We start from the raw sequence: 55151 nt of genomic DNA on the forward strand, positions 1-55151 counted from the left end.
TTTATCGGATGCCGATAAAAATATTGCAGGGCACGCCTCCATGCGCAGAGCAGGCGGGATTTGAACGCCGGTTCGACCGCTCGGCCTATTGCCAGACCTCAAGCTCCGAGCGGTACAGCATCCCGTCCAGAGCCAGTGCAGCAGAACTCTTGCGCGTGACCTCAGCATGCTCCTGCTGAAACTCTATACGGAGGGAGTAAAGCTCCGGGCAGGGCAGGTTTGCCAACAGTACCTCTCGCATTTTTGCGCCAACGGCTTCTTCCCACATGCTGTTGGCAGACATAACCAGAATGCGCGACGGGTCCCATGTCATCACGTGGTTTGCGAGCGCGATACCCAGCGCCTCAGCGGCCCGGTCAAGCAGCATTAGCGCTTCATGCCGCCCCTGTTGTGCCAGTGCCACAAGATGATTGAATGCCTGCTCGAATTCACTCAGCGGGTCAAAGGACTCCCCGAAAATGACATTGACTTTGTCGGCCAGGGCAACCAGCCCCGCCGATTGAACAAGGCAACCGCTTCCCCCGCAGCCGCAGGTCTCGTTAATGCCAATGGCCGTTTTGACATGACCAAATTCGGCGTTGAGACCATGCGCACCGCGATGGAGTGACCCGGATACATATTGCGCCAAACCAATGCCCGCGCCGACCAGAATGACACAAAGGTCGTCCTGAAATCCGGTTGTGCCGAACCAACGTTCGCCGCGTGCCATGGCATTGCAGACGTTATCGACGAATACGGGCAGTCCGGTCCGTTGAGCAAGCACATCGCCAATCGGGAAGGATGAAGCGGCAAGAGGCGGAAGCCAGTGCAGGACACCGTGATGAGCATCGACAATACCCGGCAAAGACACCGAAAGCGCCGCAGGCTGCAGCGTTCCGAGCGAGGGACTGCCTTTCAGACGGTTGATCCCATCAGAAATGGCATCCACCAGATCTGCAAGGTCAAAGCCTGCCGGCAACGCAATTGACTGCGCCATCAGATCTTCGCCCAGCAGGTTCGTGATGCGAAGCTCGAGAATATTATGGGCGACCTTAAGAAAAGCACCGGCCAGATACAGACGATCAGGATCGGTTTTAAGCAGAATACGGGGGCGCCCTCGCCCCGAGGCGCTGTCGCGCTCTTCACAAAGGAAACCGCTGTCCAGAAGATCACGCACAGCCTCTGAGACCGTAGCATTGGCCAGCCCCGTCGAACGGCACAATTCGGTCCGCGAGACAGGCTCCAGCCGTCGCAAATGCTCGAATATGCGCAATCGGCTCGATAGAGGATGAAAACTCATTATGCCTAAACCTCGCTTGCATCCCCGGCGATCTGCATTGACGCGCCTCGCCCAAAGCCCGAGGTGAAGCTGATAGGTCACCCCAAGAACAATTCAACTCGGTTCTTGGATCAAATCGGAAAATGGGGAGCGCGATCGCACTCCCCAATTCCATTCAACCGGCATCCGGCTGATTTTCAGGCAAAGCCTTGATGAATGCGTCCAAGGTCTGGCAGCGGGCAACCACGGCTTCGATCCGCGGCCAGCGCATTTCCACGCCAAAACGCTGCGCATTGGCCATTTGCGGCACCAGGCAAATGTCGGCCAGGGTCACCTTTTCGCCAAAACAGAAGGGCCCGGTCTGGTCCTTCAGCAAAGCTTCACAGGCATCGAACCCTTCTTCGATCGTCTGCTGCGCCCAACCATTCACGGCGTCCTGATCCAGCCCCAATCCGCGCAGACGGTTAAGAATCTTCAGGTTCTGAATCGGATGAATGTCGCAGGCGATCACATCGCAAAAGGCGCGCACGCGGGCACGCATCAAAGGATCGGCGGGCAAAAGCGCAGGCTCCGGATAAATTTCATCCAGATATTCGCAAATCGCCAGCGACTGGGTCAGGACCCCCTCTGTTCCGACGAGGGCAGGCACCAGACCTTGCGGATTGAGAGCCAGATAGGCTTCTCCCCGCTGTTCGCCCAGACGTAGTTGATAGGTAACCTGATCATAGCTCAACTCTTTGAGGTTAAGCGCGATCCGCAACCTGTAGCTAGCCGACGAACGAAAGAAGCCATGCAGAATATAGCGTTCAGTCATGAGATTGCGAGCCCACGGTCACCGTCAGATCGGTCAGGCCCGCGACCGAAATGCAGATAACATCACCCGGCACGACAGGCCCTACACCAGCAGGCGTTCCAGTATAGATCAGGTCGCCCGGCTGAAGCGTATAGGCCTGTGATACACAGGCAATCACTTCTTCAACCGACCAGATCAGTTCGGTCAAATCTGCCTTCTGCTTTTCAACACCATTGACGGTCAGACGAATTTCGCCCTGCGAAATATGGCCCACTTCGCCAACAGGGTGGATAAGACCAAGCGGCGAGGATTGCTCGACATTCTTGCCCGTATCCCACGGACGGCCCTTGTCCCGCGCTTCAAGCTGAAGATCGCGACGCGTCATATCAAGACCAGTGGCATAGCCAAAGACATGCTCCAAAGCCTTATCTTCGGCAATGTTGGCGCCGCCCTCGCCAATGGCCACGACCAGCTCGGCTTCATAATGGAAATTTTTGGTCTGCGGGGGATAGGCGATAGTCGTGCCATCACCCACCACGGTCTCGGCCCACTTGGTGAAATAGAAAGGCGGATCGCGATCAGGATCCTTGCCCATTTCGCGGGCATGTGCGGCATAATTGCGCCCGATGCAAAACAGGCGGCGCACCGGGAACAAGCGGCCATCACTGGTGGGCGCCAAAACGGGCGCCTGCGGTTCAAAAACGAGGGTCAAAGATTTTCCTCCCGGAAGAGATTGAGGGCCATTTGCGAGGCCTTGTCGGAAAAAGCAAAAAGAACGAGCTCTTGATCCGCCATCAGGCTGAATGCCTTCCACGAGGGAACGGCCACCACATCGCGCGGGGCCAAGGCAACCTCTTCCCCGTCGATCAAGGCAGTGCCGGCGCCTTCGACAACGACCAGGATCATACCTTCGCTGCTGCGGCGGGGCTGCGTGGTAAATCCTTGCGGAATAAGTCGAACATGAGCCGAAATCGTCGGCATGACCGGCCCGCCATTGGCGGGATTGATAAACTCCAGCGCATGGCCCAGATGCGGATCGATCTGCGCCGTATTGGCCAGTTCGCTCAAAGCCTTGCGCCAACTTTCATAGGGATAGTGAAACAAGGGCTGATTGGCGGGGCGCCGATCGGCAACTGATCCGCGCATCGGGCGCATATTCTGGCCATATCGGCTCGCGGTATCGCCAAAAGGCGCGGTTTCGGGATGCACCTTTTGCTTCAGACGTTCGGCAAAGGAGGCGTCGAACAAGCGCACGGTGGGAATATCCAAACCGTCCAGCCAGATCATCGGCGTATCGGTGGGATTGCCATGGTCATGCCACTGCATGCTGGGCGTCAGCACCAGATCGAAAGGGCGCATCACCGCCTTTTCGCCGTCGACCGTGGTATAGGCCCCCTCACCCTCCAGTACAAAGCGCAGCGCGCATTGGGCATGGCGGTGGCAGGGTGCGATCTCGCCGGGCAGGATCAATTGCAGACCGGCATAGAGGCTGGGCACAATGGCGGACTGGCCCGCAAGGCCAGGGTTTTCAAGGATCAACACGCGGCGTTCGGCCTGTTCAGCGGTGATCAGATCGCCCGCGCGCATCAGATAGTCGCGTGCCTCGCCATAGGACCAGCGGTGGACCTTGGCGGGGCTGACCGGTTCAGGCTGAACCAGCGAGTGAAGTACTTCCCACAAGGGCGTTAGCCCCGACGGCGCCATTTCATCATAAAGCGCCTGCAGCTGGGATTGCTGATCGTTGGGCAAATGGGTGGTCATCATGTTTGAGCCTCAGATCGGACAGATGATCGAATTGGGGATCAGGTCATTGTCGAAAATGCACAGACGCTCGGCAAAGCGCAGACCGTTCTCGCCGATCTCGATCTTGTCCAGATAGATGCCTACACTCAAAATTTCGGCGGGCATGTCGCGTTTCGTGCGCACAACCAGATAATTGGTTTCAGCCGTTATGATGCTGCCCTCACGCTCCACAATGCGGGTCGGGCCCAGAATGTGGCGTTGATAATAGGGCGCAAAAACAATGGTGCTTAGCACGCCATAGACACGGTCACGCATCATCCCCTGCCCATGTAAAGCTAGGGTGGATAGAGTCAGTCCAGCGTCATAATTTTCGCGAGGCATCAATTTGTACCACGCCTTTTCGGTGAAAAAGTCCGGCCATGCCCCGAAATCGCCCTTGTCCAGACAATGGGCGTAATCGAGTTGCAGACGCGTGACCTCGCGATCAAGATCCATCGTGATCGTCATAGCTCCATAACCTCGCGCCAATAGCGATACATGCCACGGATAAGCGTTTCGGTGACCATATGCTCGGTGTTGCCAATCTCGGTTCCGCCCAGTTCGCACAGGGTCGAGAAATCCTGATCCTGCTTGAAGCCATCCTGACTGAATTCGATCACTTCGCCATCGTCGGCCGAAACAAAACCGGCCGGCCCGAACAGATTCGCCTGACGCAGACGTCGTTCGGTCATTTCGGCATCGTCATCTTCAAAGCCGAAATGGGTCCAGACAAAGTCAAACTTGTCCGGCCCGGCCGGAATAATCTGACGCGTGGAGAGCGAATTGACCTGCTGTTGCAGGATGACATTGGGAAAAACCGTCATCAAACAGGCTGTGGCGTCACCCCACCAGTCTTCATAAGCAATGTCGAGCAGGCGCTTGTCATGCAGATCCATATTCTTGCGAAAACTGGTGACACCTTCTTCGACATTGGCCACCACTTTTTCCGCGCGGCGCGACAGCATCGCTGCATGGCGCCCCTTTTCATCCATGCGCAGGCGTGATTCATTATCAGCCCGCCACAGGCCAAACGTTACAAACCAAGTGTGCAACAGGCCAGGATGATAGGGATCCTTGATATTCTCCATCATCAGTTTCCAGTTGCCCGGAATCCGCTGACGTGAATACCCATAGAGCACCAGCTTGCGCCCATCAAATGTACGGTCAAAGCAGGCGAGAATGTCAGGGCCAAGATAGTCTTCGAGCGGTTCGACATCATGGTCGAAACAGGCAAAGACCACCCCGTTGCGCACGGCCACTTTCAGCTTGTTAAGCCCATGATCGTCGAGCGAAAAGTCCTCCGACATCCCGCCATTGCCCTTTACGCCATTGCGGAACGGCACGCCGAGCAGCTTGCCATCATGATTATAGTTCCACTGATGGTAAGGACAGACGAGCGTTTTGACCTTGCCGCTGCGCTCCTGACAGAAACGCATCGCGCGGTGCGCGCAGCGATTTTCCAGCACATTGATCTCGCCGCGCCTGTTGCGGATCATGATGACCGAACGCTCGCCCACCGAGGTACGCTTGAAACTGCCCGCCTCGGGCACCTCGATCTCCAGCCCGACATAGCTCCAATGCCGGCCATAAAAGATCCGCTCCAGCTCGCGCTGATAGATCTCAGGGCTGGTATAAACCGGTGAAGGGATGCGGCTGGAACCGCCGTCTTTCCACGGCGATTCCAGTTCCGGCGACGTTTGGGACGTTTCGATATCGCTCATACAATGTCCGATTGTTGGGGTCGCAAACCTTATGCGCCAATTCGCAGAACAGGCTTGATAGTTTTGCCGGTTTCGCTGTCCGAAATGGCCTGATTGATGTCGGCAAAGTCGTAATGCTTGATGAGACGATCAAACGGGAAACGACCCTGACGGTAATATTCGATCAGCGTGGGAATGAAGGTCTGCGAAATCACATCCCCCTGCACGATGCCCATGATGCGCTTGGCCGGAATCATCACACCCAGCACATCGAAAGGCACCTCGGTGCCCGCCGGAACCGCGCCGACAATGCCGCAGGTGCCAAAGAAACCAAGGCAGTCAATCGCCTGACGCAAAACAGCCGGACGCCCGCTGCATTCCAGCGAGAAATCCGCGCCCTTTCCGGTGATTTCCATAATCTTGGCAACCGGATCGCCTTCCTTGGCGTTCACCACATGCGTCGCCCCCAGTTCCAGTGCCAGCGCCAGCCGGTCCGGGTTCACGTCCACAGCAATCACCTGCGTTGCTCCGGCGATCTTGGCCGCCATGACCGCCGCCAGGCCAACCGCGCCGGTGCCAAAGGCCACAAAGGCCGAGCCGGGCTTGACCTTGAGTGCGTTGAGCACGGCGCCAGACCCCGTCTGCAGACCGCAACCGAGCGGGGCCAGCAGTTCAAGCGGCAGATCCTTGGGAACCTTCACGACATTATGAACGCTGGCAATAGAGTATTCTGCAAAGGAGGACTGGCCGAAGAAATGGTCATGCACAAGATGACCATTTGCATCCGTTGCCGAACTTGAACCATCCAACCGGCCGCCACCAAAATTGATAGGGCCGACATGCTGGCAATGCGCGGGATGGCCCGATTCGCACAGATAGCATTCGCCGCACTTCATAAAGCTGAGCACCACGTGATCGCCGGGCGCAACATTGGTAACGCCATCACCCACAGCCTCGACAATACCGGCGCCTTCATGTCCCAGAATGGCCGGCAAAGGCGATGGCATCTCCTGATCTCGCACTACCATGTCAGTATGACACACGCCGCAGGCAACGATGCGGACCAGAACTTCATCACGGCGAATCTCGCCCAGACGCACCTGTTCAATCACGAGCGGCTGCCCGGCTTCACGCACCACTGCTGCGCGCACGAAGTCACCTGCCTGATAAGTCATAATCTTCTCCCATCAACACCGCGCCAGCCTGCCGGCCTGGATTTCCTCCGCACACCGGCATCGCGCTCTTGGAACCGTTGAGCGCAGGTTGTGCCACTCCATTTTATTTTGCGCAATAGGTTCCGTAATGAGAAATTTGAGTTGCAACCTCGGTTCGGCGATGCGATCAGACGCGGCAGAAAAATTGCCATGGCGACCGGAATCGCCCCTGGGAGAAAGCAATGACTGTCCACCTCATCATCGATAATCAGACTCTCGAGGCCGAAAACGCGGCCATTTATGAACGCAAGAATCCCGTTTCCGGCTTCGTCGTCACGCGTGCTGCGGCGGCCAGCGTAAACGATGCGGCCAAGGCCGCCGAGTCGGCCGGCAAGGCTTTTGCAACCTGGTCGCGCACCGGCCCGACCGAGCGCCGCCGGATCCTGTTGGCAGCTGCGGACAGGCTGGAGGCCAAGTTCGGCGAGATTTCGGCAGCCATGGCTTCCGAAGTCGGAGCTCCGGCCCTTTGGGGCGGCTTCAATGTGATGGCCTCAGCCAATCTTATTCGGGAAGCGGCGAGCCTGACCACCCAGATTCAGGGCGAAACCATCCCTACCGATAAGCCAGGTACCCTGTCCATGACTTTGCGCCAGCCGGTTGGCGCCATCCTGAGCATCGTTCCCTGGAACGGACCGGTCATCCTGGCTGCCCGCGCCATTGCCTATCCGATTGCCTGCGGCAATACGGTGGTGTTCCGCGCATCGGAAATGAGCCCGATGACGCATTACCTCGTTGCTCAGGCATTCCTTGAAGCGGGCCTTCCCGAGGGCGTCCTCAATTTTATTGTCAATGCGCCTGAGGACGGTCCGGCCATCATTGATACGCTGATCAGTCATTCGGCCATCCGCCGTATCAATTTTACCGGTTCGACCCGGGTTGGCCGGATCATCGCCGAAAAAGCCGGTCGCAATCTCAAGCGCTGCCTGCTGGAACTGGGCGGCAAGGCGCCTTTTGTCGTGCTGGATGATGCCGATCTCGAAGGGGCGGTGAATGCCGCCATCTTCGGCACCTATCTGTATCAGGGCCAGATCTGCATGTCGACGGAACGCTTTGTTGTCGATGAAGCAGTGGCGGACGACTTTGTCGCCCGATTTGCCGCACGTGCCTCGCAGCTGCCGGTTGGCAACCCCATGGTCACCCCCGGTTGCATTATCGGCCCGATGGTGGATGCTTCTTCAGGTGTTCGGATTAACGAGCTGATCGATGACGCTGTTGCCAAAGGCGCCAAGATCGTCACGGGCGGTCGTGCCGATGGCGTCATCATGGCCGCAACGATCATCGACCATGTCACGCCCGACATGAAGATCTATGACGCGGAAACTTTTGGGCCCGTCACCATTGTCGTGCGCGTCAAGGGCGATGAGGAAGCCGTGCGCGTGGCCAATGATACTGAATATGGCCTCGCCGGCGCCGTGTTCAGCCGCGATTCCTCACGCGGGCTCAACGCCGCGCGCCAGATTGATGCTGGCCATGTTCACGTCAATGGCGCCACGGTGCAGAACGAACCGCAGGCTCCTTATGGCGGCATGAAGAACAGCGGTTTTGGCCGGTTTGATGGCCGGGCAGTAATTGATGAGTTCACCGAGCTCAAGTGGGTGACGATCGAGCCATCCAACCAGCCCTACCCGTTCTGATCGGACGCATCAGCGCGCTGACGCTGGCAAATACCATTCGTCAGCGCGCAATTTCCACCGTTACAATCATTTTCCAATAGAAGCGCAAACAGTTCTCAAGGCCGATACGGCGTCCTGATCTGCCCCGTGGCTGAACACTTCACTCGACAGCATGGTGGCGACAAGCGCCGGATACCCCTGAATATCCAGAATCGGAAACGCATAGGCCCGCAATCCCGGAAGCAGCGTTCCATCGACGAAGGCATAGCCATCCTCAAGTGACTTAGCACGCAATTCAGGAATGCTCACCGCAGTCAGTCCGGCGCTGGATGCAACCTCGCTTACAACCAGATCCGCCAATTGCTTTTCAGGCATATAGGCCAAGAATATGCGCCCGGTGGCAGAGCGTAGCAAAGGAAGCACTGATCCGACCGTTAGCGATGTGACGAGTGGAGGAAAGCCGGCGTGCCATCGAATGATGGTCGGGCCGGCAGGCCCCAGCGCGGCAAGCAGAACCGTCCTTCCGGTTTCGCTGACGAAACGCGCGATCGCCTCGTCCGCGTCGCGAAAAATATCCATACGGGCGAGAGCAGCCAGCCCCAATTGCAACGAGCCGGAATCAAGATCATAGGCGCCTGTGTTTTCCTGCTTTACCATGCCTGAAGCAATCATGCTGGCCAAATATCGATGGGTCTGTGATGGCGACAGGCCGCATTGAGCAACAATGGCTGACAGCGGGGCAGGGCCGCGCAGGGAAACCAACGCCTTGAGAACGCCAAAGCCAATCTCAACCGACTGGATCCCGGCGCGCCTTTTGCCCTCGACCAATTCTTCATTTTCAGCCATTTTTCATCAACCAATCCAACTTTTCAGCAGCAATTCACGAATGGCATTTTTCTGCAATGGCAGAGTAGCTCGAGTGCATTGCCACAAAGGGCACTCAGAACAAGTGCGCAAGTAGAAAAGTACTCTAAAATTTGCGGCAGCGCATCAGCAAGCCATTCAGGATAATATGTCCCGACTGTCTGTCCCTTCAGCGCTATTCCATAGGCCTTGGTCGTCATCGTAAACTGGCTGCGCATTCTTTCGCCTGCCTGGCGCAGGTGCTGCCTAACCTGAAAGGCTCATTGCTATGACGCTTGCCCAGACACTCGATCGACACAATTTGCGCAACGCGCCGGCCCGAAATGCCTTTCTGGATTCAATGCTGGATGGTTTGAGCGCTCCTGAAAAGGCAATTCCTTGCCGTTTCCTTTATGATGCCGCAGGTTCACGCCTGTTCGATGAGATCTGCCTGCTTCCCGAATATTACCCCACAAGGACGGAAAAACTGATCCTGGCGTCCCATGCAGACGACATTGCCCGCGCAGTCGGCCCAGATGCCCATTTCATCGAACTTGGCGCAGGATCAGGCGGAAAGGTGGAATGGCTGCTTGACGCGATGCCTGCGGCCAAGAGCTATACCTGCATCGACATCTCGCCCGAACCGCTGGCCGTCACGCAGCGCTCTATTAAGGAGGCCTATCCGTCCCTTCACGTAACTTCGATCTGCGCCGACTATCTGGGGGAAGTTGAGCTGCCCGAGCGAGGCGCGGGGCGTGATCTTTACTTCTTTCCCGGATCAACCATCGGCAATTTCGAACGCGCCGACGCGCTGACCTTTCTGTCCCAATGGCAAAGGCGAATGGGCGCAAACGGCTTGATGCTGATCGGCGTCGATCTGAAAAAGAATCCGGATATCCTTGAGGCCGCGTATGATGATGCGCAGGGCGTGACCGCTCGTTTCAGCCTCAACGTTCTGACCCGCGCCAATCGCGAACTGGGTGCAAATTTCAACCTTGCGCAATTTCGCCACCGCGCGAAGTATATAGCGGATCCCGGCCATATCCGCATCGACCTGGTCAGCTTGAACGATCAAACTGTAACAATTGATGGGCGAGCTTTCCACTTTGCCAAGGGCGAAGCGTTGCACATCGAAAATTCCCATAAATACTCAGCGGGCGAATTCATCGAACTGGCGGGCCGCGCCGGTTTCATGTCTGCGGCCATATGGACGGACCCAAAAGACTTTTTCAGCATCCATCTGCTGCGGGCTGGAAACTGAGCCATGAAAAATATGATGATGGTCGCAGTAGTACGCCGCCCCGGCGGACCTGACGTGCTTGAAATCGAAACGCGGCAAGTTCCCATGCCCTCATCCAATGAAGTTCTGATCCGAGTCAAAGCAGTTGGTCTTAACCGGTCGGAATTGTTTACCCGGCGCGGCCAGTCACCGGGAATCACCTTTCCGCGCGTGTTGGGGATCGAGGCGACCGGCATTGTTGAACTAGCCCCTGATACGAGCCATTTGAAGGCCGGAGATCGCGTCGCCACGGTCATGGGCGGCATGGGGCGGCTGTTTGATGGTGGCTATGCACAATATGTCATTGTGCCTGCCGACCATGTCCGGCGCATCGAGACGTCATTGTCCTGGGCTGTGCTGGGCGCCCTGCCCGAAATGCTGCAAACTGCATGGGGCGCCTTGTACACCGCGCTTCATGGGCGCCCCGGCGACAAATTGCTGATCCGTGGCGGTACAACATCGGTGGGGCTTGCCGCAGCACAGATCGCCATGCGGCGGGGCATGATAGTCTCGGCCACCACGCGCCAGCCCGAAAGGCTCGATTTCCTCGCTTCTTACGGGGTGATGTTCCCGATCCTCGATACCGGTTCGGTCGAAAGTGCGGTGCGTCAGTCTTGGCCCGAAGGCGCCGACAAGGTGCTCGATCTTGTCGGCGCGACCACACTGGAAGATTCTTTGCGCTGCGCCGGCAAGGGTGGCATCGTCTGCATGAGCGGCATGGTCAGCGATGCATGGACCATGCCGCAATTCGAACCCATGGCTGCGATTCCAAGCGGGGTGTGCCTCACCACCTATTCGGGGGGCGTGGAGGATTTCATGACCATGCCGCTGCAGGAACTGGTCAAGGACGTCGAGCGCGGCCGGCTCAATATTCCGCTCGGCCCCACCTTCCCGCTGCTCGAGATCGCCAAGGCCCATGCGCTGATGGAGAGCAATCAGGCGTTGGGCAAGATTGTGGTGCTACCATGAAGGTCTTGTCGCGGCGATACCGTGAGGTGCGCCAATTGACCCAGAGCCTTGTCGCACCATTGTCGGATGCCGACGCCACGATCCAGTCGATGCCCGATGCATCCCCCGCCAAATGGCATCTGGGCCATACCACGTGGTTTTTCGAGACATTCGTGCTGCGCGATCATGTGCCGGGCTACCGGCTCTATCGAGACGACTGGCCCTTCCTGTTCAACAGCTATTACGAGGCAGAGGGCAAAAGACTGTTGCGCGCTGCGCGGGGCATGCTTTCGCGCCCTTCGCTTGCGGACATTCTGGCCTATCGCCGGGCGGTGGATGACGCGATCCTGAGCGCAATGGAGACCCTGCCCGCCCCCGTCTTCGACCTGATCGAATTGGGCTGTCAGCATGAGCAGCAACATCAGGAACTGCTACTGACCGACATTCTCCATGGATTTTCCACCAACCCTCTGGAATATGCGATCTGGCCGCGCGTGGATGCCGGGCCGGTGCCTGCCACCAGACCCATGGACTGGATCGAGGGTGTATCGGGCCTTTGCGACATCGGTCACGCCGCTGATCCGCCCCACGGCTTTGCCTTCGATTGCGAAACACCCCGGCATCGGGCCTACCTTCACCCCCACGCGCTGGCCGACAGGCTGATCACCAATGATGAATGGATGGCATTCATCAGGGACGGCGGCTATCGCGACCCACGCCTCTGGCTCTCCGATGGCTGGGCATGGGTTCAATCGCAATCGATCCATGCCCCGCTCTATTGGCGCGGCGATGGCGATGAATTCACCGCATTTAGCCTGAGCGGACGTCATGAAGTCGTTCCCGGCGCGCCGGTCTGCCATATCAGCTTTTATGAGGCAGACGCATTTGCCACATGGGCCGGGGCAAGATTGCCCACCGAAGCCGAATGGGAAACCGCCGCGTTCGCCCATGATCCCCAATCCGGTAACCAACTGGATGCAGGCGGCGATATACGCCCCCGCGCGAATCCCGATGGGCCGGCATTTTTCGGGGATGTCTGGGAATGGACGGGCAGCGCCTATCGGCCCTATCCCGGTTTCCGGATCGCTGATGGCGCGATCGGCGAATATAACGGCAAATTCATGAGCGGTCAGTTTGTCCTGCGCGGCAGCAGTTGCGCAACTCCGCGCGGCCATTCTCGCGCCACCTATCGCAATTTCTTCTATCCGCATCAGCGCTGGCAATTCACGGGCCTGCGCATCGCCAGGGATCTGCCATGAAGGGTGGGCGCAAACTCGCGCTGCTGGCGGTTGGCGGATCGACGGTGGTGGAATGGTATGACTTTACCCTCTGCCTCTATTTCGCGCCAACCCTGTCGCGAGTGTTCTTTGGGGGCGACGATGGCGCGCTGGGCAAAACTTTGGCGGGCTTTGCCATCGCCTATCTGATGCGACCGCTGGGCGCGGTTCTGCTGGGCATATTGGGCGACCGCCATGGCCGTAAGCCTGCGCTCCTGCTGTCCATGGCGGCGATGACGTTGGCTATGCTGTGCATTGCGCTGTTACCCACCTATCAACAGGCGGGGGCTTGGGCCGGTTGGGGCCTGATCACCATGCGATGCCTGATGGGGTTTAGCGTCGGCGGCGAATATACCGCTGTCGTCACCTATCTCTACGAAAGTGCCCCGGCCCATCGGCGCGGGCTGATAACCTCGCTGGCGGCGGCGGCCAGCGAGATCGGCGGCCTGATGGCGGTGGGCCTCTGCGCCTTGCTGACCGCCCGCCTTGATCCGCAAAGCCTTGATGGTTGGGGATGGCGCGTGCCGTTTCTGGTGGGCGCGGCGCTGGCCGGAGCGATCTGGCTGGCGCGAGGGGTCATTTCCGAAACCCCGGTCTTTCACTCGCCACCCTCGGATCAGCCCTACCCACTGTCCTATGCCCTGCGCCATGAAAGGAGGGGCATTGCCACCGGCTTTGCCATTTCCGCGCTGGGCTCGATTTCCTATTATGTCGGGATCACCTATGTGCCGTCCTATATGGCAACAGTCGGCTGGCATGATGAAGGGATGACACTGGAGTTTTCCACCCTCGCCGCGCTGGTGGTGATCGCAGTAACGCCTGTGGTGGGATGGATCTCGGATGTCCTCGGTCGCAGGGCGGTGTTGCTGAGCTTATGCGCGGTCTGCGCCCTCCTGCCCATGGCGATGTTTCGCCTGATCGCGAGCGGATCGACGATGGCGGCCTTGTTAGCCATTGCCACGCTTGCCGCGATGGCGGGCGGGGTCAGCGCAGTGGGCGCCGTGGCCACCGCCGAGCAATTTTCGGTCATGGCCCGCCTGAGCGGACTTGCCCTGGGGGCTACCAGCGCAACGGCCCTGTTCGGCGGGCTGACGCCCTATCTGGCACACCGCCTGCAACAGGCAACGGGGATGACCTCGATCCCCGGCATCATGATCGCTGTGGTAGCACTTGGGTCCGGCCTTGCCCTGTTCTTCCTGTTGCCAGCCCGAAAGGTCAGGGACTGAAAACATCCACAACCTGCCTCTGCGCAGGCGGTAGAGCAGCATAGTCGCGCAGGCCAAGCGCCAGAGCGGCAAGGCCCTGCTCCAACCTCCCCCGTGCCGTGCCAAAACCCAGACGGATATGCTGAGGTGCCCCCCAGTACTTACCGGGAGCAACCACGATCCCCCGCGTGGCGAGAAGCCAGGCAGCAAAACCCTCGGTCTGGGGCATACCTGTCAGGCGGGGAAATGCCAGGCAGCCCAATGGCGACAGATTGCATGTCACCAGTCCGCTCGATACCAACTTTTCCAGCCATTCTGATAAAATCATGCGGTTCGTATCCAGAATATCCTGCGTGCGCTCCCGAAAGCTTGACCAGTCCTGCATCACGGTCAAAGCGATGGCATGCGACACGGCCGACATGCCGCTATCGATGTGAACACTGGCTTGGCGCAACTTTTCCGCCAGAGCAGGCTCGGCGACAATCCAGCCGCAGCGCAGCGCCCCCAATCCAAAAATCTTGGATAGTCCTGAAAGGCTGATCACAGCCGCAGACTGAGCAGCAGCCAAGGCGTGATCATCCATAAAGGCGCCATAGATCTCGTCCACCACCAGCAATATGCCGGCCCCTTCACACAGTGAAGTCAGAGCAGCAAAATCGGCGGCCAGCAGCGGAAGGCCTGTGGGATTGTGCAGATGGGACAGCACAATCATGCGCGTTTCGGGCCTTATGCGAGCTTGGATATCTGCCAGATCGGGACGCATAGCCGGACCTTTTCGGGCAAATCCTTCCACCCTCAATCCTGCAGCCCGCGCGATATCTTCAAAGGGCTGATAACCGGGCTGCTCCACCAACACATGATCTCCCGGCCTAGCCAAGGCGCGAAAGACAAGGTTGAGCCCTGATGAAACGCCGGATGTCGCTACAATCTGCGCTACGTCCACACTGTAAAAGGTGGACAGCAGAGCGTGCATCGCCTGGCTGCCACCGCCAAAGACGGCAGGAACCGTCGCTTCAGCGCCTTTCTGGAATGTCTTGCCGACAGCCTTTGCCAACAGCTCATTGGGCGGTGAGACGGAACTGTCATATAGCGACAGACCGCTCTGACCGCTCAAGCTGCGGACCCAGTCCAAATAGCGCAACGCCCCCTCCTACTCAGCCATAAGAAATGCGAGCGCCCGCGCTGCTTCCTCCATCCCTATACCATGGCCGCCGCCTGCGATAACGTGCAGGTTGGGCTGATAACCCGCCTGCATCAAAGCCTGCTGCGCGTCATGAGCCAGCCCCAACGGCATTACGAAGTCAGCATCACCATGGATCAGAGCGATGCGCGTAGGCGCTGGTGGCGCGAAGGGAGCTGGGGAAGCAAGCCGTCCTGCCAGCGCGACGACGGCTCCGACCGGCCAGCGCCCCGAAACCACAGCATCCAGCGCCATGATGCTGCCTTGGGAAAAGCCAACCAGCGCGACTTCATTCAGGCGTTCGGTCAGTCCGTGTCGGGCAATAATTTCGGACAGAACTGCATCAAAAGCATCGCGCGCCTCAGCAACGCGGGTGGGGCGGTTGCCTGGTGTGACCCCGCGCACGCTGAACCACTGCCGACCGCCGCCGCCATGTTCAAAGACCTGTGGGCCGTCGGGAGCGGCAAAGGCAGTGTCGGGCAAGGACGACTGCCATACCTGTCCCAACGGCGCCAGATGCGCGCCCCGACTGCCCACGCCATGAAGCAGGATCACGAGAGAAGGTGCCATAGTTAAAATCCGCATGCCGTCAGATCCGGCCCCACCGGCACGATGCCATTGGGGTTGAGAGATTTGATCGAGTAATAGCCCTGCTTGATATGGTCGATGCTGACCGTGTCGCGCACACCGGGGATGGCCAGAATGCGCAGCATATAGGCGCTCAAGCCCGCATATTCGGCCAGACGCCGCAGATTGCATTTGAACAACCCATGATAGGCCGCATCGAACCGCACCAGCGTGACGAAAAGGCGAATATCCGTCTCGGTCAGAGTCTCGCCAAACAGGAAAGGTCCGCCCGCCGCCAGCCTTGCTTCCAACTCATCCAGCATGGCGAACACGTCGCGATAGGCTTCCTCGTAGGCCAGTTGCGTGGTGGCGAAACCGGCGCGATAGACGCCATTGTTGAGCGCGGGATAGATCCGCCCGTTCAGCGCGTCGATCTCCTCGCGCAGGGCCGCCGGATAGAGATCGTAGGCGTCCGAGGCCAGATCGCCAAAGCCGCTGTTGAACATGCGCAGGATGTCGGCGGATTCGTTGCTGACCATCGTATCGCTGGCCTTGTCCCACAGCACCGGCACGGTGGCGCGCCCAGTGTAAACCGGATCGGCCCGCGTATAGACCTGATGCATATAGGTAGCGCCATGCAGCGGATCAGGGCCAGCACCGGGATAATCGCCAAATCGCCAGCCTTCATCGGTCAACGCCGGTTCGACCACCGAGACTGAGACGACATCGCGCAAACCCTTCAATTCCCGCGCGATCAGCGTGCGCGACGCCCAGGGGCAGATCAACGCGACATAGAGGTGATAGCGCCCCGCCTCGGCCTTGAAACCAGTTGCACCATCGGGCGTGACCCAGTGGCGAAAGCCGGAAATCTGGCGGACGAAGCCGCCCTTTTCATCGGTGGCCTGCACCGGCTGCCAATTGGCGCTCCATTTGCCTTCGACCAGCATGGACTATGTTCCTTTCAGCGTGCCGCTTCGATAGCAATATCAACCCGGACATTGGCGGCAACCGCTTCTGTGCCGGCAAATTGCCCTTGCCCCACGCCAAAGGCGCGCCGGTCGATGGTCAGGCTGCCGCGCATCACGGCCAGCCTGTCCTTGATCGCCAGTTGAAAGGGCAGCGCGACCGGGCGGCTGATGCCGCGAATGGTCAGATTGCCCTGCGCGATATAGCGGCCCGGGCCGACCGATTTGAACTGGCTGGCCTTAAACTCGGCCTGCGGAAAGGCCTTGATGTTGAACCAGTCGGCGGTAGGCAGCGATTGATCGCGCGAGGCCTCGCCGGTGAAGGCCGAGCCGGTGTCAATGGTCGCCACAACGCTGGATCCGGCCAGATTGGCAGGGTCAAACTGGATGCGCGCGTCAAAGCGGCGGAAGGCGCCATTGATCGCCTGCCCATTCATCGAGGCAACGAAAGCGAGGCGCGATTTGGCCTTGTTGACGTTCCAAGAGGGCGCAGGCGCGGCCAGAGCAGGGCTGGCGATCAGCGCCGCCAGCAGGAAAGCATAACGCATGGGGGGATACTCCGGAAAACTCAGCGCGGTGTGACCGAAAGGAACGGCACCATCCGCCCCAGCACGCCATCGCGGTTGATGAATTGATGCTTCAATGCGGCGGCCACATGCAGGGCGATCAGCGCCGCCCCGCCAAAGGCCATGGCCATATGCGCCCCGCCCGACAGCTTGCCCGCCGTGGCCCGCGCCGGGGCGGCCAGATCATGCAGCGCGGCAATATGGGGCAGCGGAATCGTGTGCCACAGCAGCGTAGGGATGTTGAACGGGCTGACCGAAACCAGCGCCCAGCCGGTGAGCGGCATCAGGATCATCATGCCATAGAAGAACAGATGGGTGGCATGGGCAGCAAAGCGTTCCAACGCATTCATCGTCTCGGGCAGGGCCAGCGCGCGATGGGTCACGCGCCAGAGCAGCCGCAGGATGGAAAGCGCCAGCACGCTCATCCCGATGGATTTGTGCAATTGAAACGCCGTAAACTGATCCAGCCCGATCAGGCCTTTCATCCACCAGCCCAGCGCCAGATTGGCCAGCAAGAAGCCCGCCACCAGCCAGTGCAGAATCATAGCTACAGCCGAGTAGCGGGCGCTCATATCAGTTGGCCTTTTCAAAGGCGGCGGTGATCGAGATCGCCAGATCGTCGCCCACATAGGGGACATATTTGGTCACGCCGAATTCCGAACGCTTGATCGTGCCGGTGGCGCTGAAACCGACCGTATAGGCCTTGGTCATCGGATTGACGCCCGAACCGCCCAGCGTGGCGTTCAGCACCATGGGCTTGGTCACGCCATGCAGCGTCACCGTGCCGGTGATGCGCGCGGTGCGGGGGCCGGTCTGCTCAACCTTTTGCGAGACAAAGCGGATGGTGGGGAATTTCGCCGCGTCCAGCCAGTCGGCGCTCTTCAGCTCGCCATCCAGCACGGCATTGGTGGTCGAAATCCGGTCGACGGGCAACGAGACATCGAGCGAAGTGCCCGCCAGGCCCTGCGCGGGGTTGAGCACCAGCGTGCCGGTGGCATCAGGGATCACGCCGAAGAAATCGTTGAAGCCAAAGTGGTTGACCGAAAACTGGGCCAGCGTGTGATGCGATTCCACCTTATAGGTGCCGCCCTGAACCGGGGCGGTCTGGGCATGGGCGGCGATGGGGAGTGCGAGAGCGGCGGCAAAGACAAACAGTTTCATGGGGGAAAGGCTCCGAGAAGAAGGGATGCCCTGCTTCTACGCCCCTAACTTAAATGTGATAATCCGCTATTTTCTTGAATGATCTTCAACCGAGGGTTGGGAATGCGCGTATATCAGTGAATGGTGCTGACCTTCCATATCGCATTGAGAATGCCTACTTGGCAGACGCCATCGCCCCTCCAGCCCGATCAGCGTGTCCGGCACCAAGGCCAGGAACAGATGAACGGGGCTGGTGATGAGGTCAATCAGATCGTCAACCACAAGCCCGGCGAACCGGGCCGGGCCAAGGGTATTCATGCCTCATGCCCAGTCGCACGGAGAGCAGGTACCCTCGCCTTGGCTATCTTAAAACAGGACCACCGGAGTTCACCAGTGCCGCGCCACACCAGGCAAGCGTTCAGCCAAAAAATCGATCCATGCCCGCGTCCGCGCCGCCGGACGCCGCGCCGCATGAGTGACGGCATAGATCGCCCCGAGATTGAGCAAGGGAACGTCAAGCGCAATTTCCACAAGCCGGCCATCGGCGATTCCTTGAGCGGTCATGAACCGGGGAGCATAGACAATGCCTGCTCCCGCGCAGGCTGCTCGCATAAGCGCTTCGCCGTTATTGGCATTAAATGGCCCGCTTATGGGCACGCGAATCGCACCATTGGCGCCAAAGGCCCATTCACGTACGCCCACCAGAGGTGCCAAAGTATAGCCGAGACATTGATGATTTGAAAGATCATCGACCTTTGCGGGTGTGCCTCGGGCGGCCAGATAGGCAGGTGCGGCACAAAGCGTGAAGACCTCCGGCACCAGTTTGCGGGCAACCAGCGTGCTGTCAGCCAGACGTCCAATGCGGATCGCCACATCCCAGCGCTCCTCCAGCAGATCGACGAAACGGTCATTCAGTCCAAGCTCGATGGTAACCTTGGGATGGCGCTCATGGAATTCAGCGATAAGGCCCGCCAGATGCAACACACCAAAACTGACGGGCGCGCTGACCCTCAGCAGGCCTTCGATCGAGACGGAATGGGCAGAAACTTCGCTTTCCGCCTCGCTGAGGTCAGCGATGATACGCTCGGCGCGTTCAAGAAATTGCGCCCCCGCCTCGGTCAGCGACAGACGACGCGTGGTGCGGTGCACCAGCGTTGCGCCCAGCCTTTCCTCAAGCTGGACCAGATGTTTGGCCGCCATCGCGCCCGACATGTTCATCTCGCGCGCGGCGGCCGACAGACTGCCACGCCGGATCGCGCGGACAAAGACCTCGATGCCCGTCAACCGATCTGCCATCCAGCCTCTTCCTCTCCCACTTGCAATTCGGCAGCGCAGCCAACGCGACATGAGCCTGATAGCGCTGTCGCTATCAGGCTCATGTCGCCCATTTTATCGGGGCTGTCCGCTACCAGGCCAGGATGGTGTTCGTATAATCGATGAAGTGCAACCCTCCGCTGTCGGCACGCGCCGTCACCGCATCGACGATTCCCTTGGTGCTGGTGGATACATCAAGCGGCGCTTCGGCACCACCCATGTCGGTCTGCACCCAGCCCGGCATGATCGCCAGCAAGGTCGGACCTCCTTCAATGCGAGCGGCATAACCGCGCAGCATACGATTGAGTGCCGCCTTGCTCGCTCCATAGAGTTCATAGCTAGGCGAAGGATCCATCGACACGCTGCCAAGTGCCGAGGACATCACGGCGACTACACCCTTAGACGATACACGATCCGCCAGAGCCTCGATTATACGCATCGGTGCCAAAGCGTTCGTCCGCATCACTCGGTCAAATTCCTGCGTGGACACCTTGCCCGCCGGCACCGAAGGATCGTCGCTGACCCCGGCGTTGATATAGAGCAGGTCGAGCGTGGTCGAACCCAGTTCCTTCACCAGCGCCGCAATGCCAGTTTCATCCGTCACATCCAACGGCAGGATCGATAGGCCTTCGCAATCCAGTGCCGCCAGTTCTTGTGACGCCCCCAGTTTGCGTTCAGTCCCGATCACTTCCCAGCCCCGCGACAGATATTCCTTGACCAGGCCCAGCCCGAGCCCGCGCGATGCACCGATGATCAATGCGAGAGGTTTCTTAGACATATCCGATACTTTCCGAGATCAAGCCGATAGATCAGCGGGCGAAGCCGGCAAAGGATTCGAAATAGCGCGCGCCAAATCCGTCGAGCTTGCTGCGGATTTCTTCAGTCGGCTGTCCATAGACATAAAGCGCGTCGATCGAGCAGAGCGAAAGGAATTCCTCGGCAAAAGGCGCAAAAGTCTGTTCGACATGCGGCAACAGACCGGGCATGCGATAACGCTCAACGATATGGGCGGCCGTGCGTTCCTTATTGACCACATATTCATAGGTCAAAGTATCGGGTTCGTCTTTGGCCAATTTGACGATCTTAAGGACCAGTTCGCGGAATTTTTCATAGTTTTTGGGATCAAGTGTGAGGTGATAGACCGAGTAGATTTCGTTTTCCATGATACACCTATGATCTGTGAGAAGCCTTATGAAGACCCCGCTCAAATAAGGTAGCCTGGTGAGCTTATAAATACCCAAGATAACTACTCTTGGTAGACGCATGAGCTACAATATGCTTGGTGTTCGTTCCCGTGCAAATTCAGGGTGCCTATGACAATTCACGACCCCTTCACCGGCATTGCCATCTTTGTCGCGGCCGCCAAAGAGGGCAGCTTCACACTTGCCGCCGAAAAGATTGGCGTGACAAAATCCGCAGTTGGCAAGGCCATCGCGCGCCTGGAATCCAGATTGGGCGTCACCTTGTTTCACCGCACGACGCGGGTGACCCGGTTGACCGCCGACGGCGAGGCGTTTCTGGCCTCCTGCACCGTGGCCATGGACGAGATCACTGCGGCGCAGGCCTCATTGACATCAACAGACCGGGTGTTGAGCGGGCGCTTGCGCATCGACATGCCAGTGGCCTTTGGCCGCCGCATCATCATGCCCATGTTGATAGAGATTGCGCGTGAAAATCCGCAACTCAGCCTCTCACTGACCTTTTCCGATGCAACTAAGGATCTGCTCCAAGATGACATCGATCTGGCCATACGCTTTGGCCGGGTGCGCGATTCCAGCCATCTGATGACGCGCCACTTGTCCAGCCAAGCAAGGGTAATCTGTGGCTCGCCTGCCTATCTGGCCGAACATGGTATCCCGGTGAGCCTTTCAGACATCGAACGGCATCGTTGCATCGTCGGCTCCCCCAAAGGCCCGCCTCAAGTCTGGTATGTTCAGGATGAGAAAACACCGTTGCGCATCACACCGCCCGCTGCACATTCCTTCAGCGATGGTGAGGCCATGGTGGATGCCGCAATTTGTGGTCTGGGCCTGCTGCAAATGCCGATTTCGATCCTGCGCGAACATCTAAACAGCGGTAAATTGCAACCGGTTCTCTCCAAATTCGCCACCGACGTCGACATTCAACTGCTCTGGCCAAGACAATCGTATCTGCGCCCACGTCTGCGCCACGTCATTGACCATATAGCTATCAAGGCCGCTCAAGGTCATTTCAATTAGGCTGGATGGCCCGCCCCTATTGCATCGTGCCAGCCCAGCTCTGCGCTGATCTGGCGGCAGATTTCGCCAAGCTCGGCAATCTCCTGCTCTCCGCCCTTTGCCGATTGCGGGCGCAGGGCGGTGGCGGCCAAGATAGCCCGTCCCTGAAGGTCAAGGATAGGAAAGGCCGTCGCCATCAGCCCGGGGATTACCGTGGCAGCTTCGCTCGCATGGCCTTCTTGGCGAACCTGTTGCCGGATCTGCTCCAGCGCAAGGTCCGGCGTACCGCCTTCCTGATTTACCAGTGCCTGGGTTTCCGAAGGCGGCACGAAAGCCAGAAACACCCGTCCGGTGGCCGAAACAACCAGGGGCAAAACCGCCCCGACATGAAGCGTTGTCAGCAGCGCCGGACGGCCATTGTAAATCCGCACAATCGTCGGCCCCATCGGGCCAAAGGCGGAAATCTGGACCGCCTGTCCGGTGCGTTCGACAAAATCGCTGATCTGGCGATCGACAACCTTGAACGCATCGGTCCGCGACAGGGCCGCAAGCCCCACCCGCAAAGCCGCAGGTCCAAGATCATAGCGCCCTGAGGATGGGTCCTGGCGCGCCATACCCGCCGACATCAAGCTGTGAAGATAGCGGTGAACCTGCGGCGCAGCCATGCCGGTGATCTGCGCCAGAGTGCTGAGCGGGGTAGCCTCGCCCTGCCCTGCCAGCGCTTCGAGAATACGCATGCCGATCTCGATCGACTGAATGCCTCGCCGCCGGTCGGACAACTTCTCATCACCAACAGATGCCATTGCTCAATTCCTCTTGAGCAGCCTCTCTGAACGCTGGTTGCGTAACGATCAAGCCTGTTTGATCGAACATAAGCGCCAAAGCGATACCGCCTCGTGTCCATCGACAATTGCGGACAAAATAGCCGCATAGAACGGAAATCAACCCACATTCCCTCAATCGTCGATTTGCGCCAGAAACCTTGCTCAATTTGGACAAGGATGCATGATGCGCCCAACGTTTCTTGCGCTGGCCGCGCTGACGGCCAGCGCCGTACCTGTGCAAGCGGAGCCTGCAACCAAGGTGCTCGGTAGCGATTATACGTTTCCGTTGGCCATGCCCGGCATGCCTGCAAAACTTTCTGATTTCGCCGATTTGCAGGTGAAGAACTTCGCCACGAGCGATGGCGTGAAGCTGGCCTATTGGGAAGCGGGCAAGGGCCCTGCGACCGTCATCATCCCTGGATGGTCGTCCAACGGCGCGGAATATATCAACGTCATGTGGCTGCTGGCCAAAAACCATCGCGTGCTGGTGCTGGATCCGCGCAATCAGGGCCTTTCGCAAAAGGTGGATTTCGGTACGCGCATCGCCCGTTATGCCGCCGACCTGCGCGAGTTTCAGCAGGCGGCCGGGATTGGCAAGGCTGATTATATCGGCCATTCGATGGGCGCGTCGGTGATATGGAGCTACATCGACCTTTACGGCACCAAGGACCTGCGCAAACTGGTGTTCATTGACGAGGCGCTGTCGCTGACAGCCGGCGCCGACTGGAGCGATGAGCAGCGGCACGATGCCGGCGCGATTGCCGACAATTTCGACCAGTTCAGGGCTGTGCTGGCGCCAAAGCCTGATGGCAGCGACCTGTTCACGCGGCTGATGCGGATGGATTCACCCTATTTTCGCAATTCACAGACGTTTGCGAACAGGTTTATCAAGAATGACATGGCCTATTTAGGGCTGGTGATGCGCGACCACGCGCATAATGACTGGCGCGACGTGATCACGCACAAGATCGACCGCCCCGCTGCCTTCTTCACCGGTGAATTGAGCCCGAATGTCCAAAGCCAGCGCTGGGCCCAAGCGCATATCAAGAATGCGCGCATCTATGTCTATTCCAAGGCCGACTATGGCGACCATCTGCTCGCCTATAAGAACCCGGTAAAATTCGTCGCTGATCTGACCGATTTTCTGGACCATTGAGGGCCATGGCCAGGGCAAAACGAAGGGATAACGACATGCGATGGATTTATGCGGGAATGCTGGCCGTGTCGGGGCTGACCATGATGGGGAACACAGCGATGGCCATGCCAAAGATATCCGAGTTCAAGACGAACGGCGTGGACCTGTCTTTCGACGGCGACAGCCTGCGGGTGGCCTTGCGCAAGGAACATTGGCAGGACCCGGCCAAGGAAGCACTCAAAGACCGTGACTTCATGGCGTGGCTGCCGGTTGATTTCCATGATGGCGTGATCGAAGCCGATGTGAAGGGCGAAATCGCCCCCGATGCGCCGGAATTCGCGCGCGGCTTTGTCGGCTTTGCCTTTCGTATCGCAAACGATCAGTTCGAAAAGATCTATCTGCGTCCCGCCAATGGCGTGACCGAGGATATGGTCCGGCGCAACCATTCAGTCCAATATGCGGCTTTTCCCGAATTCCGCTTCGACCGCCTGCGCCGGGAAAGCCCTGAACGCTATGAAACAGCGGCCGATATTGCACCGGGACGTTGGGTTCATATGCGGATCGTGGTCAAGGGAGCGAGTGCTCGCCTGTTCCTCGACCATCGGCCCATTCCCACGCTTGTCGTGCCCGATTTGAAACTGGGTGAGGATCGGCGCGGCGGCGTGGGCCTGTGGGTTGAAAGCGGCTCGATTGCTCATTATCGCAATCTGAAGATCACGCCAGATGGTCAGTGACGCCGATTTTGTCGATCTGAAGGACCGCTTCAAGGCATTGGAAGATCGCGCCGCCATCATGGACCTGCTCTCAGGCCTGGCGATCAGTTCCGATACGGCGGACAAGGCGGTGCAGCAGCAAACATATCATGAAGAATGCGTGATGGACCCCGCTCCCGGCATCGAACCTATTGTCGGGCAGGAAGCCATCGTCGGCCTGCTGGATTCCCCTGCGCATTTTGCTGCCCGACAGGCCGGGATGGTCCATTTTGCAGGCTTGCCCCAGATTACCATTCAAGGTGATCGCGCGGTGGCGATCGGCTATCTGCAAATCATCGTCCCGTTGCGCGATGGGCCATCGGTGGCGCCGGAGGCCTATCCGGCAGATGCCGGGCTGGCGATCTGGCGCCTGACGGCCAATCGCTGGGATCTGGCCTGCGAAAGCGGCCAGTGGCGCATCATCCGCCGCACGATCCGAAGCCTGCCCGGTGCCGAGGCGCGCAAGATCATGTCGGTCAGCCCCCAAACTCAATCAATAAGGCCCAGCAAATGACCAGAAACATAGGCGCCAGACTGGCCAGGGGCGACATATTGATCGGCGCCGTCATCAACATGACCAACCCGACCATGATCGAACTGGTCTGCGGGGCAGGCGTCGATTTTCTCTTTCTCGATTTTGAACATGGGCTGCGCGATTATTCGGATATTCAGGGCGCGCTGATCGCAGCCGAGCTTTGCGACACCCCCGCTCTGGTGCGACTGGGTGAGCGGTCGGCCAATCTGGCGGAAAGAATGCTCGACGCAGGCGCGGCTGGCTTCATCTTTCCTCATGTGCGCACGGCTGAGGAAGCTCGTGAACTGGTTTCATGGTGCCGTTACAAGCCGGCGGGCGTAAGAGGCTCGGGTCTGGCTCGCGGCTTTTTACGCCATCAGGGCAATGAATTTGACCGGCGCCAACAGGCCAACCGCGACATTACCTGCATCATGATTGTCGAAGATCTGGAAGGCGCGCGTAATCTGGACGCGATCCTTGCCGTGGAGGGCGTGACTGGTGTCGCGATAGGACCGGGCGACATCTCGATGGAACTGGGCGCCAAGAACTGGGACGACCCGCGCGTGACCAAAATTCTGGACGATATGGCCGCCACGGTGCAGGGACATAAGGGGGCCGGAATGCTCCGCCTTTGCCTTGATCCGTCGGAAATGCCCGGATTGATCACGTCAGGCGCAAATATGGTGATCGTCAACCACGACGCCCATTTGATTAAGGCCATGTATCACCGATTGATCGGCGGCATCCGCACCGCCATCGATGGCCATAAATAATCTAGATATCATAAGTTTGGGAGTTTTATCATGGCAGATATCGTACTTGTTCCCGGGGGATTTCATGGCGGTTGGTATTTTTCGCCCATCCTGCCCGACATTCGCAAGGCGGGCCACAATGTTCATGCGGCAACGCTGAGCGGTCTTGGCGACAGACGCCATCTGGTCAGCGCATCAATCAATCTGGACACGCATATTCAGGATGTGGTCTCGCTCATCGAACATGAAATGCTCGAGAATGTCATCCTGCTGGGCCACAGCTATGCCGGAATGGTGATCAGCGGTGTGGCCGACCGCATGGCAGGCAAGGTCAAAGCGGCCATCTATCTGGATGCCCTCGTTCCGGAGAGCGGGGACTCCATTTTCAAGCTGATGCCCGAAGTGTCCGCCCAAGTGTTCTGCGGCATGACCACCGATGGCATCTCCGCCCCCGCCCCGCCGGGGCTGGATCTACGCGCCTGCGCCCACCCGCTGGCCAGCTTCCTGCAGCCGATTACCCTGAGCGGGGCGGAAAAGCAGGTTCCACGCAAGATCTTTACATGGTGCGCACGCGATTCACGTGGCCCGTTCGGCTCCATCCATGATCGCTTGAAAGACAATCCATCCTGGGAAGTTGTATCGGTCCCCTACGGACATGATATCATGAATGAATCACCCGAAACTGTGCTGTCACTTGTCCTGTCCGCAGCCAACGGCAACCCTGTCGAAGCGTCCCATGGCTGATCTCATCTCGTTCTCCCCGGATTAGCCTAACGAATTTCCGGAAAATTTTTCTATTTATAGTCCAATGCTGAATTATCGCCTGAGCTGAATTATCTCCGACCTGAAAGATCGGCTCAGGCGGTTTTACTGTGATTGAAAATTTGCCGCCCGTTCAAAAAGCAGAGCCGACCACATGGCTAAGAAAGGCTGCGATAGCCTCAACACGTGGGAGATTTGCCCGATTGGCGGGACGGACCAGCCAAAGGTCGCCACGAATGCATCGGTGCTGCGTCAACAATGGCTCCAGCCTGTCTGACCGGATCGCATCTTGCGCAGCATAATTGGGGATCTGTGCCACCCCCAGGCCGCTGACCGCCGCCAGCACCACCGCCTCGCCATCGTTGAACACTGGGCCGGAGGGCAGTTCTCGGTCTAGTTCTTTGCCGTCGAAAGCCCATTTCTCAAGAACACCGGTGGACGGATAGCGAAAGCGAATGCAGGTGTGGTTGCTCAAATCCGCCAAACATTCCGGCCTGCCCCTGGCGGCAAGATATTGCGGCGACGCGCAAAGTATAAAACCGTGCGAAGCGAGCTTTCGCGCGATCATTCCGCTGTCTTCCAGATGGCCGGTACGGATGGCCAGATCATAGCCTCCTTCTACCAGGTCGACCTTTCGGTCATCAAGCCCGACATCCAGTTCGATACCCGGATATTGCGCAAGAAATTCACCAAGGCGCGGCAAAATCACCATTCGCCCCAACGTCGCGGGCAAAGTAACCCGTACGCGTCCCACCGGCGCCGCACGCTGGTTGGCAAGAATGCTTTCAATATCGCGCAGATCATCGAGCAGGCGGGAAGCACCGGCATAGAGTTGCTCGCCTTCGAAAGTCATCATCACCTGACGCGTGGTGCGAATGAGCAGCCGCACACCAACCCTTGCCTCCAGACGTGCAACGGCCTTGCCGACCGCCGAGGCCGACAGGCCCAGCCGACGACTGGCCGCGGCAAAGCCGCCGGCATCCACCGTCGCGACAAAGGCCGTAATGCCTGAGATCGACTCTATGCTCTGTGGCGAAATATTCATGTCTTGTCCTGATGTTTCAGATGAAAGCCGGAAGCTCTTTGCGCAGCGTCTCTATCGCAATCTGAATTTTGGACGAAAGGTGCCGTTTGGACGGATAGATCGCCCAGACCGGCTCATCTTTCAGGCAAAAATCCTGCAGGATCACGGAAATTGCGCCTGATCGCACGTGGTCTGAAACATAGAATTCGGGCAAATGGCAGATCCCCATGTCATCCAGAACCGCCTGCACGATCGCATTGCCATTGTTGCAGCGCCAGCGCCCTTTGACCTGCCATGGCACCAAAGTTCCCGCCTGCCGAAATTGCCACTGGTCCGATGTGCCCACCAGACATTGATGCTGCGCCAGATCGGCAATGGTTTTGGGCACGCCATGCGCATCAAGATAGCGCGGCGAGGCGCAGGTCAGTATGCGCCGCTGAGCGATTTGGGTGCAGATCAGCCCGGAATCGGGCAATTGCCCGGTGCGAATGGCAAGGTCATAGCCTTCCGAGAGAATATCGACCACCCGGTTGGTCAGATCCAGTTCGATGGACAGATCAGGGTGCTCGATGCAAAGCCTGCGCATGATCGGCCCGATAAAGCGCTCGCCAATGGCGACCGAACAGGTCAGGCGCAGATTGCCGCGCGGGGCACTGCCGATCTCTATGGCCGCGATGGCTTCGTCCCTCTCGCTGACCAGCCGGGCAAATTGCGTGATAAGCGCCCGGCCACTGTCGGTCAGTTTCACCACGCGGGTGCTTCGCGCAAAAATCCGCGTGTGAAGCCGCTTTTCAAGCCTATCTATGGCGCGGCTGACGTTGGACGGGGCGGTGTTCAATCTTTCGGCGGCGCGGACAAAGCTGCCGACCTGTGCGACCATAACGGCTTCATCAATGCCTTCCCACGCGTTCATTATTGCACCTGTGCATTAATGTATTCCAGAATGGATCTTTATCCCAATATTCGATGACGTGTAGGCGAACCTTCTGTCAAGGAGAACCATGATGAAGACCCGCGCCGCCGTTGCTTTTGCGCCCAAAACCCCGCTCGAAATCGTCGAAGTCGATCTCGAAGGCCCCAAGGCCGGTGAGGTTCTGGTGGAGATCATGGCAACCGGCATTTGCCACACCGACGCCTACACACTGGATGGTTTCGATTCCGAAGGTATCTTCCCCAGCATTCTGGGCCATGAGGGCGCGGGCATCGTGCGCGAAGTAGGCGCGGGCGTTACCAGCCTTGTGCCGGGCGACCATGTGATCCCGCTCTACACCCCCGAATGCCGCCAGTGCAAATCGTGCCTGAGCGGCAAGACCAACCTGTGCACCGCGATCCGCGCGACGCAAGGCAAGGGGCTGATGCCCGATGGCACGACCCGCTTTTCGTACAAAGGTCAGCCGATCTTCCATTACATGGGCTGCTCGACCTTCTCCAATTTCACCGTCCTGCCCGAAATCGCGCTGGCGAAAATCCGCGAGGACGCGCCGTTCCAGTCGGCCTGCTATATCGGCTGCGGCGTGACCACGGGCGTTGGCGCGGTGGTCAACACCGCCAAGGTGCAGGTGGGCGACAATGTGGTGGTGTTCGGCCTTGGCGGCATCGGATTGAACGTCATTCAGGGCGCGCGTCTGGCCGGTGCCAACAAGATCATCGGCGTCGATCTTAACCCCGACCGCGAAGAATGGGGCCGCCGTTTCGGCATGACCGATTTCCTGAACACGCGCGGCATGAGCCGTGAGGACATCGTGGCCAAGATCGTGCTGATGACCGATGGCGGGGCCGATTATACTTTCGACGCCACCGGCAACACCGAAGTCATGCGCACGGCTCTGGAAGCCTGTCATCGCGGCTGGGGCACCAGCATCATCATCGGCGTGGCCGAAGCGGGCAAGACCATCGAAACCCGCCCGTTCCAACTGGTGACGGGGCGCAACTGGCGCGGCACGGCGTTTGGCGGGGCCAAGGGGCGCACCGATGTGCCCAAGATCGTCGACATGTATATGACCGGCAAGATCGAGATCGACCCGATGATTACCCACGTCATGGGGTTGGAAGATATCAACACCGCTTTCGATCTGATGCATGAAGGAAAAAGCATCCGCAGTGTCGTAGTATTTTAAATAAAGCTATCCCTTCCGCGCAATATATATTAAATGTTTTGAACATATCAGAATCTGACAATTCGATCACCGCAGCATCTTCACTGAAGAAGATGTTGCGCCCCCTATGATCTCAAGGAACATTTCGGACGATCGCTCTTGCCTTACAATTCGTCGATCCGACCGGCAGAGCGAAATAGCAATCTCTGGCCCCGGCCTCGAACCGTAGTCAGCAAAAATTGAATTTTGATCGGCATCCCCGTCACCTAGACACAGTTGCTAGGCCTCGCCTGGCTCAATCATGAACGCAGACGAGGCCTTTTCACCTGACGGATCTTTCAATTTCGATCGGGCATATGCCTTTACAGATGAAATCAGAACTTCAAGCGCGTACCAACCGAGAAATATCGACCGATCAGGTCATCCCCGGTAACCAACGGATACTGGAAAAGCGGCGTTCCTGAGACCGCCGTGTAAACGGGGGGCGCCTGATCGAGCAGATTCTGCACGGTGATATAGAACTGGGCACCTCCATTTACCGGTGGCCAAACGTGGCTTGGGATGATTCACTGTTACCGGACAGTGGGAGCGTCAGATGCTGCAATCAGGGCTTTTCGGCTTATCGGATCACATGAAACGGCTATCTGCTGATGGCGACCCACTGGAGGTTTTGGCCCAAGTTATCGATTTTGAAGCGTTCCGGTCGACACTGGTGGCGGCCCTTTCTTATTCTGACGGAGCCAAGGGCGGGCGACCTCCCTATGATCCGGTGGTCATGCTCAAGGTGCTGGTGCTCGCTGCGCAGAACAACGTCTCGGACGCGCGCATGGAATGGCTGATCCGCGACCGGTTGAGTTGGTTGCGGCTTCTGGGCTTTGATCTTGGGGCGGCAACGCCTGATGCCAACACAATCCGAACGTTCCGTGAGCGGCTGACCAATGCTGGGGCGCTCGACACATTGTTCGCTGATTTCGACCGCCAGTTGAGGGAGCGAGGCTATTTGCCCATGGGCGGGCAGATCGTCGATGCCACGTTGGTGGCGGCGCCCAAGCAAAGGAACACCGAGACCGAGCGAATGGCGGTGAAAGAGGGCAAGAGCGCCGCCGAGATCTGGCCGGACGAACCGGCTAAGGCGCGGCAAAAGGACACCGATGCCCGCTGGACGCTGAAGTTCGCCAAGGCCCGCCCCACCGCCGATGGCAGGCCGCAGGCTGATATCGCCATCCCGAGCTTCGGCTATAAAAGTAGCATTGCGATCTGCCGGGCCTTTGGCTTTATCCGCAAGGGCAAGACGATGGACGGTGCGCGCTACGATGGGCGCATGCTGCGCGATGTCGTCACCAATGACAACACCGCTTCAGACGTCTGGGCGGATACGGCTTATCGCAGCCAGAGCAATGAGCGTTGGCTCAAATCCCAGGGTCGGGTCAGCCGCATTCATCGCAGGAAGCCCAAGGGCAAGCCGATGCCTGCGAATATCAGACGCGGCAATGCCACCAAATCCAGTGTTCGCGCCCGGGTCGAGCATGTCTTTGCGCATCAGAAGGCAAAAATGGGCCTGTTTATCCGCACCATCGGTATCAAGCGTGCGGAGGCCAAAATCACGCTCGCCAATCTGGCCTTCAACATGCACCGCATGGACTTCCACGAGACGCGGGTCGCGGCGGGATAATTGCGCCTCAATGGCGGAAACCCGGTCCCCATACCGAGGCGGGGACGGTAGAATGCCGAGAAAATTGGGCAGTTCAGCGCTCGCGCTGAGGCCTGCACACCGTCACCATGCCTCTCCTGTCAAATCCGATCGGTAGATGGAGGTACCCAACTGCTTGGTTTTGTCTTTGCCGATGAAGGCGGTGAAAGTAAGATCCGTGTAAGCAATCGAAGGAACGTCACTAATGGCATAGACCAGCGACGGATCGGAATTCTGTTTGAGCGACGAACGCCAACGCTCCTGGACATCGATTGAAAAGTTCGGGTTGCTGTAGGAAAGGAAGCCGGTGAGCCGCCACTTGGCAATACCGGCACCTTGCTGGATCGATGCTGTGTGAGTGCTGGTCGTAATCTCCCCAAATGTGCTGGTTGAAAATTCCCCAGTTTGAGGACGCGCGTGATCGTCATGGGGGCATGCCCCCATGACGATCACGCGGCACATTTATCCCTGCTGATGCCGAAGGAAGGGCGCGCAGGTGATAGGACTGAGGGAGGTCGTTTTGATCCAGGAACTCAAGAGACAGGGGCTCAGTATCAGCGCCATCGCGCGCCAGACCGGGCTCGACCGAAAGACGGTGAAGAAATATCTGGCCAGTGGGCTGGAGGTGCCAGCCTACTCCCCGCGCAAACCGGTAGTCAGTGCGGTGGAACCCTATCGCGCGTATCTGCTGGAACGAATGGCCAATTATCCCGGCCTGTCGTCACGCAGGCTGCATCGCGAGATCCGCGACATGGGGTACAAGGGAGCCTATTCGTCGCTGACGGAATATCTGCGCCAGATCAGGCCGCCGGTGCCCAAAACCTATGAACGGCGCTTCGAGACGGGCGCTGGTGTTCAGGCCCAGGTCGATTTCGCGGAATTCCAGACGGTCTTCACCAGCGAGCCGGGCGTTGTGCGCAAGGTCTGGCTGTTCAGCATGGTGCTGGGTCACAGCCGTTGGCTATGGGGGCGGTTCTGCCCCAATCAGGGGCTGGAAACGGTGATGCGCTGCCACATCGCTGCCTTTGAGGCGATGGCGGGCTGCTGCACGGAAATCCTCTATGACCGCATGAAGACCGCCGTCATCGGCGAGGATGCGGCCGGCGTGGTGACCTACAATGCCTCGCTGGTGGCACTGCTGGCCCATTATGGCAGCGCGCCCAAGGCGTGCCAGCCCTATCGGGCTAAGACCAAGGGCAAGGTCGAGCGGCCCTTCCGCTACATCCGGCAGGACTTCTTCCTCGGCCGTAGTTTCCGCGATCTTGATGATCTCAACGCCCAGTTCGATGTTTGGCGTGGGGACATCGCCAACGCCAGGCAGCATGCCACCACGGGACGGATCGTACGCGAGCATTTTGAGGAGGAGCAGCCCCATCTGCGCCCCTTGCCAGCCATGCGTTACGATGCCGTCCTGACCGTTGAGCGACGGATCAGCTGCGAGGGGCTGCTAGCGGTGGCGGGCAATTATTACAGCGTACCCGACACCGCCCGCCGCCGGGTTGTCGAGGTCCAGCACCATACCCATGAGGTCCGGATCTTCGAGGAGGGGCAGCTCATCGCCCGACATCCCGTGCTGGAAGGCAAAAACCGCAAGCGGATCGAGCCAGGGCATCGCAAGGCCCCGCCGACGAAACGGGCCGAGATGCTACCCGCGACACAGACGGTGCCGATCCTTCAGCGCCCTCTGGCCTTTTACGGCGCGGTGGGTGAGCGCCTCGCCAGCCTCAATGCCAAAGGTGCCGCATGATGTCTGTCACCGAACGCATCCGGCAAAGCCTGCTGGCTCTCCATATGGCACGCGCGCTCGAAACGCTCGATCACACGCTGGGCAGGCTGGAAAAGGGCGAGATCAGCGCCATCGAGGCCATCGACGATCTGCTGGCCGAGGAGTTGAACCTGCGCGAGGGGCGGCGCATTGGCGTGGCACTGCGCACCGCCCGTCTCATGCCGATCAAAACCATCGAAAGCTTCGACTTCTCCTTCCAGCCCTCGCTCGATCGGCATCGCATCACCGCACTGGCCCAGCTCGAATTTATTAACCGGGCCGAGGTTTTGCATTTTCTGGGCCCACCCGGCACTGGCAAATCACACTTGGCCACGGCCATCGGCGTGGCCGCCGTCAGAGCCGGGCGCAGCGTCTATCGCTGTTCGTTGGCCGAGCTGATCGAGGCGCTTACCAAGGCTGAGCGTGAAGGTCGCCTAGTCGAGAAAATCCGCTTCTACACCTGCGCTTCGCTGCTGATCGTCGATGAAATCGGCTACCTGCCCATCACGCCGGGAGGCGCCAATCTCTTCTTCCAGCTGGTCAACGCCCGCTACAAAAAGGGGGCCATGATCCTGACCTCCAACCGTGGCTTCGCTGAATGGGGCGAAGTCTTTGGCGACCCTGTCGTCGCCACCGCGTTGCTTGACCGGCTGCTCCACCATGCCGTCGTTGTCCAGATCGAGGGGGCCAGCTATCGCCTCCGCCAGCATGCCGATCTGATCCCCGAGCACGCCCGGGCCCACGCAAATCTGATGCCGCCGCCAGCGCCAAGGCGTCGCGGCAGGCCCCCAAAACATGGAGCCGTCGATCATCTCAATGGCTGATCACCATATCCGCGCTGGGGATTTTTGCGCCAGCACTTGTGGGGAAATTTGAAACAGCATTTACATGCTGCGCCGGACAGATGTTGGACCGGCGTGCCGGGAACCAATACCTGGTCCAGTTGCGGCTGGTATCCGATCAGGCCACGTAGGGTAACCGCCCCTTCGCTTCCAACGCGGAACTGATAGTTCACCTCAGTGTCGATACCCCATGTCTTGAGTGAGGCTGCATTGAGCTGCGTTGCAAGAACCATCGTCGGGGCATTGGCCAATGAGTGATCACTGAAGGCGTTGGGACGCACAAACAGGGTGCAGAACGGCCCCGTACCGTTGGCCGCTTCGCACAGGTTTTGAATGGTGGGATTGCGCCCGTCGAAACTGGTAATCCCGTTCGCCATGCTGATACGATAATAGTCCACCGCGATGCTTAACCCGCGGACCTGAGACGGACGATAAATTGCGCCGAAGGTGAGAGTCTTGCTGATCTCGGGGGTAAGATTTGCGTTGCCAACCGTTTGCGTGGGAACGATCCCTTGAAAACCGGTATGGACGTCGGTGTAGCCTGAACTTGCAGTCGTCGCCGGCTGGAAGAGGTCGTACAGGCTGGGCGCCCTGATATCGCGAGAATAAGTCCCGCGGAGCCTAAGCCCCCTAATGAAGCGCCCCGGCTTTCCCGGAGGCATTTTCAATTGATTCATGCGACCATATCGAGGGTCTCTATGGCTGCGTAGTAGTTTGCCTCGGCCTCGGCGGGCGGGATGTAGCCGATGGGGCCGAAGAGGCGCTGGTTGTTGTACCAGTCAACCCAGCGCAAGGTCGCCATTTCCACTGCAGAGGCGCTTGGCCATGACCGCTGCCGCCAGATGACCTCGGTCTTGTACAGGCCATTGATCGTCTCGGCCAAAGCGTTGTCGTAACTGTCGCCGACGCTGCCGACCGACGGTACGAGGTTGGCCTCGGCCAAGCGCTGGGTGTAGTTCATGGCCAGGTATTGAACGCCCCTGTCGCTGTGGTGGATCAGGCCATCTTCGGGCCCCGGCCGCCGCGCGTGGATCGCCTGTTCCAAGGCATCCAGCACGAACCCGGCCGTGGCCGAGGTGCTGACCTTCCAGCCCACGATCCGGCGGGCATAGGCATCAATCACGAAGGCCACGTAGACGAAGCCCGCCCAGGTGTGGACGTAGGTAAAATCGACCACCCACAGTGCGTTGGGCCGTTCAACGCGGAACTCACGATTGACCTTGTCCAGCGGGCATGGGACCTTCGGGTTGCTGACCGTGGTGACCGTCGTCTTGCCGCGCCGCACGCCCGCCAAGCCCATGGCTGCCATCAGGCGTTCCACGGTGCACCGGGCGACGGCAACACCATCGCGCAGCAACTGGCGCCAGACCTTGCGCGCACCGTAGAGGCCGGAACTGGCCTCGTGGACGCGTTGGATCTGCGCCTTGATCTCATCATCCCGGCGAGCACGGGCCGGACGCTTGCCGGGATCGGCAAGGCGCCGCGCGTGCTCATGATAGGAGGACGGGGCGATCGCCAGTTCCCGGCAAATCGGCTCGATACCCAGATCCCCGCGATGGCTGTCGATGAACGACATCATCATCTCCCGTGGCGGTCGAGCTCCGCCTGCGCAAAATACGCCGATGCCTTGCGCAGAATCTCGTTGGCTCGCCGCAACTCCTTCACCTCGCGCTCCAACAGCTTGAGCCGGGCCTTGTCATCGGCAGCCTGCGCCGCTGGTGCCGCTCGTCGGCTCGCCTCCTCACGGCACCAGCGGCGCAGCGTCTCGGCCGTACAGCCGATCTTGCTGGCAATCGAGGTCATCGCCTCCCACTCCGAGCCGTAATCAGCACGGTGCTCGCCAACCATGCGAACTGCGCGTTCGCGAACTTCAGGTGAAAACTTGTTCCGGGTCTTGCTCATAACGAAAGCTCCTTCTCACAAATCGGAGCCTCCGGGAAAGCCGGGGCGGTTCATGGCTCTACCGCCAACGCAATCTCGTCGAACGCTTCTTCAACCGGATCAAACAGTTCCGGGGCATCGCCACCCGCTACGACAAATGCCCCGAGAACTACCTCGCCGCCGTCAAACTCATTTGTGCTCGCATCTGGTGTGCTGCGTAATGAGTCTGTGGCCTAGAGCAGAATCCGATCACTCTGGCTCATATCCTGCTGCTGTAAAGAAGTTTGCGCATTCGTGGGGAGTGAAGCAGGTCAGCGCCCCGCGGATTGCGTCCCACAACTCGGGGACAGTTCGAGCTGCGGCCTTTCGGATATAGATGTGAACGAGATTCTCTTCCGCCCAACGCCTCAGGAGAATTAGGCTGCCGTAACAGTAATTTTTTAGAATAACAAGACATGCATGTCATTTTAATTTTAATTCGCAAGCCATGACCTATTAAATAATATAATTTTTTAATCAATTTCAGTATATTGCAAAATAATAAAAATCTATTTTAATTTTATTTTCGAAAACTTCATTCAGTCGCGATAAGGATTGGAAACCTCTTGCCCGTGCCGCCGTCGTAAATGCCCAGCCATTTCTAACGCGTAACGCAGCTGCCTCCAGGCGGTCGGACTGTGATAGGTACCCACCGCCTTCCAATAATCTCGCGTCTTGCCAAGCGCAGACAGAAAGATCCATCGGGCGACCTCGACATTGAAGCAGGGATCATTCACCAGCCAACTCCGCACCTGCGCAGTTGACCGGCCTACCATACGCGAAATCCGGGGAACCCATGCGGAATTCACCTGCATAACACCCAGATCATGCGTACCATTGGTATTGGCGACCTCGGCCCCTGCCCAGCCAGCCTCCTGATCGCGCAGGCCCCATAGGGTCTTTTCAAGCCAAAGACTGCCCTGCGCGGCTTGCCTGATACAATGCGCCACATCGGGCTCATGGGGAATGTCGACTACAGGTGTGGCCCTCGCAGGGCTAAACGCAAAACTCAGGTCGGCAGCGGCGACAACCCAGAATCTACCTAGTCTCATACGACATCTCCTTGCGAACTGCTGGGAAACAAGGCTTTCGGCATCACCTCTCCGGCCCGCGCGATGGCTCGACTGGTCTGACTGGCAGCTGCGAACGAGAGCTGACTTTGGGCGAAGTCTCCCGGCTTCCGGGTTGTCCACGTTCCAGTATCGCCCGAAGGATGTGGTCCATCCGCTCCGCCAGCGGCAGCATCTTCGCAGCGATTTCCATCAACGGGCCCGAAGGGGCCGTGCGAACAAGGCGGCGTTCGACCTGCCGATCACACCGCTCCTGCCGCAATTTCTCCTGCTGCTCTCGCGCGGAGCGCAAGGCAGCAGCATGGCGGCGACCCAGTGCTCTGGCGCTATCCCGCTCTAGCCTCCCCAGCCCTTCCAGCGCCGATGTCTTCTCACCCGAATTCCGCGTCAGCTTTTCACTCAATCGCCGGACATCCTCAGTCCAGAGCTTCACCCCGAACCGGGCGCGGGTGATGGCGGTGTAATAGTTCTGGCCATTGACCAGGCCTGAGCGGACGGGTGCCAGCACATAGACCCGGTCATAGGTCTTCGACTGGGCGGAATAGACCGTTTCAGCATAGCCGTGATCCCAGGTGCGGAAGCGAGAAAGATCGACCTGCTGAACCCGGTCGCCACGATCCCAACGAATGGTCGCCACAGGACCATCCATTTTCTCGACCGTTCCCCGCTCGGCATTCTTCAGATCCAGGTCTTTGGTTGCAAGCCGCCACTGGATGCGATCTCCTGCCGTCAATTGCCGGTCCTCGGGCTTGGCGAACACATTGACCAGCCGCGCAGAACCCAGTCTCGGATCCCAGCGCAACAGGCGCCCATGCTCATCGACAAGTCTGACGATCTGGCGCCCATTCCCGTCCCGCCCGATACCTGCAACGCGATATTCCTGCCCCTGAACAAGCCCCTGTCCGGCATTATCACGGGCAAAGGTCACCACCTGCCCGCCCGAGTAGAAGCGGGCATTGTGCTTCTGTTCATCACTCATCCCGGCGGGAGAAAGCACTTCAAGTCTGGTATCCTGAGCCGCAATACTGCCCTCGCGCTTGAGCACCTCGCGGATCTGATTGTTGACGGTAATCCGCGTGGCATTGTCGAGCACAAGGATATTGGTGCCACGTCGGCTCTGAGGCCCGAGCCGCGTCCATTCGGTAACCAGACCTCTGGCAAGGTCCTTCGTGCCCATGCCGCTGACAATCTTGTCGAGCGCTGCAAGCGAGCCTGCATAGTCAGCCTCACGGGCAGCAGCTACGGCTTCGCGCATGGCTTTTGTTTCCTGCCTGACCGCCTCCTTCAACTCCGCAGTGGGAAGGCCGAGGCGCTGGAGCAGCCAGAAGGCCTTACCCTGTTCAATCGCACCGGTCTGCCGGTTGTCCCCCAGAAACAGAACGCGCGCGCCGGTCTCCCGGCTGATTTCGAGGATGCGCTGGGCTTGTCGGTTGCCAAGTTGTCCTGCCTCATCGACCACCAGCACATGGGCCTGATTGATGTCTTTGCCGCCACTTGCCATGAGGCTCGCCACTGTGCGGGAGGGAATGTCCGCCTTATCTCCAAGTTCGGCCGCAGCCGAAGAAGTCGGCGCCAGCGCGATCACTTTGGTGCCCGGCTCGGCGGCATCGACAAGAACCCTGACGAGCGTGGATTTCCCGGCGCCCGCCACACCGTGCAATCCTGTCAGCCGATCCCGCAAGGTGGTGATGGCGACGAGTGCCTGCTCCTGCGCGGGATTGAGGCCGGCCTTCTCCAGCTGAGCCAGCAAGCGATCCGCAGATGCGATCGGTCGTGCATCGTCGATCGCCAGTGCCAGATGCCGGGCAAAGGTCTGCTCCATGCGCGCCGTTGCTCTTGTGGTGCGCCCTCGGACGTGCACCTGATCGCCAGTGGGTTTGCGTGTTGCAAGGAGCTTACGCCGCCGCTCATGCTCGTCGGCCAGCGGGCGAAGATCGGCAAGGCGGACCTCCCCAACACGGCTGGCAAGGCCGAGACGCAGCATCTGGCCCAAATTGTTGACCGCCTCGCGGGTTTCAGCCTGACGGATGCCGAACAGCATCGCTCTTGCTGCCACAGCCCTGTCAACGATGAGAGGTTGCTCGCCTGCCTTGTCAGCCTGCGCCCTCAAGCTTTCGAGGTCAGGCGCGAAAGGGCGGCTTCTCTCAGCCCAGCGCTCATGTAATCCGCCAAGATCGACCTTCTCCTTTTTAGGCCGCGTCGCATAGAAAGACTGCCGCCTTGCCTCCTGACCCTGAAGTTCATGCTCGCTGGCATGAGCGTTGATGTCCTGCGCCCGTCGCGAAAAGTTTTGGGCCAGTTCCTTTGGGACACCCCGGATCTCGAACAGGCCGGTGCGCGGATCGCTCTCAATCTGATAGCCCAGTTCGCGCAGGCGATGCGCCAGATCGTTGCGATAGATCTGCCCCGCCGTCATCTGCTCGGCAAACATCGCCCTGCTCTCAAGGCTGGCCATAGGATCGCCCGGAGCCTGACTGGTCATGTTGAAGATGACAACATGGGTGTGCAGATGCGGATCAAGCTCGCGGCTCGCATGTTCGGTAAAGCGGGCTACGAGCAGACGACCGGTGGTAATATGCCTGATCTCACCATCCTCGCGGCGGCGCAGACTGGCATGTTCCTCAATGTAAGCGATGGCGCTGCCGACCGCCTGCTCATGCGCGGCCAAGATCCGCTCATCGCCTGAAACCAGCGCCATCACCGAAACGGATTTGGGCGCGTTGACGGCGAAGTCCCAGCCGGGATGGTGCTGAACTTCGCCGTCGCCGCGATACCTTCCCAACTGCTGCCCGGCAACCTTTCCGGCGAGCAAAGCCTTGAAGACATCCGGGTCGACTTTGCCCTCCAGACCAAGCTCCTCAGCGATGGCGCCTCCCCATTGGGAGTGCTCGTTGTCCCCCTTTTTGTAAAAATCGCCCACCGTATAATAGCGGGCGATATTGCCGGGCGTGCCGGTCAGGCGAACCGGGTGGATCATGCCGGCCTCGCCACTTTACGCGGCCCGTCAGCCTCCCCGTGCTGGACCAGTTGCGAAGTGATCGCGTCCTGCCGGTTCAGCACCATGTTCCACGCCTGACGGGGCGGCAAAGGCAGGTCTTCCGGCGGCAGCTCGATGATCTCCTCGACCGAGATCGAGGGGACATCGGCATAGGTGAACAGGTCCGGCTTACTGACGGACTCGTCCGATGCCCCACGCCCCTTGCCCTTCTTGGGCGTGGCCGGTTTCTCCCCGGCATCGGGTACCGAGGCCTCTCCCTCTTGCGCAATGGACGGTGGCCCGGTCTCACTGCCCTCATCACCCATCACGGCCTTTCGACTTGCCTCACGCAGCCGGGCTTCGGCCTTCGCCAGATGGATCAGCTGCGATGCCGTGGCATGCGGGACGGGCGCCTCTTTACGCTCGACAAAACCCGGCGCGATGTCGGGCATCGCATTATAGCTGTCGGAAAACTGGACCACCGGCAGATTGCGGCCAAAGCGCAGATAGCCCGTGAGGTTGGGGAGCTGATGCATCTGGGTTGCCATCACGAGCGGGCGGGTCACCTGCATGCGCGACAGGTTGATCCCGTCGCGCATATCGTTGACGCCGTAGCTCATGCCCTCATTGGCCTCGATCTGTTCGACCTGCCCCAGGTTCTCCGAAACATGTCGGGCGGTGTCGGTATCATTGGCCCGCAGCGCCACCCATGTTGAGCAATAGCCGGTGATGGCGGCCGCCTCCTGCCGCCCGTAGGTAGCCTCAAGCTGGGGATAGGACTGGAAACCCAGAATGCCGCAGCCGCCATATTTGCGCGCCCGGGCAAGGAAGTCGGAGAGCGAGGGTAGTTTCTGCAGCGTCGGCAATTCGTCGATGATGCAATAGAGCCGCCGGGCGCGATCGGGCTTCAGGCTCATGATTGCGCTGATCGCAATATCGAGCCAGACCGTGATCAGCGGACGCAGCGACGGAAGCTGATCGGCCTTCACCGTTATGAAGAGCCAACTGCCCTCCCTGCCCTTTTCCACCCAGTCGCGGATCGAGAAACCATCCTCGGTATCGTCAAGATAGGCAAAGCTGCGCATCACCGAAGCGAGTTCGGCCTGAATGCCGGCCGATGTCCGCTCCCCCTCGGATGATATGAAAGCGGCCGCATCGGTATCGGCTACAAAGGCGGCCAGATCCTTGAGCTTGGATCGCAGCAGGCGGAACAGCAGCACCGAGATGAAGGTGTGCTTTTGCCGCGCCAGTTTGCGCAGCACCGCCACCAGCGTTCCGCGCGAAGCCTTGGCCCAGAAGGGATCACCATGGGGTTCGGGGATCGTCGACTCCGCGATCTGGTCATACTGATATTCCTGCGGGACATCGACCCACGGCGACCAGTGCGCACTGCGCGCATCGAGCGGGTTGAGCAGCGTATCGATGCCGGGCCGGTAGAACTTTTCGACAAAAGTGCCTGCGGTATCATAGACGATGGCCCGCTTGCCCTCGCCCCTGATCCCGGCGAGCATCTTGACGATAATGTTGGTCTTGCCCGTTCCCGGCGCGCCGCAGATCAGCAGATGCTCGGTTTCAAAGTCGGAGGGCATGGGCACGCCGCCGATGCGTAGCGGTCCTTTCTGCTCACGCCGAAGTGCGCGCCGGATCTGCCGGATGGTCCCAAAATGCGCGCCGCGCAGATATTCATTCGACCCTAGACCCTTGCCCGTCCGGGTAAAATAGAACCACGCATAGGCCAGCGCGGAGAGCGTGAAGAGACCGGCGATCAGGGCGCCATGGAGCAGGTAGATCTCGAAATTATGGAGAGTGTTTTTGGCAAGCGGCGAAGCGATCAGCCAGTCGGCCGAGGTGCGATAGGTTGTGCCGTCGGGCGTATGGAACAGCACCGGATCGTTGGTACCTGCTGCTGCATCGACCTTGATCGCGGCCTCAGCCAGTTTGACCAGAACATAGCGTTCATAGTCAGTGGATTTCTCCAGCGCATACCAGATCGTACCCATCACCCAGAGCGCAAAACCGGCGAGCAAAGTCTGGTAAAAGACCTGCGTCGTCATGCGCAGATTGTGAACGATAGCCTGCCCGCCTCTGGTCCATGAGCCGACCGTGTCGTTGCGAAAGATGCTCATGCCCCGCCTCCATCAGGAAGGAGGCCGCGCTCGGCGAGAATGGCCCTTGCCTCGGCCATGCCGCCCTCCAATGCCTTGGGCGATTGCTGGCCCACAAAGGTGCCGAGGATTGCCAGCATCTGGATCGAGGTCGCGAGGATCTCGTCATTGGAAGAAAAGACATAGCGGCTTTGGGGATCTGCCGCCTGAATGAGGACGTTGCGACAAAAGGTCGCCAGCGGCAGGCCAGCGCCATAAGCGCGCCGTTCAAGCCGTGCATAGAGCTCGTCGTCGAGCCGAATACCAAGTTTGGTCATACAGAAACTCCGTTGAACAGAGCTTCTGCCTGAGGTCGTAAGCAGGGTGACTATAGGCGATTGCAGCCAGCTTTTCAACGCATGGCAGGCGCGGGGTCCAACCTGTTCCGGGCAAGTGCCCCGGAATTACCGTTTACGGTGTCTGGGGTTCGTGGCCCCGGTCGCGACGGGCTGTTTTCCAATGGGTTAGACCAAAGCTTTCAGATCATGGGAGCCATGGGGGCCAGATGGCTGGAATTTTGGGGTACGCGACATACAGCGATAAAGGCATGATATGTCGCGACAAAGGCATCGCAGCACCCGTGCGTACGGTGCATTACAAACGGCACCTGCCGTGCGTCCCGCCTGACGCAGCAGCCTGCCTGCTGCGATACGATGACACATTGACGGGCGGCCCTTCCCGGTAGGGTCTTTTTCCTGTTCCAATGGCCTGGCGGTCTGGGTTCCGGAAGATTGACCATCGGACAATTTTTGCGCCGCGATATTGCGATCATGCTGCATGCTCCCGATATGAGGAACGTGGCGGGCAGGCCATCGCTCAAAAGGACGATGGACATGCCAAAATTGACATCAAGAGATCGCCTTGCCGAACTGGAAGATCGCCAGCGCAAGGCAGCCGAAGAGGTTGAGAAAGCCCGCCGATTGCTGCGGGGCAAATATGCCGAACTTCTGCGAGATCTGCCGGTCGAACGACTGACGGAAGGTGAGTTGCGCGAGATCGTGACGCAGGCAATCCGAACAGGTGGGGAGGCCGCAATCATCGCGCTCAAACCCCTGCCCGATGCAGGAGCAGCACTCCCTCGCAAGCCCCGGGTTCCTGGCAAGCGTCCTCCCGATACGCCTGATGCGGGGCCCCCACCGGAAGGGCCAAAGCCCCCAATCGGCGCCGCGACGGACCCGCAGACGGGTCCCTGAGCGGCACCGACAATACCCATGTAACAAGAAAGAAGAAGGGCTGGCCCGGCGCACCGGACCAGCCCTTTGCCCTTACCTAACGGGACGCAGCCTCTTGCTGATCGGCCAACGTGATAAAATGCGCAGGGATACCCTTGGCTCTCACCCCGCGCGCCAGATGCGATTGCAGCCCTGAGCCTTGCGCCACTACCGCCTCAACAGGCCCCAGCGCCAGCAATTGCTCGTTACGGCGGAACCCGGCCTGCGCTCCCAGCTTGCGGTTGAGAGTGAAGGCGATGAGGCGAACATTCCGGCTCGCCGCCCATGCCGCCGCCATCGCATCGCAGCCCTTTTCCTGGGCGGTCGTGGCCAGCACCATTGCCGGTATCCGCGCCTTCACCGCATCAAGGCGGTCCCAGATCAGACCGTGATCGAGCCAGCCTTCGCCCCCACCGGAGAAGATTACGATAGGGGCTTGCGGATGGTGCTGGTCGATCCGGCGCTGACGGCGCGCTGCGAGGAAATCCTGCGCGGCAATTACCGAGGCAGTACGCTTGCCCGACACCAGCGATCCGCGCGGCGAGGACCACGGGCGACCTGTTTCGCTATGGAAGGTAGCAGCGGCATGATCGCGCATGCAGGTCACTGCCTCGCAGGCTTCATCGAGTGACTGGCACAGGGTCTGGGCCTCTTCGAGTTCGCCCATCATCACCTCGGTGCCGTCAGCATCGCGGATGAGATCCCGGACCTTGAGCGCGGCCTTGTCCGCTTCGCCATCGAGTTGCCCGGCGACCCGGTGGAAGGCATGGACGATCCCCCATGCGAGGCGGTCGGAAAGGGTCTCAAGCCTGGTATCGCGCAGCACATCGAACATCGTGCGCACCAGCATTTCCGTGGCGAGCTGGACCTGCAAGGCGTCGGGCAGATCGCTCGTCACCACCTCGTCGGCCACGCTGATGCGGAAGCCATCGACAGTTTCGGTAAAGCTGTGCGCGAAGTCATCAGTGGGGCTGGCAGTTTCCTGTGCGAGGAATTCGGCGATTTCGGTAAAGGAGCGGACAGAACGGATTGCCTTGGTCATCGTAACCTCCATCAAAAAAGAGGTCTCTTCATCGGCACGGGCTCCGAGTGGCGGGGTCAAGGATCGCGGAACGCGACCGCGCAGCGGCGGCGGGGGTCACGATTTTTTCGGGCGGCAGATGGGTTCGCCATACCGACACAACGCCCGACCCGCCCGCAAAAATGGTGGGGCCCCGGCGTCCTTGAGGCCGTCGCGATCCCGTGCCAGTCTTGGAAGACTTGAGAGAAGAGAGGAGGCTTGCGAAGCGGGGGTTCGATGCCCCCGCTTCGCAACGGGTGCCCCCACACGCGATCCAACCAAGAAGAAGTCCCTCGCCCCTGCCGGATCTTGGCCCATCCCATCAGGCATAAAAAAGGCCGACCGCGCAGGAGCACGGCCGGCCAGCTTTCAAGGAATATACAAAGGGAAATCAGACCGCGTGCCGCCGCTTTGTCACCGTCAAGCGAGGTACGCTGTCCATGGGCGCCTGCTCGGCTTTGCGGAAGGCATGAATGGGCACGCCTGCCTTCCTCAGCGCCTGATAGAGATTGGCCTGAATGCCCGATCCTTCGCCCAGAATGGCCTCGACGGGTTTGAGTTCGACCATCCTTCGGTTGCGGGCAAAGGGAGCGCCCCGCCCTGCACCCGTCAGCGTATAGGCCACCAGCGGAACCCCGCTATGCGCCGCCCATGCCGCGACAATGGCATCGAAGCCTTTGCGCTGTGCGGTTGTGACCAGCATCATGTGCGGAATGCGGGCATGAACCGCATCGAGCCTTGCCCAGACCGACTGCCAGTCATGCCATTCGGCATGGCCCGACGCGATAACGATGGGGCCTCTGGGCACATGCCTTTCGCGCTTTTCCAGATCGCGCGCGCGCAGAAAATCCTGAATGGCGATCTGCGTGGCGGTCGATGCCTTCGATACGCGCGAGCCTTTGGCAGGTGACCATGGCCAGCCCGACTGGACGCGGTACATTTCGGCGGCATAGTCGCGCATGCATTCCATGGCCTCGCGCTGCTCGGCGGTCGATTGGCAAAGGAGCTGTTTGTCCTCCAACTCCCGATTATAGACTTCCGAGCTGTCGGGATGACGCGCCAGATCACGAATTTCATCGGCCAGCGCCTCCTCGCGGCGCTCCAACTTGCCCGCGACGAAATGGAAGGAATTGACAACGCCCCAGGCGATTTCTGCCGCCAGCGGTTCAAGCCTGGTGTTGATGAGCAGATCGAAAATCGTGGCGATCACCGCCCCGCATTCGGCTTGTGCCGCCAGCGGTTCGGGCATGTCATATTCGCCCGGCTCCTCGCCCGGCTCGATGATTGAAAGCGGCAGGGGGTCGCCAAAGGCCCGCTGGAATTCCGGGCTGGCAGTAATCGCCGCATAGAGGCTGGGCAGATCCGCGAGGCTGCTCACGCGGCGTGAAGATGGATCGGTCATGGGACTACTCCCGATTGTCCGGGGAAACGAAAACGGGCCGGAAAGACGCAAGCGCTCTCCGACCCGTCTGAGGTGAATGATGGCGGCTGTCAGAACCCGACGTCGTCATCCTCGCCGGTACCGAAGGGCGCCATTTCGCGGCTCATCGTGCCATCGGGCCCGGCGGTGCTGTCACCAAAGCCGCTGCCCTCGCCGCCCTCATAGCGCCCGCCACTGTCCCCGCCTTGCATGTCGTAATTGCTGGCGCCAAAGCCGCTGCCTCCGGCGTCCGAACGCAGCGTATCGCGCCGCCATGCAATCGCATAACCGCCGTTTTCATTGCGGAACAGTGCGACCGGCAGCGGCTCGGGCAGGCTGGGATCATCGATATTGCCGGCGAGAAACACCTCCCCGGTCTTCTTCATTTCCGCTTCCCACAGGGCGCCGATCTGCACCCAGCGCCGGGCGACATTGAGCGCGACGACCTCAAAGCGGGGCGCACGCGGGTTCTGGCTTTCAACGGCGCGCAGACCGATGCGGGGCAGATCGATCGTGCGCGTGGCAATACGCCCCATCAGACGACCATTCTGAAGCGAGATTTCTCCGATATTCATTGCCTTGACCTTTCGAATATCGCTCGGAACCCTTTTCCGGCGACACTCATCAAGACCCTTCTCTCCTCTCTGGCCCGGCGCTGCCGCGCCGCACGCCCGTCTCCCTATACCGATGCCCTCACCGCGCGCGCGGCGCCCTCACACCTATCCGGCAGCAGATCCAATCCAGGTGACATGCAGCCGATGGTCGGGAGACAAGGTGCCCTCGACCACGACACTTTTGGCATCGAAACAATGCAGATCCTCTTCGGTGACAAGGCGGAGAATGGTGCGGTCATCGACCTCGAGCACCGGGCTGTGGCCGTTCATGCGCAGCACGCCGGTCAGGCGGCGGTAGCCGCCGGGGGAATGGGACATCAAAGCAATCCTGCAAGAAGAAAACTGGCGGCCGACAGACATGACCGACACGGCCGTGACAGGTGAAGGAAGTGATCGGAATGCATGATACCTCCATGGCGAGCCGTCCCTCGCGTGACAATGCTCAAAGTGGTGCCGGAATGGTGGCGATCCCTGCCCAATCAGGCATCAGTCAGGCCCAGATCAGGCATGACCAGAGCCCGCCTCCTCATCGCTGACGTAGCGGAGTTTATGGCCCACCAGTGTTTCGCGAAGCCTGTTCTCCGTGCGGATGAGATCGCCCCGGCTGGCCAGAACCTCGATCGTATAGGTGCCACGGGCAAACAGATCGCTGCCCTGCGGGGCAAGCGCGGTATAGGCAGCTGGCCATTGGCAAAGCAGCACCCATGGCCAGCCTGGTAGCACCGGCGGATAGCGCGCGATCACCACGCATTCGCTGACGCTTCGCGAAGGGCGGCAATCCAGCAGATCAGGGAGCGCCAGTTGCTTGCGCGGCGCATCGAGGAACGCCTCAAGTTCGGCCAGTTCTGCCGCAGTTTCGAGCAGGATCGGATAGTAGCGCCCGAGCGGCAAACTGGCTCCAGCAAAACATGCCGGAACATCAATCAGCATGATATCGGGTAAACTGGCAACGGCGCGGGGATAGAGGCACCGGCAGGCCGCCAGATGTTCGGTGAGGCGCATAAAAGGATTGTGCCTCAAGGACGTGCAGCGTCAAGCCGATGTGACGGAATTGGCCTGATAATATGCGGCCTCTACAATCGGGATCCGCAGCGAACGGCTAGCTGAGCGACTGGATGACACCAATATCTCACGCCCCATGCAAAATACGTTCGATCCGGACAACATCAGTAAGGGCGCTATAGAAAATCACATAACTGCCATAGGGTCTGGAGCGAAGCCCAGCCCGAAGATCAGCGCGTGCAGCACCTGCATGCGAATAATCGAGCAGTTTGATACAGACCGCTTCAAGCTCATCGACAAATGTGATCGCTCTTGCCGGATTGTCCATCGCTATAAAGCTGGCGATATCGACGAGATCCGCCTCGGCAGCTGACGAAAACTCAAGATGCATCAGTCGTCCACGCGCCCCGCAGCAATATCGGCGATACGCTGGCGGGCTTTGGCAAAGACATGATCGGCCGGAATACCCGGACCACCATTGACGCCAATCTCGACTTCCGAACGAAGCGCATCAAGCCTTGCCTGGCGCATGGCTTCCTGCTCTTCAAGCAGGCGGAGGCTGTCACGTACGACTTCGCTTGCCGAAGCATAGCGACCGCTGTTCACCTGCTGCTTGATGAAACCCTCAAAATGAGTGCCAAGGGTAAAACTTGAAGGCATGAGCATACTCCTCTGGAAAGGAGAAATATCATTTTATGATATTGCTGCGCAAGGTGCGCCATTGGTGGCGAACCAAGCGACGTCGATCAGGATGATACGAATATGGCGGCGGCGCGGGGGTAGGCCGTCTGGTGATCGGTGAGGCGCGTAAAAGGATTGTGCCTCATGCACATGCAGCACCAAGTAGCGCCGCACGTGCCGATCAGGAAAAAGCAGTATCGGCAGCAGGTTACCAGAGACGCAGCAGCGTGGATTCATCGAACAAGGCTTAGCTGGTCATGGGGATGAGAGCGCTGGGCAAGGCCATCCTAGAGAATAATGGCGACAATCCGCTCATCCCGACTGGGCGCGCGACCTGAGATCCGAAAAGGCTGAAGGGGCCTGCCCGTCCGCAGGATCAGTTGGATATGTCCGCTGCTATGCCGTCTCTGAATAGCTACCGCATAGCAGCGCTCGAACGAGGCCAGCCATTGCCGGCGCGGCGATAGAGGTTCGGAATTGGCCATTGCTACCCTCCGGGATCGAAATTGAGCGACCGGCAGAACACCTTGTCATAGCTCACAGAAAAATTCGCCAGCGCTCATCTGGCGACATTTCCCGGTCAAAGGAAATCCATGCGGCGCCTGCCGCGCTGCCATAAGTCAGAAGGGCCCAGAGCGCAGATGAGAGATTCTCAGGTCGCTCGGCCGCTGCCCATCCGGCAGCGCTGGTATGCACGAAGAAGCCGTCGAGATGCGGTTCGATCACAAGGTCTCGATAGCGTACATCCAGACGCCCTTCGCCATTGCGGGAAGAAGCCCTGATCGCCTGTTCGATGGCTCCCCGCTCATCGAGAGGAAGATGCAGAGGCGAAAAGGTCAGAAGTGTGGTTTCACGCATGATCGGGCTCCTCGCGGCCATCGGCATTCACGCGCGGGATTTCTTGCCGATGGGTATCACCGCATCTGTCACACCAGGCCGGATCGAGGATCGCAACAAGCGCCCAGTCCTGCGCAGCAGCATCCCAGCGCAGTGTGGCGTCACAAAGGACATCGGGGCAACGGCACTTTTCGCAAAGCACAACCTTGGGTGTTTCACGCCGTAGGTTCTGCGCCAAATCAGCAAAGACCGGGAGATCGGCCCTCAGCGGCTCATCGTGGTCGAACCATAACCAGTCAGCCCCCAGAGATGCGGCCCGCTGCAGCAATGCCCAGAACACAGGCGACACCTCTTCGGGGCGCTCGGGGTGATCCTCAAGCAAGCTCAGATGGACGGCAAAACCATAGCGATGCGCTTCGATTGTCAGGACGGGATGGTCGATGATCAGTCGGCCCGCCCGCCGGGGAGCCGCCGCGATGAGAAGGTCGAAGGCGTCGCGCTCGGCGGCCGGCAAATGCCCCGTCGAAAGGATGCAATGATAGGCAAGGCGCATGAAGCCCTCCGTGAGAGGTGATAGGAAAGGATTGTAATGTTACGCCCCGCAGCCTCATTCGGGAGCGGAGAGGACCAGATCAACCTGACCGGGCGTAGCTGTCACGATCATCTGTCGACCGCGCGGGATGAGCCAGACAACATGTTCGCGCACCGCCTCGCGCAATTGGGCGAGCAGCGCCTGCTCTTCGCCCAGCAGAAGCCTGTTGGCCAGATTGCGCGCATTAGCGCAAAATTGCTCGTTCTGGGTCTGCCAGCTGTCGCAATCGGCATCCTCGCCCGCGCAAAACAGACTGGCCTCCATCAATGTGGCGAGATCACCCGGATCGACTTTCGCATCCTGCGCCATCAGGATGATGGCCTCGTCGAGACAATAGGTCTCGTTATTCGCCACCAGCATCGGCACCTCGAAGGTCCGTGTACTCACCTTGGCATCAGGGTGCCCGCTATCCGCCATGGTGAGTTCCAGCATGAGATGAGCAACCCGGCCCGATGGCAGCGTGTGAGGAAGATATTCCTTGGCGCTATGGCCATAGATCCAGGGTTGGCCGTCATGCTCGAAGGTGAAATCGATGGCGGTGATGCGCGGCAGGAGATCATACCAGCCGTAGCCTTCAAAGGCTGGTTCCGGATCCACAGCCCTTCCGCCCGTGAGAAGTGTATTGCTCATCACCGCCGCAGCCGCCTGCTCGAGGTCAGCTTCCGAGCGACAAACAAGTATCAGGTCGCCACCCGCCACCTTGCCGCCCGCAGGCGTTGCTGTGCTGTCAGCCACCGAAGGCACCCAGCCATCAAGCCAGCCCGATGCTTCGGGCAGAGCAACCCCCAATTCGTTGGCCCGTTGCCATGAGGCAAAGGGCAGCCGATGTCCGGGCTGGAGCGCTATGGCGCGATAGATCGCCGCTTCCATGTCGCAGCGGAGCCGGCTGAGCGCTTCATTCTCGACCATTTCCTTGCGGGCCGGGAGGACCAGTTGCAGGGCAGGCGCATCGAGAATATCGACCCGCGCGCTCCAATAGGCATAGCCATCGACTTCCTCGACGGGATCATGACCGCAAGGCACCGTGACCCCATGAAAATTGATGCGCGACACCTGCCGATATTCACGTCCGGCCGATTTGAAGACGCCGATGCGCAAGCCCTGCCGGCTTTCAACGTGAATGGCCTTAGCCAGAAAGTCCTCACGCTCCATCTCCTTCCCGCAAAAGCGCACGGGTAACGGAAAATGGCGTGTGACCTGCCTGACCGCGTCATCAAGACCCTTCGCCCAGGCCGACGGCAGGGTGACATGGATCAGCGTACCTTGGCTCATTTCTGCAGGCTCGACGGCGAGCGGCACAGCCCCTTCCCAGCCATGTTCGGGGATGGTCACCTGCCAGCCTACCTGAGCCGACCGCGACCATGACCGGACCGTCACGTGCCGCCCGGCAAGACTGAAAACCCCCATCCCGGCCGGATCCTCGCGCCCGGCGATCTCGGCATTCCAGCCGGATTGTCCCAGTGTCAGCAAATTACGGGGATCGTCGATGCCGCAACCATCGTCGCCAATGGCAAGGACCTGTCCCCCATCACCTTCCCCAACATCGAGGGTAATGGCAGTCGCACCGGCGCGGCGAGCATTCTGCAGAAGTTCATGGAGGCAATCAGTGATGGTTCCATTGTAAAGTCGGGTCACCCTTTTGATCAGCGATGCACCAACGGCGGGCTGAATGGCTGAGGGCAGGTTCATAGGGCAGTGCCTCCTGTGTTATGCGATCTCATCATCGCGCCCCACCGCTCTCCCTCCCCTTTTCCATGTGGCGGCATGCTGCTTCATCATCTCCTGACGCCGCAGTCGACGTTTCCAGCGCGAGCAGGCTCGCCAAAGTGACCGGCGCTCTTGTTGTCCGCCTGCTTTTTGGTGCCCGGCATGGCCTTGCCGGATCGGTGAAGCGATAGCCGATGCGGATGGCATGTTTGCTGATGACCGCGACAGCCCGCCCGAAGGCCAGAGCCAGATCGCTCATGGAAACGCCATGCGCCCAAGCGATGGCAATGGCCCGGTCCTCCTCCTGCCCGAACGGACGGATATAGCCGTGGGTGAGGCCAAGCTGATTGGCATGCATGAGCACTGCGCGCACGCCCCGCCCCAGTACCGCCGCAATCTGCCGGGTCGGCACTTTGCCATAATCGCGTCGCAGCACGGCATTGTCCGCGTCCGACCAGTCGGGTCCGGAGCGGAAGCCGTTGGGGCGCACGTGCTGGCCGCGCAGACCCAATTCGCCCACGCGCCAGCGGATCGAATGGGCCGAACGCCCAAGTCGGTCGCGCAAGGGAGTAAGGCTGGCCCCGGTGTCATAGGCCTGCCTGAGGAGATCGTCTTCTTCGCGTATCCACGCCCGGCCCCAGCCCCGCCCATAGCCGAATTTGCGCAGACGCTGGCCAAGCCCCCGACCGCTGCGCCGGGGAAAACCTTCGTCCGCGAGAAGATCGGCCAGCGCCCCATAGCGATGTCCCTGCCCTGCCAGTTCGAAGGCCCGGGCCAGCTCCTCGCTCGACCAGTCCTCGGGCTGACAGGCGTGCCGCAGGCTCAACGCAGCAGCGCGTCCGATCACCCCGGTAAAAGGGCGACCGATCAATTGCGCGATCTGTGCAACCGGAACCCCGGCCTGATAACCGGCCCGGATCTGGGCATCTTCCCATCCGGTATAGGCAGGCGCTGCCGGCTCGCTCAGGCCCAGCAGTTTCGCTCGGGCATAGACGGCGCTGACCGCCCGGCCAAGCAGACCGGCCAGTTCGGCAGCAGGTTCTTCGCCGTAGCGGCGGATGAGCTCGGCGTCCTCCCATTCCAGCCAGTCCCGCCGAGAATTTCGGCGCAGACCGAGATCGGCGATACGACTGGCGATACCGGCGCGGCTCCGCCCCAGATCCCGGGCGATGTCATCAAGCGAGTGGTCGGCGAGAAAGGCCTCGCGCAGCCGATCCGTCTCCCCCGGCAGCCAGGCATTGGCCTGAAAGGCGATTTCGCGAAGGGGACCTTGATAGGCAGGCTGCTCGATCGGCACATAAGGAGCCAGCTCGACAATATCACCGGGCAGGCCGCAGAAGCTGCTTTGGGTCACGGGTGATCCTTTCAGGCAAGGCCGACAACAGGCGTGTCGATGACGCGCAGGCGAAGCCTTGCGGAGAGGCGGGCCATTCTTGTGGCATTGCGCGGCATGGTGTCAGCGGCGCCAATCGCGGAAAGCAGGTCCAGCCCGGCATCCACTTCCTCGCCCGGCAAGCCCAGATGCCGCGCCAGTTCCTCTGCTGTGGTGGCATTGGGGGCGATGCTGCGCAGAGCGGCGGTAATACGCGTGGCAGCCCCCGCTGCCGGATCGAGCAGGAAGCTGTCGAGCATGCGCAGACCGTGTCTGGGGACGGACACTTTCCGGCCTGCGGAAGGGTCGCGCAGCGCGTCAAGCTCAAGGAGCGAACGGCTTTGCTGCGGATCGAGATCGGCGGCGCAGAGCAACGCCGGGCTATGGCCGATATGACGGGTGATGGTGGGATCAATCCGGGCCAGCTGCGGCAGCGGCGACAGCGCGGGGCCAAAGGCAAAGAATTCGCCAGGAGCAAGCTGGCGCAGCAATCCGGCCTGTTCGCTGCCAAAGCCGAGCAGATCGGCAGCACGGGCCACATCGCGGTCAAAGACATTAAGACCGATCAGATGGTTGTGAAGCTCGGACACCACCGAACTGGCCAGCTTGGCAAGGCGCTGGGTCGCGATGATGGTGCCGATGCCGCGCTTGCGGCCCCTCGCGCACATATCGGTGAGCGTCGCCACGCCAAGTCGGCGGGTTTCCGCATCGCGTGCGGAAGCCGCCATATGCGGGGCGAGAAGATGGGCCTCATCGATGCAGACCAGCACCGTATTGCCCCAATGCTCGCGGGGTGCGGACAGGAGCCCTGCAAAGAAGGCCGCCGCCTTCTCGATGCGGACATCGGGTTCAAGGTCGGTGAGATCGATATGAAGCGCAATTCGGTGCTGGCGCGCGCGCAGGGCAAGCGCGGTCAGCCCGTCATTGGCATAGTCGCGGGCAAGGATGGTGGTGGCGCCGATATGATCGGCCAGATTGGCAAATTCACCCTCGGGATCGACGATGATGGTGGTGAGATAATCGAAGGCTTCCTCGATGATGCGGCGCAAAGTCTGGCTTTTCCCCGCACCCGAAGAACCCTGAATAAGGCAGCGCCCCGCCATCAACCGCGCGAGATCCAGTTCGAGCGGTGCGGTCGAGGCACGGCCCAGCGGCACCTTTGTATCGGCGGCCAGTTCATGTGGGACAATGGTCATGAGATGCACTCCTTTTAGCCCCGTCGATGCAGGATCAGGGCGGTTGGATGGCAGGTGATGGAATGGTAGCCCGTCAGTCGCCGATCAGGTGGACTGAGGCCATGAAGCCGCCCTTGTCTGGCTCGACCCGGATTGTCGGCGGCAGGGCATCAAGGTCAAACCACGCGCGGCCAATCGCCGCCTTGGTGAGCAGCCCGGCGATGATCCCCGGCATCAGATCGGAATTGGCCATCCCGCCCCAGCGCGGATGGGCGCGCAGTTCCAGGAGATTAAGTTGCCGCCGCTTCACCTCGGACATAGCGGACCGAAGCGGCGCGTCCGGCCATTTCCCCGATCCGGATTTTGGTGCGATATGTGGCGAGGATTGTCATGACCGCCCCTTCCCTTGGCGATCAGCCCTCACCAGTTGCTCAAGGCGAGGCCATCGACCGTGTCGCCATCGCAATCGACGAGGACATAGGCGAAGCCCCTCTCCCGACCGAAGGCGATCAGCGCGGCCAGATCTTCCGGCAAGCGGGCTGCGCCAGGCTCGTCTCTCGACCGGGTTGGAACGAACCAGCCATGGACGGCGGCGGCAATATCGAGCGGGCGATCGCCCGGGGGCCAGGAAGACCAAAGGTCCAGCAACTCAGCCGTTGCGGCGGAAAGATGCGCGGTGGAAAGGACGCAGTAGCGGCCATGTTCGAACGTTGGCTGGCATGTTGACGCAGAAGCGGCGGGCGGTGGCTCGATCCGTATCCGCTCGGTAGAGAGGCATTCGCTGCCATGGTCGCCGAAATAGCTTTCAATTACGGTGGCATCGTTGAGATCCTCGACTTTGCGAGGATCGCGGATTTCCGCCCACCATTCCCGGCAGAATGCCGCCACCTGTTCTTCCAGCGCCGGGCGATCGAAAGCCACATGGATGTTGAGGCCCTCGCGGTGCTCGATGACACCAACATGGACATCTAATGGCCAGAGGACAGGTGCATGTGCCAGACCTTGTTCGGCAAGCGCGATGTCCTCGGCAAGGAAAGCCATCGCCTGGCTATCGAGATCGGCGGGCGTTTCGAGCGCGGCACGGGCGCGGGCCAGAAGCGCCCTGAAATCGTGCAGGGTGTGATCCGTCATGGGGATTCTTTCGAAAAGGCCGATGGCGGCCGCGCCGGCTGTCCGGCATCGGCCGCCATCGGCCTGAAGGGATCGCCCGGTCTCAGCAGGCTCGGGCGCAGACCTCGCGGCGCAGATCGGGCACGCGGGGATCGTCATAGGCGCTGGCTCCCGACATCTCGAGAGCGGCCTGCTCGGCGCTGTACCAGTTGGCGGCTTCGACCCTGTAGGTCTCGCTGGCGTAGCGTTCGTCGCCGCTGA

The 55151-nt window shown here is 59.8% G+C and carries 60 protein-coding genes, 2 pseudogenes and 1 other annotated feature (1 of these 63 only partly in view); of the genes and pseudogenes, 18 read left to right on the forward strand and 44 right to left on the reverse strand.

What is annotated here, in order from left to right; all coding sequences use genetic code 11:
• Positions 1-85 precede the first annotated feature (85 nt).
• The 7 genes from ACZ9HU_RS15710 to ACZ9HU_RS15740 form a co-directional block, all read right to left on the reverse strand.
• Positions 86-1279: an ROK family transcriptional regulator gene (locus ACZ9HU_RS15710; protein WP_476106252.1), complete on the reverse strand. Its 1194-nt coding sequence runs from the start codon at positions 1277-1279 to the stop codon at positions 86-88.
• A 154-nt stretch (positions 1280-1433) separates the two neighbouring features.
• Positions 1434-2072 carry a maleylacetoacetate isomerase gene (maiA, locus tag ACZ9HU_RS15715; protein WP_476106254.1) on the reverse strand — a complete coding sequence of 213 codons (639 nt, stop codon included), beginning with the start codon at positions 2070-2072 and terminating at the stop codon, positions 1434-1436.
• On the reverse strand, positions 2065-2763 hold the full coding sequence (locus tag ACZ9HU_RS15720) for a fumarylacetoacetate hydrolase family protein (protein ID WP_476106256.1): 699 nt from the start codon (positions 2761-2763) through the stop codon (positions 2065-2067). The genes maiA and ACZ9HU_RS15720 overlap by 8 nt, the downstream gene beginning before the upstream one ends.
• On the reverse strand, positions 2760-3815 hold the full coding sequence (gene gtdA, locus ACZ9HU_RS15725; RefSeq protein ID WP_476106257.1) for a gentisate 1,2-dioxygenase: 1056 nt from the start codon (positions 3813-3815) through the stop codon (positions 2760-2762). The genes ACZ9HU_RS15720 and gtdA overlap by 4 nt, the downstream gene beginning before the upstream one ends.
• A 9-nt stretch (positions 3816-3824) precedes the next feature.
• The gene (locus ACZ9HU_RS15730; RefSeq protein ID WP_476106258.1) at positions 3825-4301 is read right to left on the reverse strand and encodes an aromatic-ring-hydroxylating dioxygenase subunit beta; all 477 of its coding nucleotides are present in this window, start codon (positions 4299-4301) and stop codon (positions 3825-3827) included.
• Positions 4298-5554: an SRPBCC family protein gene (locus tag ACZ9HU_RS15735; protein WP_476106259.1), complete on the reverse strand. Its 1257-nt coding sequence runs from the start codon at positions 5552-5554 to the stop codon at positions 4298-4300. The genes ACZ9HU_RS15730 and ACZ9HU_RS15735 overlap by 4 nt, the downstream gene beginning before the upstream one ends.
• Positions 5555-5583: 29 nt before the next feature.
• Positions 5584-6708 (reverse strand): NAD(P)-dependent alcohol dehydrogenase, encoded by a 1125-nt coding sequence (locus ACZ9HU_RS15740; RefSeq protein WP_476106260.1) that lies wholly within the window; start codon positions 6706-6708, stop codon positions 5584-5586.
• A gap of 221 nt (positions 6709-6929) precedes the next feature.
• On the opposite strand from ACZ9HU_RS15740, the gene ACZ9HU_RS15745 reads away from it, so the two are divergent.
• Entirely contained in the window at positions 6930-8381 is a 1452-nt protein-coding gene (locus tag ACZ9HU_RS15745) for an aldehyde dehydrogenase (protein ID WP_476106261.1), read from the forward strand.
• Between the two features lie 66 nt (positions 8382-8447).
• Here the strand turns inward: ACZ9HU_RS15745 and ACZ9HU_RS15750 are convergent, their stop codons facing one another.
• Complete coding sequence (locus tag ACZ9HU_RS15750; RefSeq protein ID WP_476106262.1) at positions 8448-9206, reverse strand: IclR family transcriptional regulator; 759 nt, start codon at positions 9204-9206, stop codon at positions 8448-8450.
• Positions 9207-9564: 358 nt separating this feature from the next.
• On the opposite strand from ACZ9HU_RS15750, the gene egtD reads away from it, so the two are divergent.
• From egtD to ACZ9HU_RS15770, 4 genes are read left to right on the forward strand one after another with little or no spacing between them, the layout of a single operon-like run.
• Positions 9565-10464, forward strand: a complete 900-nt coding sequence (gene egtD, locus ACZ9HU_RS15755; RefSeq protein WP_476106384.1) for an L-histidine N(alpha)-methyltransferase — start codon at positions 9565-9567, stop codon at positions 10462-10464.
• A gap of 3 nt (positions 10465-10467) precedes the next feature.
• Entirely contained in the window at positions 10468-11451 is a 984-nt protein-coding gene (locus tag ACZ9HU_RS15760) for a zinc-binding dehydrogenase (protein ID WP_476106263.1), read from the forward strand.
• The gene (gene egtB / locus ACZ9HU_RS15765; RefSeq protein WP_476106265.1) at positions 11448-12689 is read left to right on the forward strand and encodes an ergothioneine biosynthesis protein EgtB; all 1242 of its coding nucleotides are present in this window, start codon (positions 11448-11450) and stop codon (positions 12687-12689) included. Before ACZ9HU_RS15760 ends, egtB begins: the two co-directional genes overlap by 4 nt.
• Complete coding sequence (locus tag ACZ9HU_RS15770; RefSeq protein ID WP_476106266.1) at positions 12686-13933, forward strand: MFS transporter; 1248 nt, start codon at positions 12686-12688, stop codon at positions 13931-13933. Before egtB ends, ACZ9HU_RS15770 begins: the two co-directional genes overlap by 4 nt.
• Here ACZ9HU_RS15770 and ACZ9HU_RS15775 read toward each other — a convergent pair.
• The 10 genes from ACZ9HU_RS15775 to ACZ9HU_RS15820 form a co-directional block, all read right to left on the reverse strand.
• Positions 13923-15053, reverse strand: coding sequence for a pyridoxal phosphate-dependent aminotransferase (locus ACZ9HU_RS15775; protein WP_476106267.1), 1131 nt, complete (start codon positions 15051-15053; stop codon positions 13923-13925). The two genes, ACZ9HU_RS15770 and ACZ9HU_RS15775, sit on opposite strands and share 11 nt — an antisense overlap.
• 9 nt (positions 15054-15062) lie before the next feature.
• Positions 15063-15662, reverse strand: coding sequence for an alpha/beta hydrolase (locus ACZ9HU_RS15780; protein WP_476106269.1), 600 nt, complete (start codon positions 15660-15662; stop codon positions 15063-15065).
• Positions 15663-15664: 2 nt separating this feature from the next.
• On the reverse strand, positions 15665-16606 hold the full coding sequence (locus ACZ9HU_RS15785) for a glutathione S-transferase family protein (protein WP_476106271.1): 942 nt from the start codon (positions 16604-16606) through the stop codon (positions 15665-15667).
• Positions 16607-16620: 14 nt separating this feature from the next.
• On the reverse strand, positions 16621-17172 hold the full coding sequence (locus ACZ9HU_RS15790) for a YceI family protein (RefSeq protein WP_476106273.1): 552 nt from the start codon (positions 17170-17172) through the stop codon (positions 16621-16623).
• 20 nt (positions 17173-17192) lie between these two features.
• A complete protein-coding gene (locus tag ACZ9HU_RS15795; protein ID WP_476106276.1) occupies positions 17193-17762 on the reverse strand; it encodes a cytochrome b in 570 nt (189 codons plus the stop codon).
• A gap of 1 nt (position 17763) precedes the next feature.
• Positions 17764-18351, reverse strand: coding sequence for a YceI family protein (locus ACZ9HU_RS15800; RefSeq protein WP_476106278.1), 588 nt, complete (start codon positions 18349-18351; stop codon positions 17764-17766).
• Positions 18352-18417: 66 nt separating this feature from the next.
• Positions 18418-18648 carry a hypothetical protein gene (locus tag ACZ9HU_RS15805; RefSeq protein WP_476106281.1) on the reverse strand — a complete coding sequence of 77 codons (231 nt, stop codon included), beginning with the start codon at positions 18646-18648 and terminating at the stop codon, positions 18418-18420.
• Between the two features lie 69 nt (positions 18649-18717).
• The gene (locus ACZ9HU_RS15810) at positions 18718-19626 is read right to left on the reverse strand and encodes a LysR family transcriptional regulator (protein ID WP_476106283.1); all 909 of its coding nucleotides are present in this window, start codon (positions 19624-19626) and stop codon (positions 18718-18720) included.
• A 109-nt stretch (positions 19627-19735) separates the two neighbouring features.
• Positions 19736-20422: an SDR family NAD(P)-dependent oxidoreductase gene (locus ACZ9HU_RS15815; protein ID WP_476106285.1), complete on the reverse strand. Its 687-nt coding sequence runs from the start codon at positions 20420-20422 to the stop codon at positions 19736-19738.
• A 31-nt stretch (positions 20423-20453) separates the two neighbouring features.
• Positions 20454-20807 (reverse strand): hypothetical protein, encoded by a 354-nt coding sequence (locus ACZ9HU_RS15820; RefSeq protein ID WP_476106287.1) that lies wholly within the window; start codon positions 20805-20807, stop codon positions 20454-20456.
• Between the two features lie 150 nt (positions 20808-20957).
• Here ACZ9HU_RS15820 and ACZ9HU_RS15825 point away from each other — a divergent pair, with 150 nt between their 5' ends.
• Positions 20958-21863: a LysR family transcriptional regulator gene (locus ACZ9HU_RS15825; RefSeq protein WP_476106289.1), complete on the forward strand. Its 906-nt coding sequence runs from the start codon at positions 20958-20960 to the stop codon at positions 21861-21863.
• On the opposite strand, the gene ACZ9HU_RS15830 is transcribed toward ACZ9HU_RS15825, so the two are convergent.
• Positions 21860-22645, reverse strand: coding sequence for an IclR family transcriptional regulator (locus ACZ9HU_RS15830; protein WP_476106290.1), 786 nt, complete (start codon positions 22643-22645; stop codon positions 21860-21862). The two genes, ACZ9HU_RS15825 and ACZ9HU_RS15830, sit on opposite strands and share 4 nt — an antisense overlap.
• 202 nt (positions 22646-22847) lie before the next feature.
• Between ACZ9HU_RS15830 and ACZ9HU_RS15835 the strand changes: the two genes are divergently transcribed.
• The 5 genes from ACZ9HU_RS15835 to ACZ9HU_RS15855 are packed head-to-tail and all read left to right on the forward strand — an operon-like array spanning position 22848 to position 26563.
• On the forward strand, positions 22848-23822 hold the full coding sequence (locus tag ACZ9HU_RS15835; protein ID WP_476106292.1) for an alpha/beta fold hydrolase: 975 nt from the start codon (positions 22848-22850) through the stop codon (positions 23820-23822).
• Between the two features lie 35 nt (positions 23823-23857).
• Positions 23858-24535 carry a 3-keto-alpha-glucoside-1,2-lyase-like domain-containing protein gene (locus ACZ9HU_RS15840; protein ID WP_476106293.1) on the forward strand — a complete coding sequence of 226 codons (678 nt, stop codon included), beginning with the start codon at positions 23858-23860 and terminating at the stop codon, positions 24533-24535.
• Positions 24525-25067, forward strand: a complete 543-nt coding sequence (locus ACZ9HU_RS15845; RefSeq protein WP_476106294.1) for a nuclear transport factor 2 family protein — start codon at positions 24525-24527, stop codon at positions 25065-25067. The genes ACZ9HU_RS15840 and ACZ9HU_RS15845 overlap by 11 nt, the downstream gene beginning before the upstream one ends.
• On the forward strand, positions 25064-25840 hold the full coding sequence (locus ACZ9HU_RS15850) for an HpcH/HpaI aldolase family protein (protein ID WP_476106296.1): 777 nt from the start codon (positions 25064-25066) through the stop codon (positions 25838-25840). Before ACZ9HU_RS15845 ends, ACZ9HU_RS15850 begins: the two co-directional genes overlap by 4 nt.
• A gap of 30 nt (positions 25841-25870) precedes the next feature.
• Complete coding sequence (locus ACZ9HU_RS15855) at positions 25871-26563, forward strand: alpha/beta fold hydrolase (protein WP_476106298.1); 693 nt, start codon at positions 25871-25873, stop codon at positions 26561-26563.
• Between the two features lie 151 nt (positions 26564-26714).
• On the opposite strand, the gene ACZ9HU_RS15860 is transcribed toward ACZ9HU_RS15855, so the two are convergent.
• Entirely contained in the window at positions 26715-27626 is a 912-nt protein-coding gene (locus tag ACZ9HU_RS15860) for a LysR family transcriptional regulator (RefSeq protein ID WP_476106300.1), read from the reverse strand.
• Positions 27627-27642: 16 nt separating this feature from the next.
• Complete coding sequence (locus ACZ9HU_RS15865; RefSeq protein WP_476106303.1) at positions 27643-28518, reverse strand: LysR family transcriptional regulator; 876 nt, start codon at positions 28516-28518, stop codon at positions 27643-27645.
• 91 nt (positions 28519-28609) lie between these two features.
• On the opposite strand from ACZ9HU_RS15865, the gene ACZ9HU_RS15870 reads away from it, so the two are divergent.
• Together ACZ9HU_RS15870 and ACZ9HU_RS15875 are read left to right on the forward strand one after the other, a co-directional pair.
• Complete coding sequence (locus tag ACZ9HU_RS15870) at positions 28610-29722, forward strand: S-(hydroxymethyl)glutathione dehydrogenase/class III alcohol dehydrogenase (protein ID WP_476106386.1); 1113 nt, start codon at positions 28610-28612, stop codon at positions 29720-29722.
• 574 nt (positions 29723-30296) lie between these two features.
• Positions 30297-31373, forward strand: coding sequence for an IS5 family transposase (locus ACZ9HU_RS15875; protein WP_476106305.1), 1077 nt, complete (start codon positions 30297-30299; stop codon positions 31371-31373).
• Positions 31374-31475: 102 nt separating this feature from the next.
• On the opposite strand, the gene ACZ9HU_RS15880 is transcribed toward ACZ9HU_RS15875, so the two are convergent.
• On the reverse strand, positions 31476-31853 hold the full coding sequence (locus ACZ9HU_RS15880; RefSeq protein WP_476106308.1) for a hypothetical protein: 378 nt from the start codon (positions 31851-31853) through the stop codon (positions 31476-31478).
• Positions 31854-31887: 34 nt separating this feature from the next.
• Here ACZ9HU_RS15880 and istA point away from each other — a divergent pair, with 34 nt between their 5' ends.
• Both istA and istB read left to right on the forward strand, forming a co-directional pair.
• Positions 31888-33138 (forward strand): IS21 family transposase, encoded by a 1251-nt coding sequence (istA, locus tag ACZ9HU_RS15885; protein WP_476106311.1) that lies wholly within the window; start codon positions 31888-31890, stop codon positions 33136-33138.
• Positions 33135-33980: an IS21-like element helper ATPase IstB gene (gene istB / locus ACZ9HU_RS15890; protein WP_476106314.1), complete on the forward strand. Its 846-nt coding sequence runs from the start codon at positions 33135-33137 to the stop codon at positions 33978-33980. Before istA ends, istB begins: the two co-directional genes overlap by 4 nt.
• Here the strand turns inward: istB and ACZ9HU_RS15895 are convergent.
• Positions 33965-34675 carry a TonB-dependent receptor domain-containing protein gene (locus ACZ9HU_RS15895; RefSeq protein ID WP_476106317.1) on the reverse strand — a complete coding sequence of 237 codons (711 nt, stop codon included), beginning with the start codon at positions 34673-34675 and terminating at the stop codon, positions 33965-33967. The two genes, istB and ACZ9HU_RS15895, sit on opposite strands and share 16 nt — an antisense overlap.
• Positions 34672-35900 (reverse strand): IS3 family transposase gene (locus ACZ9HU_RS15900; RefSeq protein ID WP_476106321.1). Its coding sequence is split into 2 segments (ribosomal slippage): positions 34672-35612 and positions 35612-35900, totalling 1230 coding nucleotides; the frame shifts between segments, so codons are not numbered across the junction. Before ACZ9HU_RS15900 ends, ACZ9HU_RS15895 begins: the two co-directional genes overlap by 4 nt.
• Positions 35505-35619, reverse strand: a sequence feature (AL1L pseudoknot). Its footprint overlaps the gene before it by 115 nt.
• A 50-nt stretch (positions 35901-35950) precedes the next feature.
• Between ACZ9HU_RS15900 and ACZ9HU_RS15905 the strand changes: the two are divergent.
• A pseudogene (locus ACZ9HU_RS15905) lies at positions 35951-36100 on the forward strand (IS5-like element ISRhru5 family transposase); the annotation flags it as partial.
• A gap of 28 nt (positions 36101-36128) precedes the next feature.
• On the opposite strand, the pseudogene ACZ9HU_RS15910 reads toward ACZ9HU_RS15905, so the two are convergent.
• The 5 genes and pseudogenes from ACZ9HU_RS15910 to ACZ9HU_RS15930 form a co-directional block, all read right to left on the reverse strand.
• Positions 36129-36251 (reverse strand): annotated as a pseudogene (locus ACZ9HU_RS15910) (IS630 family transposase); the annotation flags it as partial.
• Between the two features lie 206 nt (positions 36252-36457).
• Entirely contained in the window at positions 36458-36970 is a 513-nt protein-coding gene (locus ACZ9HU_RS15915) for a lytic transglycosylase domain-containing protein (protein ID WP_476106324.1), read from the reverse strand.
• 43 nt (positions 36971-37013) lie between these two features.
• A complete protein-coding gene (mobF, locus tag ACZ9HU_RS15920; protein ID WP_476106326.1) occupies positions 37014-39965 on the reverse strand; it encodes a MobF family relaxase in 2952 nt (983 codons plus the stop codon).
• Positions 39962-42091, reverse strand: coding sequence for a type IV secretion system DNA-binding domain-containing protein (locus tag ACZ9HU_RS15925; RefSeq protein ID WP_476106329.1), 2130 nt, complete (start codon positions 42089-42091; stop codon positions 39962-39964). Before ACZ9HU_RS15925 ends, mobF begins: the two co-directional genes overlap by 4 nt.
• Complete coding sequence (locus tag ACZ9HU_RS15930) at positions 42088-42387, reverse strand: CopG family transcriptional regulator (RefSeq protein WP_476106332.1); 300 nt, start codon at positions 42385-42387, stop codon at positions 42088-42090. The genes ACZ9HU_RS15925 and ACZ9HU_RS15930 overlap by 4 nt, the downstream gene beginning before the upstream one ends.
• Before the next feature lie 453 nt (positions 42388-42840).
• On the opposite strand from ACZ9HU_RS15930, the gene ACZ9HU_RS15935 reads away from it, so the two are divergent.
• Positions 42841-43302: a hypothetical protein gene (locus tag ACZ9HU_RS15935; protein WP_476106335.1), complete on the forward strand. Its 462-nt coding sequence runs from the start codon at positions 42841-42843 to the stop codon at positions 43300-43302.
• A gap of 76 nt (positions 43303-43378) precedes the next feature.
• Here ACZ9HU_RS15935 and ACZ9HU_RS15940 read toward each other — a convergent pair whose 3' ends face one another.
• From ACZ9HU_RS15940 to ACZ9HU_RS15985, 10 genes are all read right to left on the reverse strand, one after another.
• Positions 43379-44362 (reverse strand): DUF2493 domain-containing protein, encoded by a 984-nt coding sequence (locus ACZ9HU_RS15940; protein WP_476106337.1) that lies wholly within the window; start codon positions 44360-44362, stop codon positions 43379-43381.
• Positions 44363-44771: 409 nt separating this feature from the next.
• On the reverse strand, positions 44772-45782 hold the full coding sequence (locus tag ACZ9HU_RS15945; RefSeq protein WP_476106338.1) for a DUF2493 domain-containing protein: 1011 nt from the start codon (positions 45780-45782) through the stop codon (positions 44772-44774).
• An 89-nt stretch (positions 45783-45871) separates the two neighbouring features.
• A complete protein-coding gene (locus tag ACZ9HU_RS15950) occupies positions 45872-46375 on the reverse strand; it encodes a DUF736 domain-containing protein (protein WP_476106340.1) in 504 nt (167 codons plus the stop codon).
• Between the two features lie 144 nt (positions 46376-46519).
• Positions 46520-46732 (reverse strand): DUF5818 domain-containing protein, encoded by a 213-nt coding sequence (locus ACZ9HU_RS15955; protein ID WP_476106341.1) that lies wholly within the window; start codon positions 46730-46732, stop codon positions 46520-46522.
• Between the two features lie 183 nt (positions 46733-46915).
• Positions 46916-47416, reverse strand: a complete 501-nt coding sequence (locus ACZ9HU_RS15960) for a hypothetical protein (protein WP_476106343.1) — start codon at positions 47414-47416, stop codon at positions 46916-46918.
• Positions 47417-47543: 127 nt separating this feature from the next.
• A complete protein-coding gene (locus tag ACZ9HU_RS15965) occupies positions 47544-47807 on the reverse strand; it encodes a type II toxin-antitoxin system RelE/ParE family toxin (protein WP_476106345.1) in 264 nt (87 codons plus the stop codon).
• Positions 47807-48076, reverse strand: a complete 270-nt coding sequence (locus ACZ9HU_RS15970; protein WP_476106347.1) for a type II toxin-antitoxin system ParD family antitoxin — start codon at positions 48074-48076, stop codon at positions 47807-47809. The genes ACZ9HU_RS15965 and ACZ9HU_RS15970 overlap by 1 nt, the downstream gene beginning before the upstream one ends.
• Positions 48077-48634: 558 nt before the next feature.
• Positions 48635-48955, reverse strand: a complete 321-nt coding sequence (locus tag ACZ9HU_RS15975; RefSeq protein ID WP_476106348.1) for a DUF5983 family protein — start codon at positions 48953-48955, stop codon at positions 48635-48637.
• Positions 48948-49487 (reverse strand): DUF5983 family protein, encoded by a 540-nt coding sequence (locus tag ACZ9HU_RS15980; RefSeq protein ID WP_476106350.1) that lies wholly within the window; start codon positions 49485-49487, stop codon positions 48948-48950. Before ACZ9HU_RS15980 ends, ACZ9HU_RS15975 begins: the two co-directional genes overlap by 8 nt.
• Positions 49488-49541: 54 nt before the next feature.
• Positions 49542-50903, reverse strand: a complete 1362-nt coding sequence (locus tag ACZ9HU_RS15985; protein ID WP_476106352.1) for an ATP-binding protein — start codon at positions 50901-50903, stop codon at positions 49542-49544.
• Between ACZ9HU_RS15985 and ACZ9HU_RS15990 the strand changes: the two genes are divergently transcribed.
• Positions 50904-51203: a hypothetical protein gene (locus ACZ9HU_RS15990; protein ID WP_476106354.1), complete on the forward strand. Its 300-nt coding sequence runs from the start codon at positions 50904-50906 to the stop codon at positions 51201-51203.
• A gap of 43 nt (positions 51204-51246) precedes the next feature.
• On the opposite strand, the gene ACZ9HU_RS15995 is transcribed toward ACZ9HU_RS15990, so the two are convergent.
• The 5 genes from ACZ9HU_RS15995 to ACZ9HU_RS16015 form a co-directional block, all read right to left on the reverse strand.
• A complete protein-coding gene (locus ACZ9HU_RS15995; RefSeq protein ID WP_476106355.1) occupies positions 51247-52587 on the reverse strand; it encodes a hypothetical protein in 1341 nt (446 codons plus the stop codon).
• Between the two features lie 11 nt (positions 52588-52598).
• Positions 52599-53801 carry an ATP-binding protein gene (locus ACZ9HU_RS16000; protein WP_476106357.1) on the reverse strand — a complete coding sequence of 401 codons (1203 nt, stop codon included), beginning with the start codon at positions 53799-53801 and terminating at the stop codon, positions 52599-52601.
• 73 nt (positions 53802-53874) lie between these two features.
• Positions 53875-54090, reverse strand: a complete 216-nt coding sequence (locus ACZ9HU_RS16005; RefSeq protein ID WP_476106358.1) for a hypothetical protein — start codon at positions 54088-54090, stop codon at positions 53875-53877.
• Between the two features lie 110 nt (positions 54091-54200).
• Positions 54201-54911, reverse strand: a complete 711-nt coding sequence (locus ACZ9HU_RS16010) for a DUF5983 family protein (RefSeq protein ID WP_476106359.1) — start codon at positions 54909-54911, stop codon at positions 54201-54203.
• 82 nt (positions 54912-54993) lie between these two features.
• Positions 54994-55151, reverse strand: the 3' portion of a protein-coding gene (locus ACZ9HU_RS16015; protein ID WP_476106361.1) for a hypothetical protein. Its footprint extends 55 nt past the window's final position; only the last 158 of its 213 coding nucleotides appear in the window; the start codon falls outside the window, past its right edge; its stop codon occupies positions 54994-54996.

The organism is Novosphingobium sp. Sphag1I (genome assembly GCF_056279125.1).

Coding starts and splice junctions, on each gene's coding strand:
- ACZ9HU_RS15710 (WP_476106252.1), bottom strand. CDS start 1,279: ATGAGTTTTCATCCTCTATCGAGCCGATTGCGCATATTCGAGCATTTG.
- maiA (WP_476106254.1), bottom strand. CDS start 2,072: ATGACTGAACGCTATATTCTGCATGGCTTCTTTCGTTCGTCGGCTAGC.
- gtdA (WP_476106257.1), bottom strand. CDS start 3,815: ATGATGACCACCCATTTGCCCAACGATCAGCAATCCCAGCTGCAGGCG.
- ACZ9HU_RS15730 (WP_476106258.1), bottom strand. CDS start 4,301: ATGACGATCACGATGGATCTTGATCGCGAGGTCACGCGTCTGCAACTC.
- ACZ9HU_RS15735 (WP_476106259.1), bottom strand. CDS start 5,554: ATGAGCGATATCGAAACGTCCCAAACGTCGCCGGAACTGGAATCGCCG.
- ACZ9HU_RS15740 (WP_476106260.1), bottom strand. CDS start 6,708: ATGACTTATCAGGCAGGTGACTTCGTGCGCGCAGCAGTGGTGCGTGAA.
- ACZ9HU_RS15745 (WP_476106261.1), top strand. CDS start 6,930: ATGACTGTCCACCTCATCATCGATAATCAGACTCTCGAGGCCGAAAAC.
- ACZ9HU_RS15750 (WP_476106262.1), bottom strand. CDS start 9,206: ATGGCTGAAAATGAAGAATTGGTCGAGGGCAAAAGGCGCGCCGGGATC.
- egtD (WP_476106384.1), top strand. CDS start 9,565: ATGCTGGATGGTTTGAGCGCTCCTGAAAAGGCAATTCCTTGCCGTTTC.
- ACZ9HU_RS15760 (WP_476106263.1), top strand. CDS start 10,468: ATGAAAAATATGATGATGGTCGCAGTAGTACGCCGCCCCGGCGGACCT.
- egtB (WP_476106265.1), top strand. CDS start 11,448: ATGAAGGTCTTGTCGCGGCGATACCGTGAGGTGCGCCAATTGACCCAG.
- ACZ9HU_RS15770 (WP_476106266.1), top strand. CDS start 12,686: ATGAAGGGTGGGCGCAAACTCGCGCTGCTGGCGGTTGGCGGATCGACG.
- ACZ9HU_RS15780 (WP_476106269.1), bottom strand. CDS start 15,662: ATGGCACCTTCTCTCGTGATCCTGCTTCATGGCGTGGGCAGTCGGGGC.
- ACZ9HU_RS15785 (WP_476106271.1), bottom strand. CDS start 16,606: ATGCTGGTCGAAGGCAAATGGAGCGCCAATTGGCAGCCGGTGCAGGCC.
- ACZ9HU_RS15790 (WP_476106273.1), bottom strand. CDS start 17,172: ATGCGTTATGCTTTCCTGCTGGCGGCGCTGATCGCCAGCCCTGCTCTG.
- ACZ9HU_RS15795 (WP_476106276.1), bottom strand. CDS start 17,762: ATGAGCGCCCGCTACTCGGCTGTAGCTATGATTCTGCACTGGCTGGTG.
- ACZ9HU_RS15800 (WP_476106278.1), bottom strand. CDS start 18,351: ATGAAACTGTTTGTCTTTGCCGCCGCTCTCGCACTCCCCATCGCCGCC.
- ACZ9HU_RS15805 (WP_476106281.1), bottom strand. CDS start 18,648: ATGAATACCCTTGGCCCGGCCCGGTTCGCCGGGCTTGTGGTTGACGAT.
- ACZ9HU_RS15810 (WP_476106283.1), bottom strand. CDS start 19,626: ATGGCAGATCGGTTGACGGGCATCGAGGTCTTTGTCCGCGCGATCCGG.
- ACZ9HU_RS15815 (WP_476106285.1), bottom strand. CDS start 20,422: ATGTCTAAGAAACCTCTCGCATTGATCATCGGTGCATCGCGCGGGCTC.
- ACZ9HU_RS15820 (WP_476106287.1), bottom strand. CDS start 20,807: ATGGAAAACGAAATCTACTCGGTCTATCACCTCACACTTGATCCCAAA.
- ACZ9HU_RS15825 (WP_476106289.1), top strand. CDS start 20,958: ATGACAATTCACGACCCCTTCACCGGCATTGCCATCTTTGTCGCGGCC.
- ACZ9HU_RS15830 (WP_476106290.1), bottom strand. CDS start 22,645: ATGGCATCTGTTGGTGATGAGAAGTTGTCCGACCGGCGGCGAGGCATT.
- ACZ9HU_RS15835 (WP_476106292.1), top strand. CDS start 22,848: ATGATGCGCCCAACGTTTCTTGCGCTGGCCGCGCTGACGGCCAGCGCC.
- ACZ9HU_RS15840 (WP_476106293.1), top strand. CDS start 23,858: ATGCGATGGATTTATGCGGGAATGCTGGCCGTGTCGGGGCTGACCATG.
- ACZ9HU_RS15845 (WP_476106294.1), top strand. CDS start 24,525: ATGGTCAGTGACGCCGATTTTGTCGATCTGAAGGACCGCTTCAAGGCA.
- ACZ9HU_RS15850 (WP_476106296.1), top strand. CDS start 25,064: ATGACCAGAAACATAGGCGCCAGACTGGCCAGGGGCGACATATTGATC.
- ACZ9HU_RS15855 (WP_476106298.1), top strand. CDS start 25,871: ATGGCAGATATCGTACTTGTTCCCGGGGGATTTCATGGCGGTTGGTAT.
- ACZ9HU_RS15860 (WP_476106300.1), bottom strand. CDS start 27,626: ATGAATATTTCGCCACAGAGCATAGAGTCGATCTCAGGCATTACGGCC.
- ACZ9HU_RS15865 (WP_476106303.1), bottom strand. CDS start 28,518: ATGAACGCGTGGGAAGGCATTGATGAAGCCGTTATGGTCGCACAGGTC.
- ACZ9HU_RS15870 (WP_476106386.1), top strand. CDS start 28,610: ATGAAGACCCGCGCCGCCGTTGCTTTTGCGCCCAAAACCCCGCTCGAA.
- ACZ9HU_RS15875 (WP_476106305.1), top strand. CDS start 30,297: ATGCTGCAATCAGGGCTTTTCGGCTTATCGGATCACATGAAACGGCTA.
- ACZ9HU_RS15880 (WP_476106308.1), bottom strand. CDS start 31,853: ATGTGCCGCGTGATCGTCATGGGGGCATGCCCCCATGACGATCACGCG.
- istB (WP_476106314.1), top strand. CDS start 33,135: ATGATGTCTGTCACCGAACGCATCCGGCAAAGCCTGCTGGCTCTCCAT.
- ACZ9HU_RS15895 (WP_476106317.1), bottom strand. CDS start 34,675: ATGAATCAATTGAAAATGCCTCCGGGAAAGCCGGGGCGCTTCATTAGG.
- ACZ9HU_RS15915 (WP_476106324.1), bottom strand. CDS start 36,970: ATGAGACTAGGTAGATTCTGGGTTGTCGCCGCTGCCGACCTGAGTTTT.
- mobF (WP_476106326.1), bottom strand. CDS start 39,965: ATGATCCACCCGGTTCGCCTGACCGGCACGCCCGGCAATATCGCCCGC.
- ACZ9HU_RS15925 (WP_476106329.1), bottom strand. CDS start 42,091: ATGAGCATCTTTCGCAACGACACGGTCGGCTCATGGACCAGAGGCGGG.
- ACZ9HU_RS15930 (WP_476106332.1), bottom strand. CDS start 42,387: ATGACCAAACTTGGTATTCGGCTCGACGACGAGCTCTATGCACGGCTT.
- ACZ9HU_RS15940 (WP_476106337.1), bottom strand. CDS start 44,362: ATGACCAAGGCAATCCGTTCTGTCCGCTCCTTTACCGAAATCGCCGAA.
- ACZ9HU_RS15945 (WP_476106338.1), bottom strand. CDS start 45,782: ATGACCGATCCATCTTCACGCCGCGTGAGCAGCCTCGCGGATCTGCCC.
- ACZ9HU_RS15950 (WP_476106340.1), bottom strand. CDS start 46,375: ATGAATATCGGAGAAATCTCGCTTCAGAATGGTCGTCTGATGGGGCGT.
- ACZ9HU_RS15955 (WP_476106341.1), bottom strand. CDS start 46,732: ATGTCCCATTCCCCCGGCGGCTACCGCCGCCTGACCGGCGTGCTGCGC.
- ACZ9HU_RS15960 (WP_476106343.1), bottom strand. CDS start 47,416: ATGCGCCTCACCGAACATCTGGCGGCCTGCCGGTGCCTCTATCCCCGC.
- ACZ9HU_RS15965 (WP_476106345.1), bottom strand. CDS start 47,807: ATGCATCTTGAGTTTTCGTCAGCTGCCGAGGCGGATCTCGTCGATATC.
- ACZ9HU_RS15970 (WP_476106347.1), bottom strand. CDS start 48,076: ATGCCTTCAAGTTTTACCCTTGGCACTCATTTTGAGGGTTTCATCAAG.
- ACZ9HU_RS15975 (WP_476106348.1), bottom strand. CDS start 48,955: ATGCGTGAAACCACACTTCTGACCTTTTCGCCTCTGCATCTTCCTCTC.
- ACZ9HU_RS15980 (WP_476106350.1), bottom strand. CDS start 49,487: ATGCGCCTTGCCTATCATTGCATCCTTTCGACGGGGCATTTGCCGGCC.
- ACZ9HU_RS16000 (WP_476106357.1), bottom strand. CDS start 53,801: ATGACCATTGTCCCACATGAACTGGCCGCCGATACAAAGGTGCCGCTG.
- ACZ9HU_RS16010 (WP_476106359.1), bottom strand. CDS start 54,911: ATGACGGATCACACCCTGCACGATTTCAGGGCGCTTCTGGCCCGCGCC.